This is a genomic window from Chryseobacterium ginsenosidimutans (genome assembly GCF_039536845.1).
In the GTDB taxonomy this organism is placed as follows: domain Bacteria; phylum Bacteroidota; class Bacteroidia; order Flavobacteriales; family Weeksellaceae; genus Chryseobacterium; species Chryseobacterium ginsenosidimutans_B.
The window spans coordinates 317,969-368,819 of the sequence record NZ_BAAAZJ010000016.1 but is presented as its reverse complement, the minus strand read 5'-3'; the positions used below and the strand labels follow the sequence as shown (position 1 = coordinate 368,819).

Genomic DNA, 50,851 nt, shown 5'->3' with positions numbered 1-50,851 from the left:
TTTCCTAATTCGAGAAATATACCCAAACTGAGGTTTTTGAAATTCAATGATGAATGGAAAAATAAGAAACTGGGAGACTTAATGAATTTCAAAGTAACTAATTCTTATTCAAGAGATAATCTCAATTATGAATCAGGAACCGTAAAAAATGTTCACTATGGAGATATTCATACTAAATTTCAAACTCTTTTTGATTTAGGAAAAGAAAATGTCCCATATATAAATGAAGATATTCTTCTAAATAGGATTTCAGAAGATTTTTATTGTCAAGAAGGAGACATAATTTTTGCAGATGCTTCTGAAGATTTAAATGATGTTGGAAAAAGTATCGAAATTACAAATCTTAATGGAGAAAAATTACTTTCTGGTTTGCATACTCTTTTAGCAAGACCGCAAAAAAATAATTTTTCTAAAGGTTTTCTTGGATATTTATTAAAATCTGATTTTGTAAGAAATCAGATAAAAAGAGAAGCACAAGGCTCTAAAGTATTAAGCATTAATGTGGGTAGGATTTCTAATATTCATTTATCCTTTCCCTCACTTTCAGAACAACAAAAGATTTCTGAATTTCTATCTATTTTGGATAAGAGGATATTATGTTCAATGAAAATAATTGAGGGTTTAATAACGCAAAAGAATTTTATAATTAAAAAATTATTTAAACAAAATCTATCAGATTTAAATACAATTCTTTTAAGTGATTTCTTAAAAATTCCAAACAAAGTAAAGCCTAATATTATTGATAAAGAAAAATTGTTAACTGTAAAACTACATTTAAAGGGTGTTCATAAAAATGAAAATTCAGATTCACTATCATTAGGCGCAACAAATTATTTTATTAGAAAAAAAGGGCAATTCATCTATGGTAAGCAAAACCTATTTAATGGAGCTTTTGCAATAATTCCTGATAAATATGATGGTTTTTTATCATCCGCAGATGTCCCCGCTTTGGATATTAACGAAAATATAGTTAATGCTAAGTATCTATTTTATTTTTTTTCAAGAGAATCATTTTATAAAAAGTTAGAAGATATAGCTAGCGGCTCTGGAAGTAAACGGATTCACGAAAATACTTTATTGAATCTAAAAATTACAATTCCAAGTTTAGCTATACAAAATAAAGTGGCTCGTTTTTTATCAAAGTTTGATGAAAAAATAAACATAGAAAACGAATTGCTTACTCAATACGAAAATCAGAAAAAGTATTTATTACAAAATCTTTTTGTTTAAGCTTAAGTTCAAAGAGCCATGTCAGGTTTTGAACCTTGACAGGCTTTTTCATCAAACAAACAAATTAGTCAAAAGAAACTTCTTTTGAAGTTCTAACTTTTCTAAAATCTCTTTTTCTATATCAATTTTTTCTTGAATAGAAGATAAAAAATTGACTATTTTAATTTGCTCCTTTAAGGATGGTAATTTTATTGGCATTGATTGGAACATTGGTAATCTTAATGACTTCACTGTTGAGCCAACAGCTTGCGATTGCAAGTGTCTATCGTCGTTTAATATTTGATAGTAAAGAAATCTACCATTGATATGTAAAAAGTCGAAAATAGCATATGTCCTTTGATGTAAATCAAATTTTCCAACAAAATATTTAGGTATAAACTCTTGCCCTTCTCCAGGAACAATAATAGCTTCTTTATCAAATAGATATCGTGAACTTGTTCGAATATCTTGCGACCTGTCGAAAAACGTATAATCTCCATCTAAGATGGAGTCTGCTCTATTTGAAGAACCTGTAGTAATAGTAGAAATATTGCCTAAATATTCAACTCTCCAATCAGAAAAATGATTTCCATATTCATCTTTAAGTCTTAATTTCTGCGAAAATATTTTTTCACGGCTCCCTTTCATTAAGGTTTTTAACTTCTCAATTATTTTCCTTTGAGTTTGGATTCTTTCATCAATAGAAGTAAACAAAGATGAAATTTTGTTTTGTTCAGATAATGATGGATGATGAAATGAAAAATCATTCATCTGTTGCAAATTTAAATTTGGTTGAGCTCCAACAGAAATGGAATCTTTAATATATTTTTGCATTATATCAGATTTTAAAATCTGATATATAAAATTTATATTTTCATTTGTATTTAATCTTATAATTGCGAGTGCTTGATTCGTATTAGCAGGTAAAATTTCCTTTGTTACAATGTTAGTTTTTCCAATGGTTGCTCCTGCAATTGCGAAAAGTAAATCATTTTCCTCTAATATAGAACGTCTTAATTCTTTATAATGTACTTTCTCACCTATGTATAAACATTTTTCTGAATTAATTATATTATCTTCAAAACACTCAATTTTTATAAATTTTACACCTTCACTTACAAATTTTTTAGGTGTAGTGCCTTTTGTTATTAATTTGGTTAATTCACCTAACCTAATCATTTTCCAATCCCCTTCAAACTTTGGAAATCGTAAATTAGGAAAGGCAAAGATTGATTAAAACTCAGGTTAAAGCTCAATAACTAAAAATCCCCAATGTTAATTCATAACTTTTGAGACTAGTTAGAAAATCATTTAAAAATCAAAAAAATTATGACAAGAAAGAAGACATTGGCAGAAATCGCTGAACTATGGAAGAATGACAAAAAGCTGTATGTGAAAAAATCAACCTTTTCGGCTTATGTGCTGTTGTTGGAAAATCATTTATTGCCTGTATTTAAAGACTATTCTGAGATTGAGGACAAAGATGTACAGAAGTTTGTATTTCAAAAGCTAGAGCAGGGATTAAGTCAGAAAAGTATCAAAGACATTCTTATTGTTTTGAAAATGGTGTTAAAGTTTGGTGCAAAGAATAAATGGATTGAGTTTATCAATTTTGACGTTCAGTATCCTACAGTTCGTGAAACGCATACGATTGAAGTGTTGAGCAGAACGCATCAGAAAAAAGTGATGAGCTATATTCAGGAGCATTTTACCTTTAGAAATTTAGGTGTTTATATCTGTCTTTGTTCGGGAATGCGGATTGGCGAGATTTGTGCGTTGACTTGGGAAGATATTGATACCGATAATGGGATTATCAATATTCGAAAAACCATTCAGAGAATTTACGTCATTGAAGATGGTGAAAGAAAAACAGAATTGTTGATTGATACGCCTAAAACAAAAAATTCCATCCGGGAAATCCCAATGAGTAGAGATTTATTGAGAATGCTCAAACCTTTTAAGAAAATTGTGAATCCTGCTTTTTATGTACTAACAAACGATTCTAAACCTACGGAACCGAGAACTTACCGAAGCTATTATAAAAACCTGATGCGTTTTCTGGAAATTCCAGATATCAAATTTCACGGTTTGAGACACAGTTTTGCAACCCGTTGTATCGAAAGCAAATGCGACTATAAAACCGTGAGCGTTTTGCTTGGTCATTCGAATATCAGTACAACTTTGAATTTGTATGTGCATCCAAATCTTGAACAGAAGAAGAAAGCAATCGACCAGATGTTTAAAGCACTAAAATAGTTTTAGTTATCGTTGATAATTTCTTACATTTGGTAAAACTATCAATCACTTTGTCAGAACTCATACTTCTGACAAAGTTTTTAACCAAAACTCAAAACCGAATGTCAAGTCAGCCGGAATATATTTTAGAGCAGAAATTAGTAGAACAATTACAACAGTTAGGTCACAAAAAAGTTACAATATGTAATGAGGCAGACCTAATTAAAAATCTAAAGACTCAGCTCGAAATTCACAATAAAAAAACATTCTCAGATACTGAGTTTGAAAAAATCCTCAATCATCTTTCAAAAGGAAATGTTTTTGAAAAAGCTAAAACATTACGTGACCGTTTTCATTTTTTTAAAGACGACGGAACTTCGGAATGGATTGAATTTATCAGCCAAGACCATTGGTGTCAGAATCAGTTTCAGGTAACGAATCAAATTGCTCAGGAAGGAAACTTTAAAAACAGATATGATGTAACCATCCTAATCAACGGACTACCTTTGGTACAAATTGAGCTGAAACGCCGTGGTCTTGAAATGAAAGAGGCTTTCAATCAAATCAACCGTTATCATCATCAGTCTTTCAATGCTGGAAGTGGATTGTTTAATTATGTTCAGTTGTTTATCATAAGTAACGGAGTTAATACAAAATATTATTCCAACAACGCAAAGCAGACATTTAAGCAAACTTTCTTTTGGTCTGATGAACACAACAATAACATCACTCAACTCGACCATTTTGCTCCTGCATTTTTAGAGCCTTGTCATATTGCCAAAATGATTACCAAGTATATCGTTTTGAATGAAACGAATAAAATATTGATGGTTTTAAGACCTTATCAATATTATGCCGTTGAGAAAATTGTTGACAGAGTAAGAAATACCGATAAGAACGGTTTTATCTGGCATACAACAGGTTCGGGGAAGACATTGACTTCATTTAAAGCCAGTCAGATTCTGAAAGAAATTCCGAAAGTTGAGAAGGTTGTTTTTGTGGTTGACCGAAAAGATTTGGATTACCAGACTCAAAAAGAATTTGATGCTTTTGAAAAAGGAAGTGTGGATGCTACGGAAAATACAGCACATTTGGTTAAACAACTTTCTGATAATACTAAACTTATTGTAACGACTTTACAGAAGTTAAATACGGCAATTACCAAAGAAAAACACGGCAATAAAATTGACAAACTGAAAGATAAAAAGGTGGTTTTCATTTTTGATGAATGTCACAGAAGTCAGTTTGGTGATACGCATCAGAACATCAAAAAATACTTTAAAAATGCCCAAATGATAGGCTTTACAGGAACTCCGATTTCTGAAGTGAATTCAATTGGGAAAATAGACGGCGCTCCGGCAACGACGAATAGACTTTTTGAAGACTGTCTGCATAAATATGTGATTACAGATGCCATTCGTGATGATAATGTTTTAAAGTTTTCTGTGGAATATGTGGGAAGATACAAGGAAAAAGAAGGAAGCAATACGTACATTGATACTGATGTTGAAGCCATAGATACACAGGAACTGCTTGAAAGTCAGAAACGTCTTGAAAAGATTGCAGATTATTTAATAGCAGAATACGGAAGGAAAACGCATAACGGTACTTTTAATGCAATGTTTTGTGTAAGCAGTATTGATGTTTTGCAGAAATATTATGATCTTTTTCAGAAGAAAAAAGAGGAAAACAGGCACAACTTGAAAATTGCAACAATTTTCAGCTATGGAACCAATGAAGAGTCTAAAGATGCCACCGGAATTTACGAGGAACCGGAGTTAGGAATGGTCGCAGAAGTACAGGCACAATATGGAGATTCTCACAGCAGAAATGTGTTGGAAAGATATATTGGTCATTACAATGAAATGTTTGGAACCAATTTTACGACCAAAGACAGCCAGAGTTTTTACAATTATTATAATGATATTGCTAAAAGAGTCCGTAATAAAGAAATTGACTTGATTATTGTCGTCAATATGTTTCTGACAGGATTTGACAGTCCACAATTGAATACTTTATTTGTTGATAAAAATCTGAAATATCACGGATTAATACAAGCATTTTCGCGTACCAACAGATTGTTAGGCGAAAAGAAATCGCAAGGAAATATTGTTTGTTTCCGTAATCTAAAATCTGCAACTGATGATGCCGTAACTTTATTTTCTAATAAAGAAGCGATTCAGGAAATTATTATTCATCCGATTGAAGATTATATTGAGCTTTTCAATGCTGCTTTAGATACATTAAAGATTGTTGCTCCGGAAATTGACAGTGTCAACAATTATCAAACTGAACAGAAAAAATTTGAATTTATAACCGCTTTTCGTGAAGTAATGCGTGTTCTGAATGTCTTAAAATCATTTGCTGATTTTGATTTTGATAAATTAGAAATGACCGAATATGAATTTGATGGGTATAAAAGTAAGTATTTAGATATTTGGACCGACTTAAAAGGAAAAGTAGGAACAGAAGGAAAAACTAGTATTTTAGATGATGTTGACTTTGAGCTGGAATTGATTCATCGTGATGAAATCAATGTAAGTTATATACTTTCTCTTTTAGCCAATCTTACTGATTCAAATCTGAAAGGAGATAAATTAGAAAAAAAGAAAAAAGAAATTAGAGATATTCTTTCCGGAGATGCAAAACTGAGAAGTAAGAAAGAACTTATAGAAAAGTTCATAGAAGAAAATCTCCCTCATATTTCTGACGGAGACAACGTCAATGAAGAATTTGAAAAATACTGGAATAAAGAAAAAGCCTCAGCTTTTGAAAAAATTGCCACAGAAGAATCTCTGAATAAAGATAGATTTCGAGATGCTATAGACGACTTCCTTTTTACTTCTAAAACTCCAAAAATAAGTGAAACACTAAAGCTACTTGAAATAAAACCAAAGCTGACTGAACGTAATAATATCGGAAGGAGAATTATTCAGAAAGTGCAAGATTTTGTAGATGTATTTATTGATGGGGTGGCTTCGTAATCTTTAATCTTATTTACGGGTTTCCGTAAGTTTTCATGAGCAGTTATATATATAATTGCATACAATAATTTTTTTATTAAAAACTAAACTATGAAAATTTTAAAAGTATCTACAAAAAGTCCGAAAGACTTACAAAATGACATCAATGATAAAATTATCGATAATGAGATTCGATCTTGGGAAGTTGATGATTCAGGGAAGATAATCTCTCACAAAGGAGAGCAATATGCAAATCATTTTTATTTTGAATACAACATTGATGATCCCAAAGGAATTTTAGAATTTCATTTTCATTCAAGTGGAACAAGCGATTTTGCAGATTCGAGAGCGTTTCAGCTATTGGAAAGAATGTTGGAGTCGCATTTTGCAGGTAGGATTGAGATTTTGAATTAATATAAAATAACTGTTCATAGAGAATTAATAAAAATATGAGATATTTTATTGGGGGATATACTTGGAATAAACAAAGCCAGTTTGATAGATTTGTAGATAATGGGATTTGGGAAAATGGATATGAAGAAGATAAATATTCCGAATTGTTTTCTGAGATTTCTATTGGTGATTACTTTGCTTTAAAGTCAACATATGTGCGAGGAAGAAAACCAGATGCAAAAAGCTACTTAAGAATTAGTCAGATAGGTATAGTTACTGAGATATTATCTAAGTCATCAATTAAAATTGATTGGATAACTAATGAAGAATTTGATCTAACTGATATTAAATGGTATGCAAATACGCTCGAAGAAATATCTTTTGAAGGAGATATAAACAGAATATTCTCTCAAACAAAATATATGAGTAAAATGAAAGAAAATATAGATCTATTGAATTATAAGAAGCAAATAATACTTCAAGGACCTCCAGGAACAGGAAAAACCCGAGAAGCAAAATTATTAGCAGAAGCTATCTCTTCTAAAAATGTACCCGAAAATATTTCTCATAAACATATTGGAGATATTATTTATGAAGGACTTACGTTGAAAACTAAAGAAAATTATTCATTCCAGATAAAAGAAGTTGATATTCTGATTAAAAGAATAATAATTATTCCCCAATCTGCCCCCGTTAATGAATATCCAGTAACTTTTGATCAAATATTAAAATGTTATGAAAGCAAAGGCTGGAACGATAAAATATCCCAATGGAACCAAAACGGTAATGCTTCTTATCTAGTAAGTATTAGTAAACATATATATGACTTTCTGTTAGAAAAAAATAAAGATACAGTAAAAACTGTACAGTTTCATCCAAGCTATACTTATGAAGATTTTGTAAGAGGAATTGTTGCCAAACCAAATGATGATGGTGAAGGCATTACCTACGAAGCAGAGAATAAAACTTTGGGTAAATTTGCTGAAGATGCTATAAAAAATTTAGAAGGTTTACAAAAATCTTCACTTAATATTTATGATGAAGAAGTTTTCGAGCAATTCAGGCTTTCTATAATTTTAAAAATCGCAGAAGATGAAAAATTTGAACTGACAAATAATATCTATATCTCAGAAGTAGATGAAAAAAAATTCAAATATAAAGGTGATAATTGGAAAAGACATCCAAAAGGTCTAAATATTCGTTTTTCTGAACTTAAAAAAGTCATTGAGAGTAATCCTGAAATTAGAAAGAATATTGTAAAGAATACTTCACTAAAATCGTTAACAAAAAGCCACGCAACATATTTTTTTGAATTGTATACAAAATATAAGGAATTTTATGAAGCACATAAAAATGATTTGATCATTAATGAAGGTGAAAAAAAATATGTTTTAATCATCGACGAAATCAACCGAGCAAATCTCTCATCTGTTTTAGGAGAGCTTATCTATGCTTTAGAATATCGTGATGAAGAAGTAGAATCAATGTATGAAGTGGATGGTTCTCAAAAGTTAGTTCTTCCCAAAAATCTATTGATTATCGGGACAATGAACACTGCAGACCGAAGTGTAGGACATATTGATTACGCTATAAGAAGAAGGTTCGCTTTTGTAGATGTTTTACCAAAAGACTTAACTGCAGAAATGAAGGATGGTGAGTTTTATACCGATTTATTTTTAGCCGTAAAAGCACTCTTTACAACGGATGACTATATAACAAAATCAGATTTTATTTCTCATGAATTTGAGCCAAAAGACGTTGCATTAGGACACTCTTATTTTATTGATAAAACAGCAGAAGGGGGAGATAATAAAACAAGATGGAATTATGAAATTAAGCCGATTCTTTTAGAATACATAAGAGACGGTGTATTGAAAAATAATGCTGCAGAACAAATCGAGAAGATTGAAAGTGATTTTAATTTGAAAATTTAAGTGGATGGGCTTCAAATTACAAGAACATAAAACTGCAACGGTATTTTTAAGTGAAGAAGAAAATGCCGTTGATAGTATGTTTTCTGAACAGGATTATACAATAAATGTATCTTTTGAAACTTTTAATTTTATTAAAACTAAAACGCCTAGAAATTTCAAGAGAGAAAGAAATAAAGATTATAATTGTTATCAGCTTAAAAAAGATGATAACAAAATTCTATTGGAGTCCAATTATTATGTCGGCATCGACTGGATTTGTGAAGAGAAAAAAAGATATGTTCACGTAGAACCCAAGCTGAATTGTTTCGTGATAGAATCTTTTGAAAAAGTAACTGAATTGGAAAATGAGAATATATCGCAGGAGAACATAAATAAAATTGATACTGAAGCAAAAAAACACGCTGAAAATAATAATCCTCTCAAAGAAAAAGAAGTAGATGTAATTGGAATGCTTTTGCAGATTATGTCTCACGCAGAAATCTCTGAATATACAAATAATCTGCTCCTAATAGATTGGGATGCTCAGGAAATTCCGGTTACCCAGAAACAGGATTTATTAACTCCTTTCCTTATTGCTAAATTCTTAAATATTTTACAGGCGATCACTAAAAAGGGTTTGAAAAAGTCCTATTATAAAGTTCAGGAGAATTTAAGAAACAGAGTAAAAGGAAAAATATTAGTAGGTCGGCAAATCAAACAAAATATTTTTAAAAATCGTTTTACCAATACCGTATGCGAATATCAGGTTTTCGGTGAAGATTCTTTAGAAAACCGTTTCTTAAAGAAAGTATTTACTTTTTGTATTAATTATGTAGAAAACCATAAGTATTATTTTAAAGAAAAAAAAGATATTTCCTGGCTTATCAACTATATTCGTCCCGCATTTGAACATCTTGGTTCAGAGGTTAATTTACAAGAGATAAAGCATTACAAGCATAATCCTTTTTTTAAAGAATATAAAGAAGCTCTCACCATAGGACAACAGATCTTAAAAAGATTTTCTTACAATATTACTAAAACTACAGAGGAAAAAATCTCAACACCACCGTTTTGGATCGATATGCCAAAAATGTTTGAGTTGTATGTATTTGCAAAATTATTGAAGGATAACCCTCATTTAAAAAAGAAAGATCTGAATTATCAATTTTCAACTTATGGTAATTCACTGGACTTTTTAATAAATTCTGGTGAAAAGAAGATGGTTGTAGATGCTAAATATAAATTGCATTATAATTATAGTCAGATTCATGAAGATATAAGGCAGGTTTCTGGGTATGCAAGGTTAAAAAAAGTTCGACAAGAATTGGGAGTTAATGATATTAATGAAGAAATTCCTTGTTTAATCATATATCCAAAAACTATTGACAATAAAAACGATGAAGCACTATTATTAGATAATCTGTTAAATGACGAAATAAAAGCTTATAATAAAATTTATAAAATAGGAATTACCCTGCCAATAATTTAAAATTTACATCAATTCAAAAACTCAGAAGTATTAATCCTCACACAATATTCACTCCCAAGATACCTCGGATCACCATGCTTCTCAGACCAGAATCCATCCAAAACATCCTTGCCAATGCAACGATATACAGCTACGCCTTTGTAAATACGACGGTCATCTCCTTCGTAATTAAAGTTAATGACTAAGATCTCGTCTTTATAAAACCCTGTACCGTTCTGTTCATGGTCACCAAGAATCCATTGAGCGATAATGCGGTTGTTTTCATCGAGAGACAAAGTTAATATTCCATGATAAGAGATGTGGTCGGTTTCCTCCTGATTGTTGCCCTGAACAGAATAGCTGCCCACTAATTCCTGTACTGTCATTGATTTGTTATTAAGAATTACAAATTTAAAGATTCTTGTTTTACCATTGTTTTTTTGTTTTAGATTTGCTTATGTTTTACCTATTAGCAATACTTAATCTTATTACTTTCATTATTTTTGGTGCAGACAAAAGAAAATCAATAAAACACCAAAGACGAATTTCTGAAAATACTTTGTTGGGATTTTCCTTCCTGGGTGGAACAATCGGAGCCATATTGGGAATGCTCATCTTCAGGCACAAGATTTCAAAGATATCTTTCTTGTTGAAATTCGGATTGATTGTAGTGATTCAGGTCGTGCTGATTTACTTTTTTCAAAAATATTTTTAAGATTACTAATTAAAAATTTAATCTTTTATTCTGTTTTTTTTATTTGGATATCAGGATAATTCATTCAATGTAAAGGAGTAAGAAGGGCTTTTCTTTTAACTTCTTCATTATGAAATTATTAATTAATAAAACTTGTTGCTGATTATTTCATTAAAAATCACTAATTTTGCACCCGTAAAAATCTTTTATGCAAAACATTAGAAATATTGCGATTATCGCACACGTTGACCACGGGAAGACTACTTTGGTTGACAAGATCATCCACGCTACCAATATTTTCAGAGAAAATCAGGAGAGTGGGGAATTAATTATGGATAACAATGACCTTGAAAGAGAAAGAGGAATCACGATCTTATCCAAGAATATTTCTGTTACTTATAAAGACGTTAAAATTAACGTAATCGATACTCCCGGTCACGCCGATTTTGGTGGGGAAGTAGAGAGAGTTTTAAAAATGGCTGATGGCGTTATTTTGTTGGTAGATGCGTTTGAAGGACCAATGCCACAGACAAGATTCGTACTTCAGAAAGCTTTGGAATTAGGATTAAGACCATTGGTGGTTATCAATAAAGTTGATAAGCCAAACTGTCGTCCTGACGAAGTTCATGATCAGGTATTTGATTTATTCTTCAACCTGGAGGCTACTGAAGAGCAGTTGGATTTCCCAACGTTCTACGGTTCATCCAAACAAGGTTGGTTTAACACTTCATTAGAGCAGACAGACAATATTTTCCCATTATTAGATGGTATCTTACAATATGTTCCTGAACCTAAAGTTGAAGAAGGAAACTTACAGATGCAGATCGTTTCTTTAGACTTTTCTTCTTTCTTAGGAAGAATTGCTATCGGAAAAGTAATCAGAGGAGAGATCAAAGAATCTCAATGGATCGGTCTTGCTCAGGCAGACGGTAAAGTATTGAAAGGAAAAGTAAAAGAGCTTTATGTTTTCGAAGGGTTAGGAAAGAAAAAAGTTACAGAAGTAAAAGCAGGAGATATCTGTGCTGTTGTAGGTTTTGATGCATTCCAGATCGGAGATTCATTCGTAGATCTTGAAAATCCTGAACCATTACCAAGAACCGCTATTGATGAGCCTACATTGAACATGACGTTCTCGATCAACAATTCACCTTTCTTCGGAAAAGACGGTAAGTATGTAACTTCTAACCACCTGAAAGAAAGATTAACAAAAGAATTAGAGAAAAACTTAGCATTAAGAGTTGAGCAGACTGATGATGCCAACACTTTCCTGGTATTCGGTAGAGGTATTCTTCACTTGTCAGTTTTAATTGAAACAATGAGAAGAGAAGGGTACGAAATGACAATTGGTCAGCCACAGGTTATCCTGAGAGAAATCGACGGAGAAAAATGTGAACCTTACGAATCTTTGGTTGTTGATGTTCCTGAAGAATATGCTTCAAGAGTAATCGACTTAGCGACTCAGAGAAAAGGTGACCTTCACATTATGGAAACTAAAGGTGAAATGCAGCACATGGAATTCGAAATTCCTTCAAGAGGTTTGATCGGATTGCGTTCTCAGATGTTGACAGCTACTGCAGGTGAAGCTATTATGGCACACCGTTTCACAGAATACAAGCCTTTCAAAGGGGCTATTCCTGGAAGAAGTAACGGGGTATTGATCAGCAAAACTCAAGGTCCTGCTACAGAATATTCTATTGCTAAATTACAGGATAGAGGTAAGTTCTATGTTGATCCGGGTGAGGAGATCTACGCAGGGATGGTTATCGGTGAGCAGAACAAGCCGGGTGACTTAGTTGTAAATATCGTTGAAGCAAAACAGTTGAACAACATGAGAGCTTCTGGGAAAGATAAAGATACAGGTGTTGCACCAAAAATCTTATTCTCTCTTGAAGAATGTATGGAATATATCCAGGGTGATGAAGCAATCGAGGTAACTCCAAACTTCATCCGTATGAGAAAGAAAATCCTTTCTGAAGAAGAAAGAAAAAGAATGGAAAGAGGAGCAAAAGCGTAATCTCAAATTCTTAAATATATTGAAAGCCTCGATTTTCGGGGCTTTTTTGTTTTACATTTTCGCATTAGGATGATTCAATAGGAGCGGACTTTAGTCCGCTTTCAATATTCGAATTAATAAATTGGCTTTAGCCAAAACTTACTATGTGAGTAATAAAAGTTCTGTTTACATAAGAAATGAATTTTTGCTGGAAAATCGCAAAGGTGCAAAGATTTTTAACCTTTATATTGTTTTAAAAATTCAGGAACACTTCGACAGGCTCAGTGTGACAAAAGATTTTCAGTAAGTTTGTGTTGTAAAATTTTATCGCAGATAAATCCTTGCGCCTTAAAACAAGAGTTTTAACTATACTTTTGCGCCTTTGCGATTTAAAACTATCAAATAAAAGTTTAAACAAGTTAAAATTAAAAAATACATTTTATTATTGTAATTTTTAAAATCAAAAAAATAATTTAATGTAGTTTTGCAGACTATGAAAATGAATAAACTAAAGCTGGTATTTTTATTTGGAATTTTTACATCTTTTACTTCCTGTTCTGTTCAGAATAATGCGGTAAAAGCAACAAGTCCGACAAAAAATACAACAAAGCCGAACAATAATATATCAATTCCAAAAGAACCGATTGCCAATACAAAACCTGTAACAACTCCTCCGGGAGATGAGGTGTTCAGAACCAATCTCCCTGACATCAACAGAGAATTTCGCGGAGCGTGGATTGCAAGTGTGGCGAATATCAACTGGCCTTCAAGAAATAATTTAACAGTAGATCAGCAAAAAGCGGAAGCCATCAATATGTTGGATATACTGAAAGATAACAACTTCAATGCAGTAATTTTTCAGGTTCGCCCTTCTGCAGATGCTTTGTATACCAGTAATGTCGAACCGTGGTCATACTTTCTGACAGGTGAAACAGGAAAAGCTCCTTATCCGAACTACGATCCTTTACAATTCTGGATCGATGAAGCTCACAAAAGAGGATTGGAACTTCATGTCTGGTTAAACCCTTATCGTGCGCATCATACGAACGGTGGTTCTCCGAATAGCTTGTCAATGGCGAATAAGCTTTCCGATATTGTCGTAAGGTTAAAAAACGGAATGTATTGGTTTGATCCCGCAGATCCGAAAACACAGGGTCACGTTTCCAATGTGGTAAAAGATATTGTAAAAAGATATGATATTGATGCCGTTCATTTTGACGATTATTTTTATCCGTATGCAACATATAACAAAGGTGCAGATTTCCCGGACAATGCAACCTGGAGCGCTTATGTAAGCAGTGGGGGAACTTTATCCAGAGCAGACTGGAGAAGAGATAATGTAAACAAATTTGTAGAAAGAATTTATAAAGAAATTCATGCCGAGAAAAACTATGTAAGATTCGGAATCAGCCCGTTTGGAATCTGGAAGCCTGGCTATCCTGAAGGAATTGTTGGTTCTTCGCAATACGACGAGTTGTATGCAGATGCTAAATTATGGCTGAATAAAGGCTGGGTAGATTATTTCTCACCCCAATTATACTGGCCGATCGAATCAAAAGGACAGCCTTTTGAAGCACTATTGAACTGGTGGAAAACCGAAAATACATTGAATCGCCATCTTTGGCCGGGATTGAATACGGTTGAAATTAAAACTTCAGACCGTCCGACGGAAATTAAAAATCAGATTGAGATCTCAAGACAGGTTTTAGGAAAAGATGCGGGAGAAATTCACTGGAGTATTGCAGGTTTAACAAAAAATACGAGCATGCTTCCAACATTAAAAAACGGACCCTACAAAGAAAAAGCACTGGTTCCGAAATCACCTTGGCTAAAAACTGTTCCGTTGCAGACTCCAACATTATTTATTAATGATAACGGAAGTTTTGTACAGACGAGCTGGAGCAATAAAAATATAAAAGATGTTTTCCAATGGGTACTTTTTACCCAATACAACGGAGTTTGGGAAACGGAAATACTGACTCTGGATCAGCTTTCAAAAGACATTCCTAAATATAAAGACGGTAAAACGTTGAATGCAGTTGCCATTAAAGCCATTGACAGATTAGGAAACGAAAGTGACTATATGGCGAAGAAAATAAAGTAATTTTAATAAAATATACTAAAAATGAAAACTCAGCGATCTTGATTGATTGCTGAGTTTTTAATGATGAACCTGTTTCAGCTTTTATTTTTGATAGCTGGAAACCAGAAAGGTGCAAAGTATAATTAAAACTCCTGTTTTAAAGCACAAGGACTTTACCTTACCGTTTTATCGTAAAATATTTAATGAAATCTTTTGTCACACTGAGCCTGTCGAAGTGTTCTTAAGTTTAAAAGCTGTATAATATAAAAACTTTGTGCCTTTGCAGTTTCCAACAAAAAAGAGCTGTAAACTTCAACAAAAGGTTAAACAGGTTTGATATTGACTATTTCCAAATTATAAATATTATGGAAGAATTATTTAATATAGTAAATTTGCCGCTACATAACCAGATTGAGCTAATAGTTAATGATATGAATGATTTTTTAATAGGTATCGGGAGCTTTTTTTGATATCCATTATTATGAATTTTATTTAAAAATAATCACATGAATTTTTCGATTTTCTATCTTTGCTTTTGAAAAAACATTATTCCGTAAGCTATGATTCGCATTTTTATGCTCGTTTTTATCGTTTTATTTTTATTCGGTAATGGGCAAGAACCTTCTTATCCTGAGATCGACAGCGCCTTATCCAAAGACAACTACAGCCTTCGGGTAAAAGGAAAATTTGATGATGCAATTGCACTCAATAAAAAGCTGATTCGAAAATCGGAGACGCTGAACTATACAAAAGGAATAGCTTGGGGATATATCAACATTGGTAATATTTTATGTACGCGTAATAATTATGAAGAAAGCTTAAAATATCTCGGTCTTGCAGAAGCAGAGCTGAAAAAGATCAATGAAGATTATTTGAAGACCTTATTATATGCCGAATATGGAAGAGAGTACAACGCACTGGCATTATTTCAACTATCCAATGAAAATTATGATAAAGCCATTATTCTGAATAAAAATGTCATCAATAAAAGCAGAAGAGATAAGCTATTTCATTATATATATGCCAGTAAGGTGAAAAATTTCGAAGCTTTTAATCAATCCGATTCTATATATGCGAATCTGCAAAAAGCCTATCATATTATTCCTGCACCTATTACCGCTGCCAATATTGCCAATTATTATTTAGAAAGGAAAAAGAATGCTGATTCCGCGGCTTATTATCTGGCGGCTGCTACACATACTTTGGAAACAAAAACTTTTCCTTTATTTGATAAAATGGTTGTTTATATGAATTATGGGGAATTTTATACTGTTCAAAAACAATATGACAAAGCATTGGATGCTTATTTTAAAGCTATTGATATTTCAAAGAAAATAAAAAGGGTGCATGATACTCGCAGCTTATATCATTCGATTGCCGATGCCTACAACGCTATGAATGATGAGAAAAAAGCCAAAGAATACCTTTATAAATATACTTATCTGAATGACAGCCTGAGCCAAGTCGAAAAAGATGCTGTGAATATTTCTGTAGATAAATTTATAAAAGACAAAAATCAGGAAAAAGAAATGTTGAAAACAGATACCTATTATGTACTTGGGTTTATCATTTTTTTTGTTTTAGTATTGATTATAGCTGGTTGCATTTTTTATAAAAAGAAGAAAAAAGAGAAAGAAGTCTTATTGCAAATCAAACAGGAAACCATCGAGAGAGGAGAAGTTGAAAACAAAGAACTGAAACAAAAAGTAAACACTGCTTTTGATGAAGTCATACAATTAGCCAAGCAAAATGATCCCGCTTTTTTGGCTCGTTTCCAGGAGGTTTATCCTGAAGTTTATTACAAGCTGATAGAATTAAATCCGAAGCTAGTAAATACAGAACTTATTCTATGTGCTATGATTTGGTTAAACTTTTCTTCTAAAGATATTGCCCAATATATTTTTGTTCAACCCAAAACAGTACAGGTGAAAAAACAACGTTTACGAAAGAAACTGGGTATCCCTCTTAATGAAGATATTTATTTGTTTTTAAAAAAAATATAATCTAATGATAAGGTTTGAGATAATTTAACATTATTGGCTGTGTTATTTTAGTGTACTGTAAATCAGTCATATAAATTTGGTGTAGTACATCTGTATCCCCTTGTTTTTGTGTTTGTTTGATTTAATAATGACACATTTGCAGAGAACTTCAAAGGGAAAAAGAATAATACTTAAAAACCAATTATGAGAAAACACATTTTATCAATTATTTTTATTTCATCTACATTATTTACAACAGCAAAAGCGCAGGTAGGTATCAATACGGCAACACCCACATCTACTTTGGATGTGACGGCAAAAAATACAACCGGAACGACAACCAATGTAGATGGACTTTTAGTACCAAGAGTAGACCGCCAAAGAGCACAAAGTATGACAGGTGTTCCTACGTCTACACTTATTTATGTAAATAGTATTTCAACAGGTACACTTTCTGGTACAGCAGTAAATATAGATGCTTTGGGATATTACTATTACAATGGCTCAGTCTGGACAAAACTTAATACCGATCTTTCTGCATGGAAATTAACTGGAAATACGGCAACGAATCCGGGAACAAATGCGATAGGTTTAGCGACAGATGGTAACTTTATTGGTACGACTGATACTCAGAATCTTGTACTGGGTACCGGAAGCATTAAACGTTTTATCATAGACAATAATAGCAATGCCTTTGGAGGAGCCAATGGCTCTGCTGTAGCTATTGCTACCAATAACGGTGGCAATAATCGAAACTTTATTTGGGGAAATAATAGTAAAATAGCTGATCCTACGAATTTAGGGAATGCAAACTCAAATGTTATTTTTGGTGCAAATAATATAATAAATGCTGGTGGTCTCGGTTTTGGCAGTACAAATATTGTAACTGGCGGTAGCAATACGGTATCATCCTCTTCAAGTGCTGTATTTGGAGGCTCTAATACAGTGACTGGGGGATTATATAATATGGTATCAGGTCAAAGTAATACATTGGCTTCTGGAGGTTCTGTTATTTTTGGTATAGGGAATAATGGATCAGGTAATATTTCAGCAGCTATTGGACAGGGATTAAAAACGCCATCATCAAATGAATTTAATACTGGCCGTTTCAATACTTTTACAACGGGTGATGCATTAAACTGGATAGCAACTGATCCATTGGTACAGGTAGGAGCAGGTACTAATGATGCTACCCGACAAAATGCACTAACTATTCTTAAAAACGGGAATACCGCCATTGGATTCCATACTACTGCCCCTGCTTCTACTTTAGATGTTAGGGGTAATGCAAGGGTATCTACCAGAACAGGTACTGCCAATACCATCCTTGGAGTGGATACTGCAACCGGACAATTAACAGACGTAACACTGGGAACAGGACTTTCTTTAAGCAGTGGGACTTTAAATGCAACAGCTACCTCAGTGGCAACAGCAGAGGTGGCTTCAACCAGTGGAGCAACTTTTAATGTGAATAATTTGGGTTATACAACAGTAACGGGTACCCCTCAGAGTATTGTTATTCCTACAGGAGGCAAAGCATTATTTATTAATTTTATGTTAGGAATTGATTATACAAGCACACCCACTGGAGGAGGGGCATCTTTTTACGAGGCCAGATTATTTATTGACAATGTTGCTACCAATGTTTTTTTAAGAACTCAGGAACCAACAACACAGGCACAAACACAATATACACTTAGTTCTGTCAAATTTTTATCGGAAGGTTCTCATGATATTGATGTCAGAATGATAAGAAGCGGAGGAGCTACTACTTCCGGACAGAATATGACATGTAATCCTATTTCCATGTCTTTTAATGCTTCTTATCTTAATTAATAATCGTCTTTAATGCTATATAAAGAAATCCATATAGGTAAGCTTATCATGGAGCTGGTTGAAGAAAAGCAGATGAGTATGGAGAGGATATGCAATTTTTTGAGCTGCACCGAAGATTTTGTTGAAGAAATATACCGGAACGAATCAATAAACACAAATGTATTACTAAGATTGTGCAAGATCTTAGAGTATGATTTTTTCCGGTTATATTCTGCCCACCTGATCTTATATTCCCCACCTGCCAGAGTTGGGGGCAGAAAAATTATAACTTCTGATAAGCTGCCTTATTTTCGTAAAAGTATTTATACCCAGGAGATTAAAGATTTTATCATAAGAAGAATCCGTTCGGAAGAGATAAGTCCGGATGATGTTATTAAACGCTATGCTATTCCCAAAACCACGCTGTATAGGTGGTTAAAAAAGCATGAATAGTTTTAAGAAATAAACCAATCGTTATGCCACCCAACTATACCCAGATTTACCGGGATATGATACAGATAGATTTTCCGGATAAATTACAAGACCCTCAAATAATTAATCTTTTGCAAAACCTTAGCACCACGGAAAACGTACTGAGTTTAAATAAAAAACTCTTTACACAGTCTGATGAAAGTTTAAGGAAGAATCAAAAACTGAAATCATATGATGATTATAGTAAGCTAAAAATTTTAAAGTATCAAAAGAAGCACGGCTTTTCTATTACTTATATGTCAAAAAAGTATAATATAAGCAGAACGACACTCTCTAAATGGAAAAAGCTCTTTGAATATAAGCTTGTAAAGTAAACTATCTTTAAGCTTCAGACGGGGCTGATATGAGATATTTTTATGTCAATTTTATTTTAGAATAACTATAAATTATTAGATTAAAATGAAGTAATTCAGGATATTATAAAGTATTTTTTAATAAGTAATTAAAAATAAAATCTTATCGGAATCATTTTTGCATAATTACTTCCATAATCACCAAAAATATTTTTATTATGAATACTAACAGACTTTCCCCGACGATAGAAAAGGCATTGAGCGATCAAATGAACAAAGAAATTCACGCATCACACGTTTTTTTATCTTATGGAATCTGGGCAGATGATAAAGGATATCAGGGAATTGCCAATTTTCTTTACAGACATGCTCAGGAAGAAAGAAATCATTCGATTAAATTCATGGAATATGTCTTAAACAGAGGAGGAAAACCCAAAGTTGATGCAATTCCTGCTCCTCCTGCAGATCCGGAATCTTTAACGGATTGTTTTGAAGGAGTTTTCAAGCATGAAGTAGATAATACAACGGCAATTTACAGAATCGTAGATTTGTCTTTGGAAGAAAAAGACTGGGCAACATGGAATTTTATGCAATGGTTTGTTCAGGAACAGATTGAAGAAGAAACATTAGCTTCTAATCTTATCGACAAGTTAAAAATCGCAGGTGGCGACAGAGCTACGGATGAATCTCTGTTTACTTTAGATAAAACATTACAAAATGCACCAAATGGTGTTCCTTTGGCTCAGGAAGCTACAGGAGATAATCCATAAAACCCAATCGGTGAATTTAAATTATTGAAAATCTGTCAAATATTTGGCAGATTTTTTTATTATGAAACTCTCCCTAAAATCACTATCTTTGCACGCTTAAAGTTCAAGGTTCTGAATTTAAAATTTAAAACAGAATTTGTCTAAACCTTGAATACTAAACCTTAAACTTAGAATTTTACAATATGAAATGTGGAATCGTAGGCTTACCGAATGTAGGTAAATCAACTCTTTTTAACTGTCTGAGCAATGCAAAAGCTCAATCGGCAAACTATCCTTTCTGTACAATCGAACCAAACCTGGGAACAGTTTCTGTACCGGATCAAAGATTATTCGAATTGGAAAAAATAGTAAAACCGGAGAGAGTTTTACCGGCTGTTGTGGAGATTGTAGATATCGCAGGTCTTGTAAAAGGTGCAAGTAAAGGAGAAGGTTTAGGAAATCAGTTTTTGGCAAATATCCGTGAGTGTGAAGCAATTATTCACGTTTTAAGATGTTTTGACAATGGAAATATCATTCACGTTGAAGGTTCTGTAGATCCGATGAGAGATAAAGAAATTATCGATATCGAACTTCAGTTGAAAGACCTTGAAACAGTTGGAAAAGCTGTTGAAAAGGCTAAAAAATTCATCAAATCTGGAAAAAAAGATGATATTCAGACTTACGAAACACTTAAAAATCTTGAGAAATTTATCGAAGACGGTAAAAATGCAAGAGAGTTTCCGATGGATGATTTTGCAAAATCAGTGATTTCAGATGTTCAGCTTTTAACAAATAAGCCTGTTCTATACGTTTGTAATGTTGATGAAAATTCAATTAAAAACGGAAACGACTGGATCGCTAAAATCGAAGAAATGGCTAAAAATGAAGGTGCTGAAGTAGTAGTTTTAGCAGCCCAGATTGAAGCGGATATCAACGAATTAGAGACTTTTGAAGAAAGAGAGATTTTCCTTGAAGAGCTTGGTCTTACAGAACCTGGAGTCAACCGTTTAATCAGAAAAGCATACGATTTACTGAAGCTTCAGACGTATTTCACGGCGGGAGTAAAAGAAGTAAGAGCCTGGACGATCGGGCAGGGTTGGACTGCTCCTCAAGCTGCCGGAGTAATTCACACAGATTTTGAAAAAGGATTCATTCGTGCTGAGGTTATCAAGTACGATGATTATATGACGTACGGCTCTGAAATAAAAATAAAAGAAGCCGGAAAACTTTCTGTGGAAGGTAAAGAATATATTGTTCAGGATGGTGACATCATGCACTTTAGATTCAACGTATAAGAAAATATTAAAGTTAGTTATAATTGAAAAACGCTTCCAATGTATTTTGGGAGCGTTTTTTGCAGTTTTTGGGAGTGTTGTGTATTAATCAATTAAGGAAGCTCAGGTCTGCATTGTAATTGTGCACAACCCATTGAGACGATTCTGCATCCGCCGGTTCTGGGATCAATACAGTCCATCAAACCGCCTGTGATTGCTCTCAATTCTTTTTTGTTTAGCTTTTTGCCTTTTTGTGCATTTTGATTTTTCATAATTATTGATTTTTAATGAGTTAGTAAAACTAAGTTAAGAAAATTAATATAAATAAATCACTTTTATTGGATAAATTTATTTAGCTGCCCAAATAATTTATCTTTTGAAACACAGATCAATTATTTCGTACATTTGATTTTTGCAAACAGTATATTATGGAAAAAATCGTTCGTACTTCACTCGAAGATTTCTATCAGGAAATGACCGAAAAGCTTGGGACTGATCTTGAAAGTATCTTTCCAAAGGGTCTTCATAAAGATATTGGTCACTTTAATGTGTTTGATATTGCCCAAACTATTGAGAGAGCAAGAGCAACTTCCGAAATGCCCTATAATAGAAGGAAATATTACAAAATCAGTTTGATAAGAGGAAGAAACAGGGCAGAATATGCAGATAAAATTATTCAGATTAAGAATAATGCTTTATTATTTGCAACACCAAAGGTTCCTTATCACTGGGTTCCTGAAGATCCGGATCAGTCGGGAAGTTTCTGTGTTTTTACCGAAGATTTTTTTATTAAAGATAAATCTCACAGCACACTTGAAGATCTGCCGATTTTCCAGCCGGGAAATATTCCTTTGTTTGAGATTGATGATGAATTGGCGAACGAAATAGAAGAATTGTTTAACAAGATTAAAAAAGAAATTAATTCCGATTATATTTTTAAATATGATTTAATCAGAAATTATGTACTGGAATTAATTCATTACGGACAAAAACTACAGCCTGCTTCAAAATTATCTACTTCGAATGATGCTTCATTACGAGTAGTTTCTTTGTTTATCGAATTATTGGAAAGGCAGTTTCCTATTGAATCTTCGGATCAGAGATTACAGCTGAAAACGGCTAAAGATTATGCAGACCGATTAGCGGTTCATGTGAATTATTTAAATAAAAAACTGAAAGAAAGCACAGGAAAAACAACAACCGAAATCATTGCAGAAAGAATCATTCAGGAAGCCAAAATATTATTAAAACAAACAAAATGGAATGTATCGGAAATTGCTTATGCCTTAGGATTTGAAGAGATTGCGCATTTCTCCAACTTCTTTAAAAAGAAAACTTCATTGGCTCCTTTAGAATTTCGTTCGTGATTTGAATTTTGCAAATTTCAGTTTGATTGAAGCAAACACTTGCCTAAAAAAAAGGCTGAACTTTGTCCCATCAAAAAGAATAAAAAAAGAATAAAAAAAATGGAAACAAGAACAAAAATCGTATTAGTAACTGGCGGAAGCCGCGGATTAGGAAGAAATTCTGCTATTAAAATCGCTCAAAAAGGTCTTGATGTTATCATCACATACAGAAGCAATAAGGAAGAAGCAGATAAAGTAGTTGAAGAAATTCAGGCTTTGGGAAGAAAAGCAATTGCTTATCAATTGGATACGAAGGATCTTAAAAGTTTTGATGCTTTTATAAAGCAAGTTGGAGATCATCTGGAAGAAAATACAGGAAGCCGAAATATTGATTACTTAGTGAATAACGCCGGAACATCTTTGCATTCATCAATTACGGAAGTAACGGAAGAACAGTTGGATGATGTTGTGGATATACATTTTAAAGGAGTATTTTTCTTAACTCAGAAATTTTTGCCGTTTATTAATGAAAATGGAGGAATCATAAATATCTCTTCAGGATTGGCGAGATTTGCAACGCCGGGATATGCTATTTATGGTTCTGTCAAAGCAGGAATTGAAATGTTGACGAAATATATGGCGAAAGAATTAGGCTCAAGAAAAATCAAAGTTAATGTGGTTGCTCCGGGTGCGATTGAAACGGATTTTGGAGGCGGAGTTGTGAGAGACATTAAGGAAGTAAATGATATGATTGCAGGTGCTACAGCTTTAGGAAGAGTAGGAGTTCCAGACGATATTGGCGGAGTAGTGGCATTTTTATGCACTGAAGATGCAAGATGGATCAACGGACAGAGAATTGAAGCTTCAGGCGGAATGTTTTTATAAAAAATATTTTGATTTGAAATTTAGGTTTTAAAAAGAAAGAAATAAAAAAGCAGTAGAATTTCTACTGCTTTTCTTTTATAATTTGGACAGGTTTTCAATTGCTTTTTCCAAAGTTTCCTGTTTTTTTGCAAAACACAGACGGATCACATTTTCATTTAGTTTATTTTTATAAAAAGAAGAAAACGGAACACTTGCGACTTTATGGGTAATCGTCAATTCACTTGCGAAATCAAAATCGCTTTTATCAGAAATTTTATCATATTTCAAAGCCTGAAAATAAGTTCCTTCACAATCTAATAATTCAAAAGAAGTATTGGCTAAACCTTCTCTTAAAAAATCTCTCTTTTCCTGAAAAAATTGATTTAAATAATTGTAATGATCCGGATTTTTCATGTATTCTGCCAAAGCAAGCTGAATCGGAGTATTCACAGAAAAAACATTGAACTGATGTATTTTTCTGAATTCGTCCGTCAAAATTTTCGGAGCGGCGCAATATCCGATTTTCCAGCCTGTCACGTGGAATAATTTCCCGAAAGAGGCAACCAAAAGACTTCTTTGTTTTAATTCAGGATATTTACAGATACTTAAATGCTGTTTTCCATCAAAAACAATATTTTCATAGACTTCATCACTTAAAATAAGAATCGAAGTTCCTTCTACAATCTTAATTAATTCCTGAATATCATTTTCCTTCAGGATCTTTCCGGAAGGGTTATTCGGATTGTTTAGAATAATCATTTTGGTTTTATCTGAAACCAGATTTTTCACGACATCCCAGTCAATTTCATAATCTGGAGCTTTCATTTCAAAACGTTTTACAATTCCACCGAAAAGCTCTACGGTAGGTTCGTAGCAATCATAAGCCGGTTCGAAAATAATCACTTCATCATCTTTTTTTACGAAAGTTGCGATCGCTGTAAAAATAGCCTGAGTTCCGCCTGCAGTAACAGTAATTTCGGAATCCGGATGATAAACAGCTTGATGAGAATTTTCAATTTTTTTTGCTATTTCTTCCTTTAAACCAATCATTCCTCCCATCGGAGCATATTGATTAAAACCTTTTTTGATGAAATTGTCAACCAGATCCAAGAGTTCAGAATCCGGCATAAAATCCGGGAACCCCTGTGAAAGATTAATGGCTTCATTTTCATTGGCAAGCTGCGTCATCTGACTGAAAATAGTCGTTCCTACATTGGAAAGTTTCGATAAAGGAAGTTGTATCATTAAAGCGAATTTTTTACTTACACCGAATTTAATTTATTTTTTCAAATTTGAGGCTAAAAAATATGATATTAAAGCGATAACTTTTAATTATTTAAAAATATGCAACAATCAACTCATTCATAAATAAAAAGACTGCCTTAAAAAAGACAGCCTTTCCTTTGAATTTTATATCAACCACTTACTTTGAAATCAAAAGTTTCTGGGAAGAAGTTTTGTTTTCAGATTTTATTTCAACCATATAAGTTCCCTGAATTAGTTTTTCTGTATTAATCTTAATACTTTGACGTCCGTTTTCAACTGTTTCAGATTTTTCGATGATGGCTTTTCCGGACATATCACTGATTTTTACAGAGACATTTCCTTTTTTAGCAAGATTCATCTGTACATCCACATAGTTTTTAGCAGGATTTGGAACCAAGGTATAATCTTTCACATCATTCGGAGTTCCGATTTCGGCTCTTGCAATGGCTGCAATCTCTTTAAGAGGGGATGTTAAATTTGTGTTACCTGCAGTTTTACCCACCTGGAAAGGTTTTGGAATACAGATTTCTACACAAGTCGTACATTTTGGTTTGTCGCCTTCATACTGAGTCACACAAACTTTGTAAGATCCGGGACTCGTATACGTGTGAGAAGTCATCACGTCACTCACTGTTCCATCGCCCCAATCTACTTTGTATAAACTTGGTGAATTTGTGCTTTCAAGGAAGATCTGAGCAATTGTAAAGTTTCCTGAAGTACTTGTTGTTGTCTGGATTTTGAAGTTTGAATTACATTCATTACAGCCTTCACACGGTTTTACGCAAATGTTATCAAAATAAACAATTTCCTGTTGTGTTGATGTCATATCAGGAGAGATACCGATTACTTGTGTATTCATGATAATATTATCAAAAACCGCTGCATTTACAGGGCTCATTGTCCATGCTCCGTCAGAATTACTCGGAAGAACACCGCCACTTGAAAGCTGGATCGGAGCTTTCACGCGCACCCAGCCGCTTCCAGGAGTTACTGTAATATTTGCTACGAAAGTTGCACTGTTTGTGCCATCAGAAATGGTAATGTTTGGATGATAAGGCATTCCGTAACCACTGTCATTTTCAAGATAGAAATCAAAATAGATACATTGTCCTAAAAAGAATTTCCCGAGATATTGATAATCTTTCCAGTTTTGATACCACGACCCACCGGAAAGATCTTTGAGAATAAGATATTGTGATCCGTCCAGAGCATTGGGAGAACCAACTCCTACACTTACATTTCCGTTTGGAGCAGGAGCAGGAGCCCAGTTGCCATAAGGATTGGAAGGATCATTGAAATCTGAACAAGGCGGGGTGTTTTGTGCGAACATAAAACTTCCCAGTAAAAGATACAAGGCTAAAAAATACATTCTTACCATGATGAAACATTGATTTTATAAATCAAAAACCAACAAAAACTTTAAGAATTAATACTCATTTAATTTGATTTTGGTTTTCACCGTTTTTAGTTTGTACTAAGTTTTCTTCAGGTTATTTTTTTATTTTGTTACATAAAAGTATCAGTAAATACAATATCACACTAAGGTGACTAAGCAAGTGTGCTTATATTTTGATTAAGTGTTCATATTCTGTTAATAAATGTTAAATAAAAAGACTGTCCGAAGACAGTCCTGTGCATTTAATAAAATTTATTAGAGAGATAATGCTGTTAGTTCTGGATCAGCATTTTTTTTGAATCAATATTTTTCCCGTCAACAGTAAGGTTGTAAACATAAGAACCTCCCTGAATTCCGGAAATATTGATGCTTCCGTTTCCTTTTTCTTTCAGATCGATTGTTTTAATTAACTGCCCTGAAATATTGTAAATCCCGATGGAAGCTGTTCTACTATTATCTGGAAGGAAATATTTGATTGTAGTTTCACCTCTTCCCGGATTTGGAACGTTCTGATACAATTTTGGATCATTTGAAGTTGAGCTAAGATCAACGCTCATTTTATTCTGTTTTAGTAAATCTTTAAGCTCTTTAATTTCATTTTTAAGCTCATCGATCTGAAGCTGAAGATCTGCATCATTCTGATTTGCCTGCCTTGTAATAATACTTGTTGCAACCATTACATTTCCGTCATTATCAACTACCAAGGCTCTTCCTGATCCGCTTGGAAGTCCCTGAAGACGAACAGTTCCAACAGTATGGAAATTGGCGGTCGGAGCATTGGTTCTTACTCCAACTGACTGATCTACAATAAGCATGGTAGAAGTAGGAGACATTCCGAACATGATAGAACGCGGAATACTGTTGGTTAATTTTGTGCCGCCTGTTCCGGACCCGATAACGAAAGATCGATCGCCTGTTGCAGCAAGATCAACCCCGAAACCTCCGGAATAAAAATTAGTTAAATCAATTCCAACCCCGATCGCAAACTGATTGGCATTTCTAATGACATTTTTCCATCCCAAAGCCACTGATTTTCCTGCATTGTTTAATACAACGTTGTCTTGTCCAGCGATAAGGTTTGCGCCTCCACCGGCAGCCAGATTATTTCCCCAGCCACTTACAATTGAACTTCCTGCATTTGCGCCAAGATTATTGCTTGCACCTACAGCAATACTTCCTTTGGTTTTTACGATATTAGTATTGTTATCTCCGTCAACGATAAAGCTTCCGAACTCATTAAGAATGGCCTGTCCCGGAATCGCGGCGGCTCCGTTTGTTCTCAGATAAAATGCAGTCGCACCGGTAGTTCCGGCGTAGCTTGCTGTCGTAGTTCCTGCATTTCCTGTAGTTAACCATTGTGCGTTCATCATTCCGGTTGAGAAAATCATTGCTGTTGCGATAAGGTTTTTCGCGTTAAATAGACTTTTTTTCATAATGATAATATAATGTTTGATTGTTTTCCAAAAGTATCAAAGCATTAAACGTAAGCCTATCATAAGTGATTAACTGTAATTGAAAAATGAGCAGATGTTGATATTTTTCAATTATGTGTGAATTATTAAGCTATTTTGTGTAAGAATTCATTTTTTCTACGAATAGAAACGTCCAGAACAGAATTGTCTGCCATTACAACCTGCCCGCCTTTTCCTTTAATGTATTCTTTTAAATGTTCAAGATTAATTAAATGTTTATGATGGATCCTGAAGAAATTATATTCGGAAAGGTTTTTTTCAAAATCATACAATGTCTTGGAAACCATTACTTTGGTTTTGTCTAATAAATAAATGAATGTGTAGTTTGAATCTGCTTCACAGCGAATAATTTCATCGATATTTACTCTTTTAAAACCCTGAAGAGTAGGAAGGTTGATTTTATTCTGGATAGAATTATTAAGAATTAGAGTTTTATTTTTTTTAAAATTTTCAATCACTTTATTGACAGTGAGAACAAAATCTATATTTTTTACAGGTTTTAATAAATAATCTGTAATTCCTTTTTTAATAGCTTGAATTGCAGATTGTTCGGAATCGGTAATGAAAATGATTGGTGAGGGATTTTGCCTGAATTTGGATAAAATTTTAACCGCTGTTTCATCTATTAACTGAATATCGACGAATAAAATATCCGGGGAATTTTTGCTTAGGTAGTCGGAAGCGTATTGAATGCTGTTGGTCTGAAAATCGATTTCAAATTCAGGAAATTCATTTTTCAGAAGTTGGGAAATAGACTCGCCGTCATCTTGGGCATCGATGATGCAGGCATGTAAATGATTTTTCATGGTGTTAGTTTGGTTTGGTTTTTAATTTATAGTTAGTTGCGTTTAATCATGTTTAATCTATTTTTATTGTTTTGGAGGGAAGAGATTAAGTATTTAATTAATTTGTTTAATAAATGTCAAAAAATACTAAAATCCTGTTATTCACATACTATTGAATAATGTAAATATAGAGTTTCATTAATAACTATCCAACACTTAATAATAAATATTGATAAAAAATGAATTAAAAGATTCGGATAATTTTCGCCAATTTCGTATTTTTGTATGTTTGCTGAAATTACATATGTCACAAGAAATAAATCCGATCTATTCCGAAGATAATATCAGAACCCTCGATTGGCAGGAACACATCCGTTTGCGCCCCGGAATGTATATCGGGAAGCTCGGAGACGGTTCGTCTGCTGATGATGGTATTTATATTTTGCTTAAAGAAATTCTCGACAACTCGATTGATGAGTTCAGAATGAAATCGGGCAAAAGAATTGAAATAAAAGTAGACGACGGTAAAGTTACCATCCGTGACTTTGGTCGTGGAATTCCGCTAGGAAAAGTGGTAGATGCCGTTTCAAAAATGAATACCGGAGGTAAGTACGACAGTAAAGCCTTCAAAAAATCAGTTGGTCTGAACGGAGTGGGTACAAAAGCCGTAAATGCTCTTTCAGATTATTTCCGAGTGCGGTCTTTCCGTGACGGAAGGATGAAAATTGCCGAATTTTCCCGTGGATTGATTACGGAAGATCATGAAGAAAAGGATACTTCCGACAGAAACGGAACCGAAATTTCCTTTATTCCCGATGCTGATATTTTTCTTCACTTTAAATACAGAAAAGAATACATCGAAAGAATGCTTCGTAACTATTCTTACCTGAATCCGGGGTTAAAAATTCTTTTTAACGGTGAAACTTTCTTTTCTGAAAACGGTCTTAAAGATTTACTGGATGAAGAGCTGGAAAATGAAACATTATATCCTATCATTCACCTGAAAGATAATGATATAGAAGTTGCGATTACACATACAGATAAATCTCAGACAGAAACGTATTTTTCATTTGTAAACGGACAGAATACAACACAGGGAGGAACACATCTGAATGCTTTCCGTGAAGCATATGTAAAAACGATCCGTGAGTTTTTTAATAAAACTTTTGATGCTTCGGATGTAAGAAAATCGATTGTTGCAGCAATTTCCATCAATGTTGAAGAACCAGTTTTTGAATCTCAGACGAAGACAAAATTAGGTTCGAATGACATGGGACCAAACGGACCGACGGTAAGAACTTTTATTATTGATTTCTTAAAAAGTAAATTAGATAATTTCCTACACCAAAATCCGGAAATTGCAGAAGCGATTCAAAGAAAAATATTAATTTCTGAAAGAGAAAGAAAAGAACTTTCCGGAATCCAGAAACTGGCGAGAGAAAGAGCGAAAAAAGTTTCTCTTCACAATAAAAAACTTCGTGACTGCAGGCAGCATTACAACGATCAGAAAAACGAAAGAAAAGGGGAAACCCAGATTTTTATCACCGAGGGAGATTCTGCATCCGGATCGATCACAAAATCCAGAGATGTTGAAACTCAGGCTGTATTTTCTTTGAAAGGTAAGCCGTTGAACTGTTATGGCTTAACGAAAAAAGTAGTATATGAAAATGAAGAGTTCAATCTTCTTCAGGCAGCATTGAATATTGAAGAAAGTTTAGAAGATCTTAGATATAATCAGGTAATTATTGCAACAGATGCCGATGTCGACGGAATGCACATCCGTCTGTTAATGATTACATTCTTTTTACAGTTTTTCCCGGATTTAATTAAGAATAATCACCTTTATATTCTTCAGACACCATTATTCAGAGTTAGAAATAAAAAAGAAACAAGATATTGTTACTCAGAGTTGGAAAGAATTAAAGCTTTGAACGAATTGGGGAAAAATCCGGAAATTACACGATTTAAGGGACTGGGAGAGATTTCTCCTGACGAATTCAAGCATTTTATCGGGAAAGATATCCGTCTGGAGCCTGTAGTAATAGGTAAAGACCAGACCATTGAGCAGTTGCTTGAGTTTTATATGGGTAAAAATACTCCGGACAGACAGGTGTTTATCCTTGAAAATCTTGTAGTTGAAGATCCGGATATCAATAAAAAAGAAATATTAAGTGAGATTATAGATGAAAATTAATTGAAGTTATAATTTTAAGAAAAAAAACACAATCACAAACTATTAATAATATGAGACTTAGTAACCGTAATAAAGCTTCGGTTTACAGCTTCGTAAATACCCTGATTATTATGTTTTTAATAGGCGGAGTAGGAGCTTATCTGTTGGAAGAGTATAGATTTAATATTTTAGGATGGGAAAGTTCATTATTGATCATTATTCCGGTCTTTTTAGTAGTATTTTCTTATCTTAATGGAAGACAGATTTTTGAATATGACAGTGACGGAGAAGCACTTCATTTCAGAAACAGAGATATCATTCCTTTTTTGCACAAGCCATTAAGTGATGAATTTCCAAAGTACAAACTGTTGAACTTTGAGGTAATTGATATTTTCTTTGTAAAGAGATTATATATTACGATCTCAAGCAAAAATAGTGGTTCCACAATGCTGAAATATGAAGTTTCATATTTATCAAGAAAGGAAATTAATGATTTAAAATTCTCCTTAAATAAAGTAGTTAAAGCTAATAAACAGAAAAAGAGCTAATATATAAATGATGACAGAAGAATACTCACATAATGATGGTGAGAGCTTAAAAAAAGTTTCCGGACTTTACAAAGACTGGTTTTTAGATTATGCTTCTTATGTAATTTTAGATAGGGCAATTCCGTCAGTTTATGATGGTTTTAAGCCTGTTCAGAGAAGAATTATGCATTCCATGCGAGAGCTGGAAGACGGACGTTACAATAAAGTTGCCAATATCGTAGGAAATACCATGAAATATCACCCTCATGGTGATGCTTCAATTACCGATGCGATGGTAGGAATCGGGCAGAGAGAGCTTTTGATTGATACTCAGGGAAACTGGGGAAACATCTACACAGGTGATTCAGCGGCGGCAGCGAGATATATCGAAGCAAGACTAACACCTTTCGCTTTGGAAGTTGTATTCAACCCAAAAACTACGGAATGGGCAAAATCTTATGACGGCAGAAACAACGAACCGATCGATTTACCGGTAAAATTCCCACTGCTTTTGGCTCAGGGAGTTGAAGGAATCGGAGTTGGTCTTTCTACGAAAATTCTTCCGCATAATTTTAATGAATTAATTAATGCATCCGTTGCTCATCTTAAAGGTAAAAAGTTTGAGCTTTTCCCGGACTTTTTAACGGCAGGTTATTTGGATGTTTCAGAATACAACGACGGTCACAGAGGTGGAAAAGTACGAGCCAGAGCAAGAATCATTCAGGTCGACAAGCATACTTTGATGATTACCGAGCTGCCTTTTTCTAAAAATACCGGTGATCTTATTGACTCGATCTTGAAAGCCAATGAAAAAGGTAAAATTAAGATCAAAAAAATTGAAGATAATACATCAGATAAAGTAGAAATTCTGATTCATCTTCCTAATGATTCTTCGCCTGATAAAACGATCGATGCGCTGTATGCTTTCACCGATTGTCAGGTTACGATTTCTCCGAATGCCTGTGTAATTGTTGGTGATAAACCGATGTTCCTGAATGTTTCTGAGATTTTAAGAAGAAATACGGATCACACGGTTTCGTTGCTTAAAAAAGAACTGGAGATTGAGCTTCACGAGTTACAGGAAAGTTGGCATTTTTCTTCACTGGAAAGAATTTTTATTGAAAACAGAATCTATCACGATATTGAAGAAGTTGAAACTTGGGAAGATGTCATAAAAACAATCGATGAGGGGTTAAAACCTCATACAAAACATCTTTTAAGATCTGTAACGGAAGAAGATATTTTAAAATTAACGGAAATCAGAATCAAGAGAATTTCAAGGTTCGATTTAGATAAATTTAAAGAAAATATTGCCGCGCTTGAAGGTAAAATCGAGCAGGTAAAACATCATTTGGAAAATCTTATTCAGTATGCTATTGATTATTATTTAAATATTCAGAAAAAATACGGAAAAGACAGACAGAGAAAGACTGAACTTAGAATTTTCGATACAATTGATGCTACAAAAGTTGCCGTTGCGAATGAGAAATTCTATGCCAATTTTGAGGAAGGTTTCATCGGAACTTCCCTGAAAAAAGATCAGTATTTATTCGATTGTTCAGATATCGACGACATCATTACTTTCAGAAAAGACGGAAGTATGAAAGTGGTAAAAGTTGAAGCGAAAACTTTCATCGGAAAAGATATTTTACATGTTGCAATTTTCAAGAAAAATGATAAAAGAACGGTTTACAACATGATCTATCGTGAAGGACGCGACGGACCATATTATATGAAACGTTTTTCTGTAACAGGTGTCACAAGAAATACCGATTATCCTTTAGCTTCAGATAAAAAAGGTTCGGAAACGCTTTATTTTTCAGCAAATCCTAATGGTGAAGCGGAAACGGTAAGTGTTCTTCTGAAACCAAATCCAAGAATCAGAAAGAATAAAATGGATATTGATTTCTCAGAGTTGGCTATTAAAGGCCGTGATTCAAAGGGAAATTTGGTCACAAAATATTCGATAAAAAAAGTAGACCTGAAAGAAGAGGGAGTTTCTACTTTGGCACCGAGAAAAATCTGGTTTGACGATACTGTAAGAAGATTAAACGCAGATGGGAGAGGAACATTGTTGGGCAGTTTTAAAGGTGATGATAAAATATTGACGATCAATACAAACGGAGAAGCGAAATTAATATCTTTCGATCTTGGAAACCGTTTTGATGATGAATATTTAGTGCTTGAAAAATGGCGACCAAATCAGCCTGTAACGTGTATTTATTTTGACGGGGAAAAGGATATCTATTTCATTAAGAGATTTTTATTCGAAAATAGCCCAAATGTACAGACTTTCATGCCATCGGAACATTCAAAATCATTTATAGAAAATGTAATCGTTTCGAATGGTGCGACTGCCGAAATTATTTTTGCTAAAGACAAAGGTAAAGACCGCGATCCTGAAACGGTAAATATTGATGAATTTATCGGGGTAAAAGGAATCAAAGCAATTGGAAATCAGTTCACCAAATTCAAAGTAAAATCAATTAATATCAACATTCCGGAACCGGAAGAAGAGGAACCTGAAGTTTATGAGGAACCGGAACGTACAGAAGGTGATGATGATGGAGGTACAATCGGCGATTTATTCCAAAGTGATGACGGGGATAATGAAGCATAACTAAAATAAAAAACACAAATTGAAAAGAATATTATTTCCTGTTATTTTAGTTTCCGTTATAAGTTTTTCCTGTAAAAAGAAGGAATTTAAAAAGGAAACAACTGTAGTTTCAACCAATAAAACTGCTGATTCAGCTAAAATATCTCAAGCTGAAGAATCTGTTGATTCCGAAAGCACTAAATCTGATCTGGATTACGATCAGGTTGATGAAAAAGATTTCGAAAAATGGAAAGGAGAATATTTTTTAGATTATATCGATTATGCAGGGGAAAATGACGGGACAAAACTTAAAGTAAAGTTGATTCTTGATTCTTCCGAAGACGGACATTTCTATCTTTGGTATGAAAAACCAAATGATACTGTAAAGGTAGGAATGCACCATGTTTACGGGAGTTTTGGAAAAATAGGCAATGAAAATAATGAGATTAAATTTTTACCTGAAATTATTTCAGAAGGAGAAGATACGGGAATAGATTTGGATTACTTTTTGTATAGCAAAGACGGTAAATTTTACATCAAAAGCAGAATGATTCCTTCAGAAAATGGAGATTCTAAAGAGCTTACCATTCAAAAAATTAAATAAAAAAGACAAATGAACATTTTAATACTAATTATAGCAATTACTGCAATCATAAGCTTTGTTGCACCCAATGGAAGCAGTAATTTTGAAAAATATAAGTTCAGCGTAGGAGCAATCCTGAACAGAAAGGAATACATCCGTTTGCTTTCTGCAGGTTTTCTCCATGCGGATATTATGCACTTGGTGTTTAATATGTTAACACTGTATTTCTTTGGTCCGGTTGTTATTGAGGGTTTTGGAAATCTGGGATTTCTGATTATTTATTTTGGATCAATATTATTAGGTAATATTTTTTCATTATTTATTTATCAAAAACAGCCTTGGTATTCTGCAATTGGTGCGAGTGGAGGAGTTTCCGGGATTTTATTTGCTTCTATTGCAATGATTCCCAATATTGGAATTTATATGTTTTTTATTCCAATTCCAATTCCGGGATATATTTTCGGACTGGTTTATTTCGGATATTCGGTTTATATGATGTTGAACCCAAGAGAGCACGATAACATTGGTCATGCAGCGCATTTGGGAGGAGCGTTTTTCGGTTTGGTATATGCAGTTGCCAATCAGCCGCAGGAAGCAATGGCAAATTCTTTATATATTGGAATTATGGCGCTTCCATTGGTTTATTTAAGCTACGAGATTTTTGTAAGGAAAAGAATAGGATAAAAGAATTGATCTAATTTAGAATATAAGGGCAATGGATTTAAAAATTCATTGCTCTTTTGATTAAAAAAACAAAAACCGCCCCAAAAAATTGAGACGGTAAACTTAAATGTTTAAAGACCTGATTTTATTTACTTTTTAATGATTTTCTGATGAATAGTTTCTTTATTGGTTTTGATCTGAACGAAATATGTTCCGCTGGTTAGATCGCTTATATTTATATTTTTATTATTTCCTCTGATTGTTTTTACGGTTTCACCTGCATTGTTAATAATGTTTACCATTTCAACTGTCTCCGGAGTTGAAATATTGAAAGATGTTTCAACGGGATTGGGATAAACTTTTAATTTTTCCGAAATACTATTTTCTTTAGTCGCCAAAACTGTTGCAGAAGAATATTGAGTTTTAATATAGAAAAGATTCGCCACACTTCCTTTTGTGATAGAATGTGAACCAGCCTGTACATTTGGAATCGTCACAACGCCCGAAGAAGCTGTATAAGAAACATTATCCACCTTAATTGTTCCGCTGAAAGCAGGATCGAAAACAAGCGTTAAGGAAGACTGGGCAGAAGTCGTATAAGTGATTCCTGTTGCAGATTCTATTTTTAATCTTTTGGTTAAAGTTAATCCGTCATAGGTTGCACTTCCATCAGTAGAATTGATGTTTGCTGAGGTAAATGTGTAGAATGAGCTGGTTAAATTAGAAGTTGTGAAATTATGAATTTCATTTCCCTGAGGATTTGTTCCTGTGGCTGTCACCGAAATGCTTCCCATTCCCGAAACCGGAGTTCCTGTAGAACCAACAGTTGTTACTGTAAAATCTAAATCCGCCGTCGGAGTTCCTGAAACGGTGATCGTTTTTGCTGTTGTATTTTTAACAAAACTAATTCCTGAAGCCGGAAGTCCCGTCACAGTTGCATCAGTTGCTGTTCCGCCCCAAGTGAAAACCATCGGTGAGATTGCGTTTCCGGAAGCTACAGTCTGATCATTATTGGAAGCAATAAGCAATGTTTGTGTACTTGCTGCAACCGCTGTTTCTCCCTGTACAGAAACTAAAGACGAAATATAATTCTGCAGAACTGCCATTAATCCTGTATTCACAGTATCAGAAGTGTCATCTACTGCATTGTTGAAAGTCCAGTTGATATCTCCGCCTGAGACTCTTCCCGAATATTGTGTTGCTTTATCTTTCGCAGCCGTTGGTGAATCCGGAACCAAAGCATTCACATACAATGAGGTATCGGTATCAAAATTATTATACGTTCCATTTCCCTGGAAGGCTTTAATATTTGTTCCTAAAACTTCATTTCTTGCAGAGGCAACATATGCATCAAACTGATTTGCTGCTGTTGTTGCATTGTACGGAACAAAAGCATTTTGCCCGATCATATAATTGCTAAAAGCTTTTACCACGCCGCCGTTTTCTCCGGAAAAAGTTCCGGTTGCACCATTCGCTACATCTGTTCCCTGTTTTGAGGTAAGAATAGGATATTTTGCATTTCTGAAATAATTTCCTTCTACAAAAACTGATGATCCTAACGTAGAACCTACACCATATTTAGAATTTCCGTCGTAATAATTATTATAGACATGAGCAGAATAGTATCTGATTCTCGGATGTCTGGAATCTGAATGATCGAACCAATTGTGATGATAAGTAATATATAATCCGGCAGTTGTTCCTTCGCTTAAACCTAAAAGACAGCTTTTTCCGTTATCCCAAAAGTGATTGTACGAGAAAGTTACATATGTTGATTTTTTGGCATCCAAAGCTCCGTCACCTTTCACCTGATCTGCATCGCTTCCCGGTTTTCCGTAGAAAAGATCACAGTTGTGAGCCCAGATATAGCTGTTGTCTTGCTGTAAGCTTAAATTATCACCTTCTGCAGCATCTGTCAGCATGAAACCAAGATTTCGGACTTCAATATTCGTCGCATTTTTGATTCTGATTCCCCAGCCGTTAATTAAAGCATCCGAACCAACACCTTCAAGAGTGATCGAACTTGCCGCAATATTTTTATTTTCTACAACCGCATCTCCGTTTAATAAATAACTTGGATCCGTAATATTTCCTATAAATCTTATGGCTAAAGGACGGGTGTCGTATCCTTTTTTAAAGCCATCCAGAATAGTCTGCAAACCGACACAAGGATTGGCTGTAGCTCCTGTAACATTCATGGAAACAGTATTTTTGCTATTCTGAGTGATATAGAGAACGACAGCATTGGCTTTCAAAGTTCCGTCGAGATTATAAGCACCGGGAATTCGCCCGTTACTGTGCGCAAATCCGTTTCTGTCATGTGGTAAAACCGTTACCGAACTTGAAACTGTTGCCGTTCCTTCTACATTATTTGTTACGGGTGCAACCTTGATGGTATAATTTCCGGGACTTAAACCTAAAATATCTGCCCTGAAATATGAACCGTAACTTCTTATTAATTGGGTGTCAATAATCTTATCTGTTGAGCCACCTCCGGTATAATAAACTTTATAACTGTCGGCTCCGCTTACAGGAGCCCATTTTACATAAGCAGATTCCAGCCAGCCTGTGGCTTGTGTAATCGTAACCTGTGCTGTCAGGAAAATATATCCAAAAACGAGCATAAAAAATGATAGTGTATTTTTCATGATTAGTAATTTTTTGATTGATTTAAAATTGATTTGATAATGTGTAATCGATTACACGTAAATATATATAAATATTTTATATGATTCTTTGTGTTGTGGAATTTGTTTAAAATTTGTTGGATTTCTCTTTATTAAAAATGTTTTCGGGACTTTTATTGAAAATATATTAATCGTATAACCAAAGGAACCGGGTTTAAATTTGCTTTCCGAAAAAGTGAATCATTGAATAAAAAAATTGCTTAATTGTGAAATGCATATTTAAAAAGCAAAAAAAATAACCGATAAAAACAACCGGTTTTTATGATTTATGACGTCAATTTTTCAAGGTTCTTTATGAACTGTCAACAAAATTGAAATGTTTCTTTCTATTCTTCTCGAAAATAAACTGTTTTGGTGGGAATTTTTATATTGTTGATCTGCATTAAAAAATGTCAACAATAAAGTTAGAGTTAGTAAATTCTGCTGACTTTTTTTGTTTATCAAATTTCTCTACTATATATTTTATTACTTTATGTATTCTTCAATTTCTTGGTTGAAATTTGGATTAGAAGGTCTTAAAAAATCATCAGAAATGACTTCGTAATTTTTATTCAATAAAATGAATCTTGGTATAGAGTTGACTTTAAAATAGCCAATGAAAGGATGATTAGGATTCGATATAATGTAATTTATGTCTGTATCTTTTTGTTTTGCTAAAAATGTATGCCATTTTTTTTGATCTTGATCTATACTTATTCTAATAAATTTTATCTTACCTGTATATTTTTGCTGTGCTTTTTTCCATTCTGGCATTTCACTTAAACATGGTACACACCAAGTTGCCCATAAATCTATAATTATTAGTTTCTCCGCTTTTATTGATAGTATATTTTTAAAAATAATTTTCGTTGATGTAACATCTTCAATATTTGAATCTAAAATATCTTTAGAAAGATTTTGTCTTTTATTAATAATCTCTGCATTAAGAGGATTTTTTTTAATATATTTTTTTATATTAATTATCTCATTTTGGCTTAGAGTGTAATCGTATTCTATATAATCTAATAAAAAACCGTCTAAAGCTTCTGTTTTATATAATTTTTTATCAAGAAACTGTAAATTATCTATTATTTTGGGATTTCTCTTTTTAAATGATATATAACGCAATAAATTAAAAATTAAACCTTTATTCTGTACAGCATTCAGTTTATCTAATATTTGAATATTGTTATTAACTATATTATAATAACTATCAAGTTCTTCAATCACTTTAGGATCTCTAATTTTTGAAAAATCCACATTAAAAAGCTTATAATAAAAATATAGCTTTAAGTAATCATTTATAGCAGTATACTGGAAATCTGTATAATGAATGGAATTTTGCTTAATTATTCTTAAATTATCTTCATATTTTTTTTTAAGTAATTCTATATAATTAACAGAATTATCGGGTTCCTCAATGGAATAAACAATATTATCTGCTATTAGAGTATTTAAAATAGCATTATTTTTATTTCCTTTATATACTGAACCATCTTTATGAAATTCAAATTTTAGTGTGTCATTTTTACTGAAAACAAAATATCTTTGAACTTTAGCTTTCCCATTTACAAGCGCATAAGACTCAAAAATTGTTGGTTTTGTTAAGGTTATTTTCTTACTTTCTTTTGCATTTTTTCTTGTTCCTGAAATACTAAAATTAAAATTTCTCTGATTTATGAGACTGTTTAAAGCAAATGTTCCTGTATCAAAAAATGAAACATTTGTAATTACATTCAATGTGTCAATTTTTTGTGATTTTATCTCATTTTTACTAAAACTATCATTTTTTTGACAATTAATAAATGTGAATAGTATAAATGGGAAGAATAATATATTCTTCCCAATTCTTTTAATGTCCATATCCATCGCAACCACAATCATAAGAACATCTTGTTCCGCTATTAGGATTTCCTATTAAATTAAGACACTGAGTATTAGCTTGTGTTTGTTGGTTTGAGCAAGAACCACTTGTAGGAGTATCGAAAACGCCATATCCTCCACCTGCATATTGAACACTAATTCTGCATGATCCTCCGCCGCCAAGTAATTTGCCGCCAATTACATTTTTCAAATCATTTCTCGAAAGTTTTTTCAAATTTTTCATCTGTTTAAATTGCTTAAATTTATAAATTATTTTTTGTCATACAAACCCTGACATGGGGATTTTAAGCCTATATTTGTATTGTGCACATACAAACAACTTCTTAAAAGTTTTTGTCAACGTTGAATAGATCAAAACTAAAAATTAAAACTCAATGGGAGGGAAATAAAATTTGCAATTTTTTTGCATTTTTCTTGTAAAATGTGTACACATTTTGCATATTTGTATAAATAATTACACAATGATAGTTCAGGAAAAATTAAAAAATCTAAGAAAACAGAAAGGCATATCTCAAGAAAAAATGGCAAAGATATTAGGAACAGATACTTCAAATTACTCCCGAAAAGAACGCGGGGAAGTAAAGATTTTTGATGACGAATGGGAAAAACTGGCAAAAACATTAGAAGTCCCAGTGGAAGACATTAAAGAAGAGGATGCAAAATTTTCATTTCAATTTGAAAATTCTACTTTTCATGATCATGCAGGAAGTAATATTAATTATTCCAATATCCCGGATTTCTTTATAGAAACTCAGAAAAAATATATCGAAAAATTAGAAAAGGAAATCGAAAGTTTAAAGGAAGAAAATGAAACGCTAAAATTAAAGATAAAATAATGAGCAATTATTTTATTTCCTTCCAAAAATAAATCGGTCATTTTCAGATAAATCTTTTATTAATTCTGCTTCAGAGAAACCATCAACATATAATTCCAAAGTTTCAGGACCCAATTTCTGATTGATTTCCAAAAATAAAAGTCCGTCTTTATTCAGATATTTTTTGGAATCTTCTGCGATTTTCTTATAGAAAATCAAAGCATCAGAAGTGGGAGAGAAGAGTGCCATTTTCGGTTCAAATTCCTTGACAGAATCGGCAATTTCATATTCTTCATCAATGCCGATATAAGGTGGATTCGAAATGATGATATCAAAGTTTTGATTCAAATCGAAATTCAGATAATCAGCATGAATAAAATTAACTTGAAGCTGATGAAAATCTGCATTTTTTCTGGCCGTTTCCAAAGCTTTTTCTGAAAAGTCGATCGAAGTAACTTCGGCCTGAGAGAAATGTTTCTTTAAAACCAGAGGAATAATTCCGCTTCCGGTTCCGATGTCGAGGATTTTCAACGGGTTGTTTGTCATTCCAAGGGATGAGGAATCTATTGTAGATTTTTCACTCCACTTCATTTCGTTCTGAATAACAGAAGATCTAATTTTTTTTATCGCGAACTCTAGTAATTCTTCTGTCTCCGGACGAGGAATCAGGACATTTTCATCAACAAAAAAGGTCATTCCGTAGAATTCTGTTTCACCTAAAATCTGTTGGTAAGGTTTACTGGTTTTTAATTCTGAAATAAGTTTTAAAAGTTTTTTTTCATCATCAATCACTAACTCCTGATCTGAAAGTTTTCTCTGATCAAAGCTGCTGAATCCGGTAATTTTTTCAATGAAGATTGATGACAAAAACGCACTTTCCGAATCTGTATATAACCCGGAAAGTTCTGTTTTAAAGTATGTTTTAAATTCTGAAATCGTCATTTATCTTGTAAAAACCAGTTTTGTATCCGTCGATTTTTCCTCATCAATTCTGTAACCTTCATAATTGAAGGCTTTCACATCTTCCAATATCTGAGCATTGGTTTGGGCACAGAACCTTACTACCAAACCTCTTGCGTGCTTTGTATAAACCACAATCGTTTTCAGTTTTCCTTCTTTCAATTCATAGAAATCGAAATCAATTACTTTGTGATTCAGTTTTTTACGGTCGATTACTTTAAAATATTCGTTACTTCCGAGATTGAGAAGAATTTCATTTTTTTTCATTTCAGAATTAAGCTGCTCAGTAATCTTTTCTCTCCAAAATTCGTAAAGATTCTTGTATTCATCAAACTCGAAAGGTCTTCCCATTTCCAGTCGGTAAAGCATTACTTTGTCGGAAGGTTTCAGTAAACCGTACAATCCGGAAAGCATTCTGTAATTTTTCTGCAGATAATCAACTGCCGTTTTATCAAGTGTTTTGGCATCTAAACCTCTGTAAACTTCGCCTGTAAAAGCGAACATTGCAGGAGCAGATTCTTTTGCGGTTGGTTTTGCCTTCCATTTTTGGTTTCTTTCCCAGTTTTCGTCTGCCAGTTTTGGCGAAATTTCCATTAATTCGGAAAGGTATTTTGGTGACTTGTGTTTTAAATAAGATTGTATAAATTCTGCCTGTTCAATGAATTTCGGGGTAGTAGATTTCAACAGATCAGTTGAATTTTCTACATTCATTAATTTAGCAGGAGATGTTACTATTTTCATAATGTTAAAATGCAGATAAATGTTTAATATCAATAAAATTCATGACCATTAAAGACACAAAATCAAATAGAAAATGGCAAATGATAATGATTTTAATATTCGAATATAATTTATAAAATACAGCAAAAACGATCCCGATAAAGAAAGGTCCTACAACCTGACCAATCGTTCCGTAGGTGCTATGAAGAATTCCAAATAAAATTGCGGAGATCATGACTCCTAAAACCGGACTGTTGTATATTTTTTCAATTCTGGGCTGGATGTAACCTCTCATTAAAACCTCTTCTACAACGCCCGCAGTTAGGCAAGTAAAAATAATTAAAAAATAATTGTTTTTAAAGATAGATTGTAGCTGAATGAGTTTATCACTTATTTTTTCATGCGTAATAAGAAAGATCACCCCATTTAAAAGTGCTCCTCCAATTGCACAAATAAAATAAAGGCAAACTACAGCGCCAATGTAAAATAACACTGAATATTTTTTGTTTTTCCAAAGTAAAAAAGAATGTTTTTCAATGAAAAAACTATAAAGAAAGGTGATGGCTAAAACCAACCAGATAGCAATTCTGGAATAGAAAAATTTTTCAGCTGTGATATTTGTAGTCCCTGTTATTATATTAATAAAAGGAAAAATATACAACATCACTGAAGCCAACAAGACAAAGGTCAGCAAAATTCCCCAAGAATATTTTCCGTTAAGATTCATACTATCAATGCAAAAATTGACAATTTATTTACCATTAATAATACTAAATCGTTCCTTTTCCCTGTCTGATAACTTCAGGTTCTCCGGAAGTAAGATCAACAATCGTTGAAGCGATGTTATCTCCATAACCGGAATCGATCACGATGTCTACCAAATTATCATATTTTTCTGCGATCAGTTCGGGATCTGTAGAATATTCTAGAACTTCATCATCATCTTTAATAGAAGTTGAAGCAATCGGATGTCCCAATTTTTCAACAATCAACTGAGGAATCGGATGATCCGGAACACGAATACCAATTGTTTTGTGACCTTTGTAAGCCAATGGTAAACTTTTATTGGCATCAAGAATAAATGTGAAAGGTCCTGGAAGATGGCTTTTCAAAAACCTGAAAACGGACGTATCTATCGGTCTTGTAAAATCTGAAAGATGACTCAGATCATTACAAATTATAGAGAACTGAGCCTTTTCTAATTTGATTTTTTTTATCTGAGCCAGTTTTTCCATGGCTTTTACATCAAAAATATTACATCCAAGGGCGTAGATCGTATCTGAAGGATAAATAATTAATCCACCGTTATTTAGCGTTTTAATAACCTCATTGATAAGGTTTTCCTGAGGATTATCAGGGTAAATTTTTAATATTTTTGCCATAGTTCAAAGATACGAATATTAAAATAGTTTTCATAAAAGTCCTTTATTTAAAAGAAAAATTAGGATTTTCAAAAAATAGTCGTACATTTGCAGTCCAATATCGCGGGATGGAGCAGTAGGTAGCTCGTCGGGCTCATAACCCGAAGGTCATCGGTTCGAGTCCGGTTCCCGCTACTAATTAAACGTTTGTCGGTAACGTTTTAAAAAATATACCGCGGGATGGAGCAGTAGGTAGCTCGTCGGGCTCATAACCCGAAGGTCATCGGTTCGAGTCCGGTTCCCGCTACTAAGCTAAGTGTTTTCGGTAAACATTCTAAAAATATACCGCGGGATGGAGCAGTAGGTAGCTCGTCGGGCTCATAACCCGAAGGTCATCGGTTCGAGTCCGGTTCCCGCTACTAATTAAACGTTTGTCGGTAGCGTTTTAAAAAATATACCGCGGGATGGAGCAGTAGGTAGCTCGTCGGGCTCATAACCCGAAGGTCATCGGTTCGAGTCCGGTTCCCGCTACTATTTTAAAGAGGATTTCAAATTTTTGGAATCCTCTTTTTTTATTTCTCTTAGTTGTGAATTAAAATGATTTTATCATAATTTAATCTATCTTGAAATAATGAGGATATTAACTGATATTTAAATCAATTCAAATCTTTTTGAGGGCAGAAGATTTATGTACGGCTTTCTTACCTGTTTTTTCACTCATTACTTCATATTGCGGATTTTCTTCTGAAGCACGTCGTTGCCTGTTCATAAAAACAAAATCTCTTGTATGAATTTTGATAATAATTCCGTGAGTTTCACCATTGCTGAACCTCCATTTTACCATATCTCCTTTTTTGAATGCAATCATTTTCAAAGATTAAATATATCTGAAAAGAACATCTATTGTGCCAATAATTATATCATGAAAACTAAAAAGAGAATCACAATGTGGTTCTCTTTTTTAATAAATCAAATCTAAATTTGGGGATATTCTATCCAAACATTCCTACCTGATAATCTCCGGGAACTTGTCGGAAAGCAATATTGAATCTGTTCCAAACATTAATAGTATTTACAACCAGCGTAAGATCGATAATTTCTTCTTCAGAAAATTGTTTTTTGGTATTTTCATACACTTCATCAGAGACGTGAAGAGCATTTACCGCCTCAGCATATTCAAAAGCTGCTCTTTCTCTGTCTGTGAAATATGGAGTTTCTCTCCAGGCACTTAAACCGTAAAGACGCTGCTCTGTTTCACCCATTGCACGAAGTTCTTTTGAGTGCATGTCTAGGCAGTAAGCACATTGATTGATCTGAGAAATTCTGAAATCGATAAGCTCCATTAATTGTCTGTCAATAGAAGAATGTTTTAGATACTGATTAATTCCAAAAATTGGAGTGATTGCTTTTTTTCCTTTTTCGAATAAATTGATTCTTGGTTCCATAAAATATAATATTTTAACTGTTATACTTTAATGACAACCGAATTTTAAATTTTGGACAAACTTTGGAAAAAAAATATATAATTATTTCTAACAAAAAATCCCGCTCATAAAAAGCAGGATTTAAAATATCATTTAATAAATAATTATTGTGCCAGTTGATTATAAGGCGTAAGAGCATAATCATCAGCTGTTGTCTGACCTAGAAATTCTTTCTTCTGACTTCCTTTCATTCTTCCTGAAGCATCGCTTCCGTTGAAATAAGATTCGCTTAGTTTTGTAGAGATTTCAGCAGGATTAAATTCAAATTTTGTATCACCTTCTACACCAAGATATCCGTTCTTTCTTGTAAGGTTTGTGATGTAGTTGTTATAATTAATCATTGTACCTCTGAACATAGAGTTATGATACTCCATACATTTTTTAGCTTTTTTAGAAGAGTTATTTAGAATACAGTTATTCATATTCCCTCTGTATAAACGCCATTCCAGATCAATTTTTCCATATTCTTTTGCCAAAGCTGTTTTGCCGTTGGTGAGAATATTTGGATCATTTTCCTTTTCGCTGATCTCCTTTAAATGCTTGATAACTAATGGAACTGTATTTTCGATTTTAGCTTTAGCCTCTCTTACTGCACTGAAATCCGCAGCAGGAGAACCTTTCTTTTGAGCCGTAGTAACGTTAAAAATAAGTAGTAATAGTACAATTAACAGATTATATCTTTTCATGAGAAATTTTTAAAGCACTAAAATAAATATATTTTCTCGGTTTAAACAAATAGATTTTAATTTTATTTAATAAAATTTAACAAGTTTTAAGAATTTCTTTTGTAAACAAAGATTTTTCTGTCGATTAAACAGACAATAAATTAAGTATATTAAAAATTTAACATATTTTAATAAAAATTATTTATTTGATTTTCAATTAGTTATATTGGTTTTAAGTTTATCACTAAAAAAATAGTTGTTTCAAATGATTTTATTTCTACATTTGTATAACTAATTTCTTAGTGATATAGAATTAAGTGAAAATTTTATGTCACAATTAATGATAAAATGAAAAGGATATGAAAATTCAGACTTTAACAAAAGCAGAAGAGCAGGTGATGCAGTATTTATGGAAACTGGAAAAAGGATTTCTAAAAGATGTTCTTGATCTTTTCCCTGAACCAAAGCCTCACACCAATACAGTTTCTACTATTTTGAAAGTGCTGAAGGAAAAAGAATTCGTAGACTACAGTGTTTACGGAAGACAGCACGAGTATTTTCCATTGATTTCCCAGGAGCAGTACTCGGGAAAAACAATGAAAAGTCTTGTAAAAAATTATTTTAAAGGTTCATATAAAAGCGCCGTTTCTTTCTTGGTAGAAAAGAATGAAATGACGGTAGAAGATCTTGAAATGCTATTAGACGAACTTAAAAAGAAAAATTAACAACTATGGAAACTGTACTTCTATACTTCGGAAAAGTAATTTTATGTTCTGGTGTAATGTTTTTGTATTATCAGTTGTCTTTAAAAGACAAGACATTTCATCACTACAACAGATTTTATCTTTTGTCGGCGATGCTGATATCGTTGTTGCTTCCTTTAATAAAGGTTGAAGACTTTACAATTGAAGTAAGCAGTGACATATATAAGCTAATAGATAAAGTACAGAATTTTAATACAACTAAAAACTCAAACAATGACTACATTTATTTTAGAATTATTTTTTCAGCTTTGGGATTGGCTTCTTTCTATTTTTTAGGAAGGTTTATCTACGGGATTTTCAGAATCCAACAGCTTAAAAGTCAATTTCAGAAAGAAAGTTTCGACGGTATCAATTTTTACCATACAAACCTTACTGAAGCTCCGTTTTCTTACTTTAAAAACCTTTTCTGGAAGAGTTCCATTATGTTGAACTCTGAAGTCGGAAAACAGATTTTAAAGCACGAAATGGTGCATATAGAGCAGAAACACTCATTCGATAAAATTTTTATTGAGATCATTACCTCTGTTTTCTGGTTCAATCCTTTTTTTCATATCATTAAAAAAGAAATTAGTTTAATTCACGAATACTTGGCTGATAAAAAAGCCGTAAAACAATCGGACACAAAAGCATTTGCGCAGATGCTTTTAGCAAGCCACTTTTCCGGAAACCAGTTGCCTGCGACAAGTCCGTTCTTAAGTTCAAACCTTAAAAAACGATTAAAAATGTTACAAAAACCTAACACCAAATTCGGGTATGCGCGTAGAATTTTTGCATTGCCTGTCCTATTTTCGGTAGCTTTCGCCTACCTGGTAAATGCTAAGAATACAGAAATTAAAGCAACCAATATAGAAATTGAGAAAGCGGTTTCTCAAATCAAAAAGGATGATCATATCACGATAAAAAAAGATACGATCACTCCGGATTCATCCAAAAACAATGTTATAGTTACTCCAAGAGTATATAAAAGAGCAGAAGATGATAAGAAAATTGCTGATCTGAGTAAAAAAATTCAGGAAAAAAGTGAAACCTTAAAAAACCTTAAACCTGAAAGTAAAGATTACAGTAAGAATTTAGAAGAAATAGGGAAATTATCAGGAGAAATTGGAAAGATTGCAAGTTCTCAGGATTTCCTAAAATCTGCGATGGTAATCAAAATGGATGGTAAAGATATTAATATCAATGATTATTTCAAATCAAAAGAATGGAAAGATAAAGTAAGAGAAATTGAAGATATTAATGTAGAAATCCCTGATATTCCTGAAATAAATATTGATTTCCCGGATGCTCCGCCACCACCGCCAAGTTCTCCGAATGCACCAAATGCTCCTAAAGTAAAAGTGTATACTTTCAAAGATGTAAAGGATATGAAATGGTCTCCAGATTCCGACATGATTTTTAAATCTTCAGGAAGAGAGAAGGAATCAGCCTCTACAGCTAGAAAAAGAGCGAAATTAGAGAAAGAAAGAGCAAAGCTGGATGAAAAAAGAGCCAAACTTGAAGTTGAGAGAGCTAAGCTAAATGCAGAAAGAAGAGCTTTAGATGGTGATCGAAGAGTATATATTTACGGCAATACTAGTAATACTTTTAAGCCGATGAAATTCGACAAGACAAGGGTAATGACGATGAATGATAATGTCAAAATTATTGCAGGAGCAGGTCTGAAAAAGTATACCGGAGACATGAATAATATGAAATTTTATATTGATGGGAAAGAAGTGACAAAACAAGAACTGGAAGCTTTGGAACCAAATAAAATCAAAAATATGAACGTCAATAAAAGATCAAAAGACGGCGACAGTTCGGGAGAAATAAGAATCGAAACAAAAAATTAATTATATAAAGTTCCAATTATAGGCTTTGTCAGTAAACATAAAATTTCAAACCTCAAATTTTGAATTTTAAACCAACTTATTGACAAAGCTTTTCTTATTTAAACTTAAAATACAACGTATGAAAAATAGCATTTTACTCTTTTTGTTTTTAGGGGTGCTTACCAACGCACAGATCAATCGTTTTTTTTATGAATACAAATCTATTCCGGATTCTAATAATAAAGAAGATGTGAAGAAGGAAATGATGTTTTTGGATATTGATAAAAACGGATCAAGCTATTATAGCCGGGACAAATTTGTGGCAGATTCTACTTCGATGGCAGAAATTCAGAAGCAAATTAAAGGCGGCGGCGGAAGTATCAGTGTCAACAGAAGAGAAAGCCCGGGAACAACTTCTTATAAAGTCATGAAATCGTACCCGGATTTTAAAACTTACCTTTTTACAAGAGTTTCTACAGATCAGTATAAAGTAAAAGAAGATCAAAAGCCGGAATGGAAAATTCTTTCTGATAAACAAAAAATAGGAGAATACAATACTCAGAAAGCAACCGCAAATTACGGCGGAAGAGAATGGATTGCGTGGTTCACAACAGATATCCCTTTTCAGGACGGACCTTACAAATTCTACGGACTTCCGGGATTAATCGTGAAATTGGAGGACACAACAGGTTCGCACATCATAACTTTAGTCGGAAATAAAAAAATAGAAGCTCCTGCCCAACAAAAAGAACTGGAAATGCCCGGGAACGTAAGAGTGATGGGAATCGGCGGAAAAGAAATTGAAGTAACAAAAGAGCAGTACAAAAAAGTCTGGAAAGATTATGTAAATGATCCTACTAAAAACATGAGACAAATGATGATGGGAAATACAGAAAATTCAAAAGTATCTTTTAAAGTAAGAAGCTCAGACGGGAAAGAAATTTCAGATCCTAACCAGGTTTTCAGAGAAATGGAAAAAAGAACAAAGGAATCTTTAGCAAAAAATAATAATCCTATTGAACCGGATTTAGTAAAATAAGAACAAAAAATATTCTTGAAAAAGCAGGGTGAAAGTTATTTTCATCCTGTTTTGTTTTTGTTATCTTTAAAATCAAAAAATATACGAATCACAAAATCTAAACTAAATCAAAATGACAGAAAAGGAAAAATGCGAGAACGGACTTTTATATAATGCCAATTACGATCAGGAACTGATTAATGAAAGAATTTCCGTTAAAGATCTTTGCTTAGAATACAATCAACTGAAAAATTCTGATTCTGAAGGAAGAAACCTTTTAATTAAAAAAATTCTAGGAAAAACGCAAGAAAATATCTGTATAGAACCGAATTTCTGGTGCGATTATGGCTACAATATCGAAGTCGGAGAAAACTTTTATGCCAATCATAATCTTGTTATTTTGGATTGTACAAAAGTCACTTTCGGAGACAATGTTTTCATCGGTCCGAATTGCAGTTTTTACACAGCTAATCACCCAATTGACGTTAAACAGAGAAACGAAGGTTTGGAGTCGGCTCATCCTATTAAAGTAGGAGATAATGTCTGGTTTGGCGGAAATGTGGTTGTTCTTCCTGGAATTTCTATCGGAAATAATTCTGTAATCGGGGCGGGAAGCGTTGTTACAAAAAACCTTCCTGATAACGTAGTTGCAGTGGGAAATCCATGTAAAGTTGTGAAGAATATTATTAATGAAAATTAAGATTAAACGAAATAAATAATAATGAAGAAAATAGCTTTTATCTTTGTATTTTTTTTAACAATGCTTATCAATGCTCAAAATAAACGATTTGTTTATGAGTACAAATTTGTTTCAGATTCTACAAAAAAAGATGAATCTAAAACTGAATCGATATTTCTTGATGTTTCTAAGAAAGGTTCGAAATTTTACAGCAAAGACAAATTTATTTCAGATTCAGTGATCGAGGCTCAGTCTAAAAATCAGAACAGAGATTTTTCTAAAATTAAGTTCGGAATGATACCGTATGTTGTAGAAAAGTCCTATCCTGACTATAAAATTTTGTTTTTCAATCGTTTGGATATGGATGAATATAAAGTTTCCGATGAAAGGAAATTGAACTGGAAAATTTTAATGGAAAAAGAGAAAGTTGGTGAATTTAATGCACAAAAAGCAACAACAGATTTTGCCGGAAGAAAATGGACTGCGTGGTTTGTTACAGATATCCCGATTCAGGACGGGCCGTATAAATTTCATGGATTACCGGGTTTAATTGTTAAGCTTGAAGATAAGACTAATTCACATTCTTTTATTTTAAAAGAAATTAAAAATTTAAAAGATCAGGAATGGAAAAGTCAGGAAGAAAATCATAGATTCGGAGCATTAATTCCTTTAAATCAAGAAAAATATAAAAAACAGTTCCTTGACTACCGGATTAATCCTACAAAAGGAATGCGACAAATGCTTGCAAGTGGAACTAAAATAATAATGACAGATGAAAAAGGAAATAAGCTGGA

General features: G+C 33.2%; 44 protein-coding genes and 4 tRNA genes. 31 read left to right on the top strand and 17 right to left on the bottom strand.

The window, feature by feature from the left end; translation table 11 throughout:
* Window positions 1–1,230 (top strand): restriction endonuclease subunit S (locus ABD745_RS21215; RefSeq protein WP_344834929.1); only part of this gene is annotated, 1,230 nt, incomplete at its 5' end.
* A 51-nt stretch (window positions 1,231–1,281) separates the two neighbouring features.
* Here the strand turns inward: ABD745_RS21215 and ABD745_RS21210 are convergent.
* Window positions 1,282–2,388, bottom strand: coding sequence for a restriction endonuclease subunit S (locus tag ABD745_RS21210; protein WP_344834926.1), 1,107 nt, complete (start codon window positions 2,386–2,388; stop codon window positions 1,282–1,284).
* 150 nt (window positions 2,389–2,538) lie between these two features.
* On the opposite strand from ABD745_RS21210, the gene ABD745_RS21205 reads away from it, so the two are divergent.
* The 5 genes from ABD745_RS21205 (at window position 2,539) to ABD745_RS21185 (ending at window position 10,202) form a co-directional block, all read left to right on the top strand.
* The gene (locus ABD745_RS21205; RefSeq protein WP_344834923.1) at window positions 2,539–3,465 is read left to right on the top strand and encodes a tyrosine-type recombinase/integrase; all 927 of its coding nucleotides are present in this window, start codon (window positions 2,539–2,541) and stop codon (window positions 3,463–3,465) included.
* Window positions 3,466–3,566: 101 nt separating this feature from the next.
* On the top strand, window positions 3,567–6,428 hold the full coding sequence (locus ABD745_RS21200) for a type I restriction endonuclease subunit R (protein WP_344834919.1): 2,862 nt from the start codon (window positions 3,567–3,569) through the stop codon (window positions 6,426–6,428).
* Window positions 6,429–6,518: 90 nt separating this feature from the next.
* The gene (locus ABD745_RS21195) at window positions 6,519–6,821 is read left to right on the top strand and encodes a hypothetical protein (RefSeq protein ID WP_344834918.1); all 303 of its coding nucleotides are present in this window, start codon (window positions 6,519–6,521) and stop codon (window positions 6,819–6,821) included.
* A 35-nt stretch (window positions 6,822–6,856) separates the two neighbouring features.
* Entirely contained in the window at window positions 6,857–8,734 is a 1,878-nt protein-coding gene (locus ABD745_RS21190) for an AAA family ATPase (protein ID WP_344834916.1), read from the top strand.
* A gap of 4 nt (window positions 8,735–8,738) precedes the next feature.
* Window positions 8,739–10,202, top strand: a complete 1,464-nt coding sequence (locus ABD745_RS21185) for a 5-methylcytosine restriction system specificity protein McrC (protein ID WP_344834913.1) — start codon at window positions 8,739–8,741, stop codon at window positions 10,200–10,202.
* An 8-nt stretch (window positions 10,203–10,210) separates the two neighbouring features.
* Here the strand turns inward: ABD745_RS21185 and ABD745_RS21180 are convergent, their stop codons facing one another.
* Complete coding sequence (locus tag ABD745_RS21180) at window positions 10,211–10,567, bottom strand: hypothetical protein (RefSeq protein WP_344834910.1); 357 nt, start codon at window positions 10,565–10,567, stop codon at window positions 10,211–10,213.
* Between the two features lie 71 nt (window positions 10,568–10,638).
* Here ABD745_RS21180 and ABD745_RS21175 point away from each other — a divergent pair, with 71 nt between their 5' ends.
* From ABD745_RS21175 to ychF, 8 genes are all read left to right on the top strand, one after another.
* Window positions 10,639–10,896 (top strand): DUF1294 domain-containing protein, encoded by a 258-nt coding sequence (locus ABD745_RS21175; RefSeq protein WP_344834909.1) that lies wholly within the window; start codon window positions 10,639–10,641, stop codon window positions 10,894–10,896.
* A 187-nt stretch (window positions 10,897–11,083) separates the two neighbouring features.
* Window positions 11,084–12,889: a translational GTPase TypA gene (gene typA / locus ABD745_RS21170; RefSeq protein ID WP_344834907.1), complete on the top strand. Its 1,806-nt coding sequence runs from the start codon at window positions 11,084–11,086 to the stop codon at window positions 12,887–12,889.
* 472 nt (window positions 12,890–13,361) lie between these two features.
* Window positions 13,362–14,972: a glycoside hydrolase family 10-like protein gene (locus ABD745_RS21165; RefSeq protein ID WP_425549815.1), complete on the top strand. Its 1,611-nt coding sequence runs from the start codon at window positions 13,362–13,364 to the stop codon at window positions 14,970–14,972.
* A 539-nt stretch (window positions 14,973–15,511) separates the two neighbouring features.
* Window positions 15,512–16,954 (top strand): tetratricopeptide repeat protein, encoded by a 1,443-nt coding sequence (locus ABD745_RS21160; protein ID WP_344834903.1) that lies wholly within the window; start codon window positions 15,512–15,514, stop codon window positions 16,952–16,954.
* 183 nt (window positions 16,955–17,137) lie between these two features.
* The gene (locus ABD745_RS21155; RefSeq protein WP_344834901.1) at window positions 17,138–18,769 is read left to right on the top strand and encodes a beta strand repeat-containing protein; all 1,632 of its coding nucleotides are present in this window, start codon (window positions 17,138–17,140) and stop codon (window positions 18,767–18,769) included.
* Window positions 18,770–19,257: 488 nt separating this feature from the next.
* Complete coding sequence (locus ABD745_RS21150; protein ID WP_344834899.1) at window positions 19,258–19,554, top strand: helix-turn-helix domain-containing protein; 297 nt, start codon at window positions 19,258–19,260, stop codon at window positions 19,552–19,554.
* Between the two features lie 197 nt (window positions 19,555–19,751).
* Window positions 19,752–20,303, top strand: coding sequence for a ferritin (locus ABD745_RS21145; protein WP_344834896.1), 552 nt, complete (start codon window positions 19,752–19,754; stop codon window positions 20,301–20,303).
* Window positions 20,304–20,485: 182 nt separating this feature from the next.
* The gene (ychF, locus tag ABD745_RS21140; RefSeq protein ID WP_344834893.1) at window positions 20,486–21,577 is read left to right on the top strand and encodes a redox-regulated ATPase YchF; all 1,092 of its coding nucleotides are present in this window, start codon (window positions 20,486–20,488) and stop codon (window positions 21,575–21,577) included.
* Window positions 21,578–21,669: 92 nt separating this feature from the next.
* On the opposite strand, the gene ABD745_RS21135 is transcribed toward ychF, so the two are convergent.
* Complete coding sequence (locus ABD745_RS21135) at window positions 21,670–21,828, bottom strand: bacteriocin (RefSeq protein ID WP_344834890.1); 159 nt, start codon at window positions 21,826–21,828, stop codon at window positions 21,670–21,672.
* A 156-nt stretch (window positions 21,829–21,984) separates the two neighbouring features.
* Here ABD745_RS21135 and ABD745_RS21130 point away from each other — a divergent pair, with 156 nt between their 5' ends.
* Window positions 21,985–22,923 carry a helix-turn-helix domain-containing protein gene (locus tag ABD745_RS21130; protein WP_344834888.1) on the top strand — a complete coding sequence of 313 codons (939 nt, stop codon included), beginning with the start codon at window positions 21,985–21,987 and terminating at the stop codon, window positions 22,921–22,923.
* Window positions 22,924–23,022: 99 nt separating this feature from the next.
* Window positions 23,023–23,787 (top strand): SDR family NAD(P)-dependent oxidoreductase, encoded by a 765-nt coding sequence (locus ABD745_RS21125; RefSeq protein WP_344834885.1) that lies wholly within the window; start codon window positions 23,023–23,025, stop codon window positions 23,785–23,787.
* Between the two features lie 75 nt (window positions 23,788–23,862).
* Here ABD745_RS21125 and ABD745_RS21120 read toward each other — a convergent pair whose 3' ends face one another.
* The 4 genes from ABD745_RS21120 to ABD745_RS21105 form a co-directional block, all read right to left on the bottom strand.
* The gene (locus ABD745_RS21120; RefSeq protein WP_344834882.1) at window positions 23,863–25,011 is read right to left on the bottom strand and encodes a methionine aminotransferase; all 1,149 of its coding nucleotides are present in this window, start codon (window positions 25,009–25,011) and stop codon (window positions 23,863–23,865) included.
* Window positions 25,012–25,189: 178 nt separating this feature from the next.
* Complete coding sequence (locus ABD745_RS21115) at window positions 25,190–26,410, bottom strand: T9SS type A sorting domain-containing protein (RefSeq protein ID WP_344834879.1); 1,221 nt, start codon at window positions 26,408–26,410, stop codon at window positions 25,190–25,192.
* Between the two features lie 290 nt (window positions 26,411–26,700).
* Window positions 26,701–27,861 carry a T9SS type A sorting domain-containing protein gene (locus tag ABD745_RS21110; protein ID WP_344834877.1) on the bottom strand — a complete coding sequence of 387 codons (1,161 nt, stop codon included), beginning with the start codon at window positions 27,859–27,861 and terminating at the stop codon, window positions 26,701–26,703.
* A gap of 125 nt (window positions 27,862–27,986) precedes the next feature.
* Window positions 27,987–28,706 (bottom strand): LytR/AlgR family response regulator transcription factor, encoded by a 720-nt coding sequence (locus tag ABD745_RS21105; protein WP_344834875.1) that lies wholly within the window; start codon window positions 28,704–28,706, stop codon window positions 27,987–27,989.
* A 283-nt stretch (window positions 28,707–28,989) separates the two neighbouring features.
* Between ABD745_RS21105 and ABD745_RS21100 the strand changes: the two genes are divergently transcribed.
* Genes ABD745_RS21100 through ABD745_RS21080 form a run of 5 tightly spaced genes read left to right on the top strand, consistent with a single transcriptional unit; the run spans window position 28,990 to window position 35,251 of the window.
* Window positions 28,990–30,879 carry a DNA topoisomerase IV subunit B gene (locus tag ABD745_RS21100; RefSeq protein ID WP_344834874.1) on the top strand — a complete coding sequence of 630 codons (1,890 nt, stop codon included), beginning with the start codon at window positions 28,990–28,992 and terminating at the stop codon, window positions 30,877–30,879.
* A 50-nt stretch (window positions 30,880–30,929) separates the two neighbouring features.
* Complete coding sequence (locus ABD745_RS21095) at window positions 30,930–31,406, top strand: hypothetical protein (protein WP_344834871.1); 477 nt, start codon at window positions 30,930–30,932, stop codon at window positions 31,404–31,406.
* 7 nt (window positions 31,407–31,413) lie between these two features.
* Window positions 31,414–34,005, top strand: coding sequence for a DNA gyrase/topoisomerase IV subunit A (locus tag ABD745_RS21090; protein ID WP_344834869.1), 2,592 nt, complete (start codon window positions 31,414–31,416; stop codon window positions 34,003–34,005).
* A 19-nt stretch (window positions 34,006–34,024) separates the two neighbouring features.
* Window positions 34,025–34,588 (top strand): hypothetical protein, encoded by a 564-nt coding sequence (locus ABD745_RS21085; RefSeq protein ID WP_344834866.1) that lies wholly within the window; start codon window positions 34,025–34,027, stop codon window positions 34,586–34,588.
* A gap of 9 nt (window positions 34,589–34,597) precedes the next feature.
* On the top strand, window positions 34,598–35,251 hold the full coding sequence (locus ABD745_RS21080; RefSeq protein ID WP_344834863.1) for a rhomboid family intramembrane serine protease: 654 nt from the start codon (window positions 34,598–34,600) through the stop codon (window positions 35,249–35,251).
* A gap of 128 nt (window positions 35,252–35,379) precedes the next feature.
* Here the strand turns inward: ABD745_RS21080 and ABD745_RS21075 are convergent, their stop codons facing one another.
* From ABD745_RS21075 to ABD745_RS21065, 3 genes are all read right to left on the bottom strand, one after another.
* Window positions 35,380–37,878, bottom strand: a complete 2,499-nt coding sequence (locus ABD745_RS21075) for a pectate lyase family protein (protein ID WP_344834860.1) — start codon at window positions 37,876–37,878, stop codon at window positions 35,380–35,382.
* Between the two features lie 504 nt (window positions 37,879–38,382).
* Window positions 38,383–39,765, bottom strand: a complete 1,383-nt coding sequence (locus tag ABD745_RS21070; protein WP_344834857.1) for a TlpA family protein disulfide reductase — start codon at window positions 39,763–39,765, stop codon at window positions 38,383–38,385.
* On the bottom strand, window positions 39,749–40,003 hold the full coding sequence (locus ABD745_RS21065; protein WP_344834855.1) for a bacteriocin-like protein: 255 nt from the start codon (window positions 40,001–40,003) through the stop codon (window positions 39,749–39,751). The genes ABD745_RS21070 and ABD745_RS21065 overlap by 17 nt, the downstream gene beginning before the upstream one ends.
* Before the next feature lie 238 nt (window positions 40,004–40,241).
* On the opposite strand from ABD745_RS21065, the gene ABD745_RS21060 reads away from it, so the two are divergent.
* Complete coding sequence (locus ABD745_RS21060) at window positions 40,242–40,616, top strand: helix-turn-helix domain-containing protein (RefSeq protein ID WP_047401770.1); 375 nt, start codon at window positions 40,242–40,244, stop codon at window positions 40,614–40,616.
* A gap of 12 nt (window positions 40,617–40,628) precedes the next feature.
* Here the strand turns inward: ABD745_RS21060 and prmC are convergent, their stop codons facing one another.
* From prmC to ABD745_RS21040, 4 genes are read right to left on the bottom strand one after another with little or no spacing between them, the layout of a single operon-like run.
* Complete coding sequence (prmC, locus tag ABD745_RS21055) at window positions 40,629–41,537, bottom strand: peptide chain release factor N(5)-glutamine methyltransferase (RefSeq protein WP_344834853.1); 909 nt, start codon at window positions 41,535–41,537, stop codon at window positions 40,629–40,631.
* Window positions 41,538–42,296: a peroxide stress protein YaaA gene (yaaA, locus tag ABD745_RS21050; protein WP_344834851.1), complete on the bottom strand. Its 759-nt coding sequence runs from the start codon at window positions 42,294–42,296 to the stop codon at window positions 41,538–41,540.
* 4 nt (window positions 42,297–42,300) lie between these two features.
* Window positions 42,301–43,002: a CPBP family intramembrane glutamic endopeptidase gene (locus tag ABD745_RS21045; protein ID WP_344834848.1), complete on the bottom strand. Its 702-nt coding sequence runs from the start codon at window positions 43,000–43,002 to the stop codon at window positions 42,301–42,303.
* Between the two features lie 43 nt (window positions 43,003–43,045).
* A complete protein-coding gene (locus ABD745_RS21040; RefSeq protein WP_047401773.1) occupies window positions 43,046–43,657 on the bottom strand; it encodes an L-threonylcarbamoyladenylate synthase in 612 nt (203 codons plus the stop codon).
* Between the two features lie 101 nt (window positions 43,658–43,758).
* On the opposite strand from ABD745_RS21040, the gene ABD745_RS21035 reads away from it, so the two are divergent.
* The 4 genes from ABD745_RS21035 (at window position 43,759) to ABD745_RS21020 (ending at window position 44,167) form a co-directional block, all read left to right on the top strand.
* Window positions 43,759–43,831, top strand: a tRNA-Met gene (locus tag ABD745_RS21035).
* 39 nt (window positions 43,832–43,870) lie between these two features.
* A tRNA-Met gene (locus ABD745_RS21030) sits at window positions 43,871–43,943 on the top strand.
* A 39-nt stretch (window positions 43,944–43,982) separates the two neighbouring features.
* Window positions 43,983–44,055 (top strand) — tRNA-Met (locus tag ABD745_RS21025).
* Window positions 44,056–44,094: 39 nt separating this feature from the next.
* Window positions 44,095–44,167 (top strand) — tRNA-Met (locus ABD745_RS21020).
* 130 nt (window positions 44,168–44,297) lie between these two features.
* Here ABD745_RS21020 and ABD745_RS21015 read toward each other — a convergent pair.
* From ABD745_RS21015 to ABD745_RS21005, 3 genes are all read right to left on the bottom strand, one after another.
* A complete protein-coding gene (locus ABD745_RS21015) occupies window positions 44,298–44,504 on the bottom strand; it encodes a hypervirulence associated TUDOR domain-containing protein (RefSeq protein WP_344834844.1) in 207 nt (68 codons plus the stop codon).
* A 124-nt stretch (window positions 44,505–44,628) separates the two neighbouring features.
* A complete protein-coding gene (locus ABD745_RS21010) occupies window positions 44,629–45,081 on the bottom strand; it encodes a carboxymuconolactone decarboxylase family protein (protein WP_344834841.1) in 453 nt (150 codons plus the stop codon).
* A gap of 143 nt (window positions 45,082–45,224) precedes the next feature.
* On the bottom strand, window positions 45,225–45,806 hold the full coding sequence (locus ABD745_RS21005) for a hypothetical protein (protein WP_344834838.1): 582 nt from the start codon (window positions 45,804–45,806) through the stop codon (window positions 45,225–45,227).
* Window positions 45,807–46,144: 338 nt separating this feature from the next.
* On the opposite strand from ABD745_RS21005, the gene ABD745_RS21000 reads away from it, so the two are divergent.
* The 5 genes from ABD745_RS21000 to ABD745_RS20980 all read left to right on the top strand — a co-directional run.
* Complete coding sequence (locus ABD745_RS21000) at window positions 46,145–46,510, top strand: BlaI/MecI/CopY family transcriptional regulator (RefSeq protein WP_047401776.1); 366 nt, start codon at window positions 46,145–46,147, stop codon at window positions 46,508–46,510.
* 5 nt (window positions 46,511–46,515) lie between these two features.
* Window positions 46,516–48,381, top strand: a complete 1,866-nt coding sequence (locus ABD745_RS20995) for a M56 family metallopeptidase (RefSeq protein WP_344834835.1) — start codon at window positions 46,516–46,518, stop codon at window positions 48,379–48,381.
* Window positions 48,382–48,499: 118 nt separating this feature from the next.
* Window positions 48,500–49,399, top strand: a complete 900-nt coding sequence (locus ABD745_RS20990; protein WP_344834833.1) for a GLPGLI family protein — start codon at window positions 48,500–48,502, stop codon at window positions 49,397–49,399.
* A 112-nt stretch (window positions 49,400–49,511) separates the two neighbouring features.
* Window positions 49,512–50,078 (top strand): sugar O-acetyltransferase, encoded by a 567-nt coding sequence (locus ABD745_RS20985; protein WP_344834831.1) that lies wholly within the window; start codon window positions 49,512–49,514, stop codon window positions 50,076–50,078.
* Between the two features lie 21 nt (window positions 50,079–50,099).
* Window positions 50,100–50,851: GLPGLI family protein (locus ABD745_RS20980; RefSeq protein WP_344834830.1), on the top strand; the 752-nt coding region annotated here is incomplete at its 3' end.

Excerpts from the sequence above, each read along its gene's own strand:
- ABD745_RS21210 (WP_344834926.1), bottom strand. The coding sequence starts at position 2,388 with ATGATTAGGTTAGGTGAATTAACCAAATTAATAACAAAAGGCACTACA.
- ABD745_RS21205 (WP_344834923.1), top strand. The coding sequence starts at position 2,539 with ATGACAAGAAAGAAGACATTGGCAGAAATCGCTGAACTATGGAAGAAT.
- ABD745_RS21200 (WP_344834919.1), top strand. The coding sequence starts at position 3,567 with ATGTCAAGTCAGCCGGAATATATTTTAGAGCAGAAATTAGTAGAACAA.
- ABD745_RS21195 (WP_344834918.1), top strand. The coding sequence starts at position 6,519 with ATGAAAATTTTAAAAGTATCTACAAAAAGTCCGAAAGACTTACAAAAT.
- ABD745_RS21190 (WP_344834916.1), top strand. The coding sequence starts at position 6,857 with ATGAGATATTTTATTGGGGGATATACTTGGAATAAACAAAGCCAGTTT.
- ABD745_RS21185 (WP_344834913.1), top strand. The coding sequence starts at position 8,739 with ATGGGCTTCAAATTACAAGAACATAAAACTGCAACGGTATTTTTAAGT.
- ABD745_RS21180 (WP_344834910.1), bottom strand. The coding sequence starts at position 10,567 with ATGACAGTACAGGAATTAGTGGGCAGCTATTCTGTTCAGGGCAACAAT.
- ABD745_RS21175 (WP_344834909.1), top strand. The coding sequence starts at position 10,639 with ATGTTTTACCTATTAGCAATACTTAATCTTATTACTTTCATTATTTTT.
- typA (WP_344834907.1), top strand. The coding sequence starts at position 11,084 with ATGCAAAACATTAGAAATATTGCGATTATCGCACACGTTGACCACGGG.
- ABD745_RS21165 (WP_425549815.1), top strand. The coding sequence starts at position 13,362 with ATGAAAATGAATAAACTAAAGCTGGTATTTTTATTTGGAATTTTTACA.
- ABD745_RS21160 (WP_344834903.1), top strand. The coding sequence starts at position 15,512 with ATGATTCGCATTTTTATGCTCGTTTTTATCGTTTTATTTTTATTCGGT.
- ABD745_RS21155 (WP_344834901.1), top strand. The coding sequence starts at position 17,138 with ATGAGAAAACACATTTTATCAATTATTTTTATTTCATCTACATTATTT.
- ABD745_RS21150 (WP_344834899.1), top strand. The coding sequence starts at position 19,258 with ATGATACAGATAGATTTTCCGGATAAATTACAAGACCCTCAAATAATT.
- ABD745_RS21145 (WP_344834896.1), top strand. The coding sequence starts at position 19,752 with ATGAATACTAACAGACTTTCCCCGACGATAGAAAAGGCATTGAGCGAT.
- ychF (WP_344834893.1), top strand. The coding sequence starts at position 20,486 with ATGAAATGTGGAATCGTAGGCTTACCGAATGTAGGTAAATCAACTCTT.
- ABD745_RS21135 (WP_344834890.1), bottom strand. The coding sequence starts at position 21,828 with ATGAAAAATCAAAATGCACAAAAAGGCAAAAAGCTAAACAAAAAAGAA.
- ABD745_RS21130 (WP_344834888.1), top strand. The coding sequence starts at position 21,985 with ATGGAAAAAATCGTTCGTACTTCACTCGAAGATTTCTATCAGGAAATG.
- ABD745_RS21125 (WP_344834885.1), top strand. The coding sequence starts at position 23,023 with ATGGAAACAAGAACAAAAATCGTATTAGTAACTGGCGGAAGCCGCGGA.
- ABD745_RS21120 (WP_344834882.1), bottom strand. The coding sequence starts at position 25,011 with ATGATACAACTTCCTTTATCGAAACTTTCCAATGTAGGAACGACTATT.
- ABD745_RS21115 (WP_344834879.1), bottom strand. The coding sequence starts at position 26,410 with ATGGTAAGAATGTATTTTTTAGCCTTGTATCTTTTACTGGGAAGTTTT.
- ABD745_RS21110 (WP_344834877.1), bottom strand. The coding sequence starts at position 27,861 with ATGAAAAAAAGTCTATTTAACGCGAAAAACCTTATCGCAACAGCAATG.
- ABD745_RS21105 (WP_344834875.1), bottom strand. The coding sequence starts at position 28,706 with ATGAAAAATCATTTACATGCCTGCATCATCGATGCCCAAGATGACGGC.
- ABD745_RS21100 (WP_344834874.1), top strand. The coding sequence starts at position 28,990 with ATGTCACAAGAAATAAATCCGATCTATTCCGAAGATAATATCAGAACC.
- ABD745_RS21095 (WP_344834871.1), top strand. The coding sequence starts at position 30,930 with ATGAGACTTAGTAACCGTAATAAAGCTTCGGTTTACAGCTTCGTAAAT.
- ABD745_RS21090 (WP_344834869.1), top strand. The coding sequence starts at position 31,414 with ATGATGACAGAAGAATACTCACATAATGATGGTGAGAGCTTAAAAAAA.
- ABD745_RS21080 (WP_344834863.1), top strand. The coding sequence starts at position 34,598 with ATGAACATTTTAATACTAATTATAGCAATTACTGCAATCATAAGCTTT.
- ABD745_RS21075 (WP_344834860.1), bottom strand. The coding sequence starts at position 37,878 with ATGAAAAATACACTATCATTTTTTATGCTCGTTTTTGGATATATTTTC.
- ABD745_RS21070 (WP_344834857.1), bottom strand. The coding sequence starts at position 39,765 with ATGGATATGGACATTAAAAGAATTGGGAAGAATATATTATTCTTCCCA.
- ABD745_RS21065 (WP_344834855.1), bottom strand. The coding sequence starts at position 40,003 with ATGAAAAATTTGAAAAAACTTTCGAGAAATGATTTGAAAAATGTAATT.
- ABD745_RS21060 (WP_047401770.1), top strand. The coding sequence starts at position 40,242 with ATGATAGTTCAGGAAAAATTAAAAAATCTAAGAAAACAGAAAGGCATA.
- prmC (WP_344834853.1), bottom strand. The coding sequence starts at position 41,537 with ATGACGATTTCAGAATTTAAAACATACTTTAAAACAGAACTTTCCGGG.
- yaaA (WP_344834851.1), bottom strand. The coding sequence starts at position 42,296 with ATGAAAATAGTAACATCTCCTGCTAAATTAATGAATGTAGAAAATTCA.
- ABD745_RS21045 (WP_344834848.1), bottom strand. The coding sequence starts at position 43,002 with ATGAATCTTAACGGAAAATATTCTTGGGGAATTTTGCTGACCTTTGTC.
- ABD745_RS21040 (WP_047401773.1), bottom strand. The coding sequence starts at position 43,657 with ATGGCAAAAATATTAAAAATTTACCCTGATAATCCTCAGGAAAACCTT.
- ABD745_RS21015 (WP_344834844.1), bottom strand. The coding sequence starts at position 44,504 with ATGATTGCATTCAAAAAAGGAGATATGGTAAAATGGAGGTTCAGCAAT.
- ABD745_RS21010 (WP_344834841.1), bottom strand. The coding sequence starts at position 45,081 with ATGGAACCAAGAATCAATTTATTCGAAAAAGGAAAAAAAGCAATCACT.
- ABD745_RS21005 (WP_344834838.1), bottom strand. The coding sequence starts at position 45,806 with ATGAAAAGATATAATCTGTTAATTGTACTATTACTACTTATTTTTAAC.
- ABD745_RS21000 (WP_047401776.1), top strand. The coding sequence starts at position 46,145 with ATGAAAATTCAGACTTTAACAAAAGCAGAAGAGCAGGTGATGCAGTAT.
- ABD745_RS20995 (WP_344834835.1), top strand. The coding sequence starts at position 46,516 with ATGGAAACTGTACTTCTATACTTCGGAAAAGTAATTTTATGTTCTGGT.
- ABD745_RS20990 (WP_344834833.1), top strand. The coding sequence starts at position 48,500 with ATGAAAAATAGCATTTTACTCTTTTTGTTTTTAGGGGTGCTTACCAAC.
- ABD745_RS20985 (WP_344834831.1), top strand. The coding sequence starts at position 49,512 with ATGACAGAAAAGGAAAAATGCGAGAACGGACTTTTATATAATGCCAAT.